Below are 52,697 nucleotides of genomic sequence, written 5' to 3'. Positions count from 1 at the left end.
ACAGCGGGTTAACCGTCTGTCGCGAGGTGGCGTATATTACGCTTTCCTCCTTCAGAGTCAAACACTTTTTTCAGCGTTTTTTCTCCGGCGGGATGAATCACTTCACTCCCTGCTGAGCCGTCTGCGTTGCCGCTTTGCCGTCTCAGTGGTGGCGCATTATAGGGAGTTATTCGGAGCTGACAAGGGTTTATTGCAAAAAAATGATCGTTCGACCTAAATTTAGCCACAACGCTCTATTTCACAACGATTTGCCTGGTAACTGCACAAAATCCTGGGCAAAAACCGCCACTTTATTCCAATCGGTGTATTCCACTTCTTTAGAGGTATCCGTCTCACCGCCCGTCATACGCATAATCAGTTGAATCATGACACGATCAAACCAGCGATAACGGGGGTAGCGCAACGCGCCAGCAAATACTGCACAGCAATCTGGCTGCCAGGGGGATTGTTCGAGAAACTTGTGCGTGTACGCATTAGTCGCTGGCGTGCATTTATCCGCTTTTCGCGCGGTAAGGTTGACGCTGAAAAAGCCACTGACGCGCTGGTGCAGCTCAGCCTTGTGCTGAGTGACAAACTTCATCAATGCCGGATGGAAATGACCGTAACGGATCGATGCACCAATCAGCACGCGATCATACTGCGCCCACTCAACTTTTTGCGCTTCCAGCAAATCAATCACATCGCACAGCTGTTGCGGCGCTAATGTCTGCGCAATACGCGCCGCGATCTCGCGGGTTTGCCCATCGCGGCTGGAATATAGAATTAAAGCTTTCATTAGATAATCCTGTTTCTCTTATTCACGCCAGAAAGTCGGGGTGAACAGGACCAGCAGTGTGAACACCTCAAGACGCCCAAACAACATGGTCAAAATCAAAATCCACTTAGCCACATCATTCATAGAAGTGAAGTTGTCTGCCACAACGCCCAGGCCTGGCCCAAGGTTGTTCAGCGTGGCGGCCACAGCAGCAAAAGCGGAGAAGTCATCGACGCCCGTGGCGATGATGGCCAGCATGCTGAGTAAGAACACCAGTGCATAAGCGGAGAAAAATCCCCACACGGCTTCAAGGATGCGTTCCGGCAGCGCGCGATTACCCAACTTAATGGTATAGACCGCGTTCGGATGCACCAACCGCTTCAACTCACGCGAGCCCTGCTTGAACAGCAGTAAAATACGAATGACCTTTAATCCACCACCCGTCGATCCCGCCATACCGCCGATAAAAGCAGAGCAGAGCAACAGCACCGGTAGGAACAATGGCCAGCGCGCAATGCTATCGGTGGTAAATCCTGCCGTTGTCGCCATCGATACCACCTGGAAGAAGGCTTGGTTCAGTGTTTGCCAACCGCTGGCATAGACGTTGTGGAACCACAGCACTACCGTACAGATCAGCACTAACGTCAGCTGTACGCCAATAAACATGCGGAATTCGGGATCGCGCCAGTAAACTTTGAGGCTACGGCCGCTCAATAAAGAGAAGTGCAGACCATAGTTACAGCCGGAGATCAGCAGGAACACCGCCACAATGGTATTGATAGTAGGACTGTTGAAGTAGCCGATACTCGCATCATGCGTAGAGAAACCACCAATCGCGATGGTGGAGAAGCTGTGGCCTACCGCATCAAACATTGGCATGCCTGCCAGCCACAACGCCACCGCACACGCTACGGTAAGCAATACATAGATGAGCCACAACGTTTTAGCCGTTTCGGCAATACGCGGGCGCATTTTGTTATCTTTCAGCGGCCCCGGCATTTCAGCGCGATACAGCTGCATACCGCCAACGCCCAGAATCGGCAAGATGGCTACGGCCAGTACGATGATCCCCATACCGCCCAGCCACTGCAGCATTTGACGATAAAACAGAATCGCTTTAGGTAAGGTATCGAGGCCGACTAACGTGGTCGCGCCGGTAGTGGTCAGCCCGGAGAAGGATTCAAAGAAAGCATCAGTGACCGAAAGGTGCGGCTGTTCGGCAAAAATGAAGGGCATCGCACCGACACTGCCCAACACGGTCCAAAAAAGCACGACAATCAGAAACCCTTCGCGCGGTTTAAGCTCAGTTTTCTTTTTGCGATTCGGCCACCACAGCAGCGAGCCAATGACGATCGCCATCATAAATGTCTGGCTAAACGCACGTCCGGCGCCATCGCGATAAATCAAGGCCACCAGCCCCGGCAAGATCATAGTTACCGAGAATAAAATCACCAACAGGCCCACGATGCGGGTAATGGCGCGAAAATGCATTCAGCCGTTCCTTTAAACAGATGCTTTTAGTTGTCCAGCGGGATGAGCGTCAGCGCGCCCCGGCTGTAATCAGAAAGGTTTTGCCGAAAGCCATCGATCTGCGGATGCGGCAACGCCAAACGTAGCGCAATACGATCCTGATAATGGCTCTCTTCGATGATGCCGTCAAAACGTTGCAACAGACGCTCAATATCACTTAACTGGGCATAGTCACATTGCAGGGTAAAAGATTGCATCGGCACTTTACGCGCACGCGCCAGGTGCTTCAGCCCCTGCTGCACGCCACCGCCATACGCTTTAACTAATCCACCCGTACCCAACATAATGCCGCCATAATAGCGCACGACCACTGCCGTAATCTCGCCCACGCCGCTCCCCATTAGCTGTGCCAGCATAGGCTTGCCTGCGGTGCCGGAAGGCTCACCGTCATCGGAGAACCCCAACTGCTGCGAATCATCCGGCGCACCCGCAACCCACGCCCAGCAGTGATGACGTGCCGCAGGATGTTCTTGCTTGACCTGCTGAACGAAAGCGCGTGCCGCCTCAACGCCATCGGTATGGGCCAGATAGGTGATAAAACGGCTTTTCTTAATGGTTTCCTCACTGAGACTCACAGCCTCAGCGGGAATATCGTACGCCTCCATCAGGCCAGATGCAGATCGCGCGTCATGTTTTCAACGCGATTAGCGTGGATCACCACATTATCTTCGATACGAATACCACCGTACGGTTTCAATGCGTCGATCGCCTGCCAGTCAAAGTACTGGCTGTACTTACCACCACGGAGTTTCGCCAGCAGTGAGTCGATAATGTAGAAACCGGGCTCGATGGTCAGCACCATGCCCGGTTCCAGCACACGGGTACAGCGCAGATAAGGATATTGCGACGGTGCAGCCATATGCGTGCCGTTGTCATCTTGCATAAAGCCGGCAACGTCGTGCACCTGCAAGCCCAGCGGATGCCCCAAACCGTGTGGCATAAACGGACCGGTCAGGTCTTCCGCCACCAGCACCTCTTCGGTTAAACCTTTCACCAGGTCGAACTTCAGCAATAGACGGGCGATACGCTGATGCATTTGCAGATGATAATCGGTGTATCGCACGCCCGCTTTCAACGTCGCAATCAGCGCCAACTCTTCTTTATTCATCGCCTCCACCATTTCGGCATAGCGCGATTTGCTTTGTGCTGCATAGCTGCGCGTCAGGTCGGCGGCATAACCAAGATATTCGGCACCGGCATCAATCAAGAAGCTATGACGTTTCACCGGTGGCTGATGGTCGAGTTTGGTGTAGTGCAGCACCGCAGCATGTTCGTTGAGCGCGATAATATTGCCGTATGGCACGTCGGTATCACGATGGCCGGTCGCAGTCAGATATGCCTGGTTTATGTCGAACTCGCTCATCCCCGAGAAGAAGGCTTCTTTCGCCGCACGATGCCCCGCCACGGCAAGCTTCTGCGCCTCACGCATACAGGCCAGTTCGTAGTCAGTTTTAATGCTGCGATGATAATGAAGGAAGTCGATCACGCCTTTTGGATTCACGCGATCGCTCTGAATGCCGAGTTGCGTGGCTCGAGATGGCACAGGTCCGATATAAGCCACATTGTCGCGCTGAGCCGGCAGCAGTTGCCCAATCTCATCGGCATCTTTCAGGCCCACCACCTCAACATCCTGAGTCCAGAAGCTGTTGGGCAATGGCTCGACGTTATGCCAGTAATCCACTGGCGAGTAGAACCACAGTTTTGGCTTGTTAACACCATCGATCCATAACCAGCAGTTGGGCACCTGCGTCACCGGCACCCAGGCTTTAAATTGCGGATTCACCTTAAACGGATAGTCGTGATCGTCGAGGAAAACGGTTAACAGCTCGCCAGAGTGAATCAACATCGCATCAAGCTTAAAGCGTGCCAGCACCTGTTGCGCTCGCTGTTGTAGCGTATTGATATGCGCGTGATACAGGGTTTTCAGTGAATCCATGGACTTGTCTCCAATATCGCGAAATTGGCCGCAGTGTAGCACAGCCACGCCAGCGTTGCCGTGCTGCACACGCTGTGATCGGCGTACCAAATAATCAAAGACTCGTTTGCAAAAAATTAACATGCCGCCCACACTCCCATTCATCTGGTATGACCAGATCACCTTTCGCGGTTTCAGGAGACGGACATGCTCTACCAAGGCGATACCCTTTCAGTTCACTGGCTTAATGATGGCATTGCAGAACTGGTTTTTGATGCCCCCGGTTCAGTGAACAAACTCGACACTAAAACCGTCGCTTCATTGGGCGACGCACTCAGCGTGCTGGAACAGCAGCCCGATCTGCGTGGCCTGCTGCTCACATCGGCCAAACCAGCATTCATTGTCGGTGCCGATATCACCGAATTCCTGTCGCTGTTTGATGCGCCTGAAGAGAAGCTGAGCCAATGGCTGGCATTTGCGAACAGCATCTTTAACCGTCTGGAAGATTTGCCGGTGCCGACCGTTGCAGCTATTGACGGCTACGCGCTGGGTGGCGGCTGCGAATGCGTGCTGGCGACCGACTTCCGCGTCGCGACGCCCAGCGCCCGCATCGGTTTGCCGGAAACCAAACTCGGCATCATGCCAGGCTTTGGCGGCAGCGTGCGCTTGCCACGTTTGCTCGGCGCTGATAGCGCACTGGAAATCATTGCCGCAGGAAAAGACGTTGATGGCACCAGCGCCCTGCAACTCGGCCTGGTCGATGCGGTAGTGAACAGCGAAAAACTACGCGCTGCGGCACTCACTATGTTGCAGGATGCGGTTGCGCAAGGCAGCTGGCAGGCGCGTCGGGCACCTAAGCTGGCCCCACTGAAATTAAGCCCGATTGAAGCGGCGATGAGCTTCACCATTGCCAAAAGCATGGTGATGCAAACAGCAGGCAAGCACTATCCCGCGCCTATTACCGCGGTGAAAACCATTGAAGCGGCAGCCGGTTCAAGTCGTGATGATGCATTAAAACTGGAAACCGCTGCATTCGTGCCGCTGGCACAAAGCGATGTGGCGCGCGCGCTGGTCGGTATCTTCCTGAACGATCAATATGTCAAAGGCCTGGCGAAAAAGCACAGCAACGCAGCCGGTGCACCGCAGCAGGCCGCCGTGTTGGGCGCAGGCATTATGGGAGGGGGGATTGCTTATCAGTCGGCATGGAAAGGCGTGCCGGTGAAAATGAAAGATATTAATCCGCAGGCGCTGACGCTGGGGATGACGGAAGCCAGTAACCTTCTTAACAAGCAACTGGAACGCGGCAAGATCAACGGCGCCAAACTGGCGAGCGTCCTCACGACGATTCAGCCCACGCTGGATTACGCCGGTTTCGAACGTGCCGATGTGGTGGTCGAGGCCGTGGTCGAGAATCCGCAAATCAAGGCCAAAGTGTTGGCAGAAACCGAGCAACACCTGCGCGAGGATGCCGTACTCGCCTCCAACACGTCGACCATTCCGATTAGCCTGCTAGCGCAATCGCTGCAGCGTCCAGAAAACTTCTGCGGCATGCACTTCTTTAATCCCGTGCCGCGCATGCCGCTGGTTGAGGTGATTCGTGGCGAGCAGACCTCAGAAGCCACCATCAATAAAGTGGTAGCCTGGGCCAGCAAGATGGGCAAAACACCGATCGTAGTGAATGACTGCCCCGGCTTCTTTGTCAACCGCGTGCTGTTCCCCTATTTCGCTGCTTTCAGTTTGCTGCTGCGTGATGGCGCAGACTTCCGTCAGATTGATAAGGTGATGGAAAAACAGTTCGGCTGGCCAATGGGCCCGGCCTGGTTGCTGGATGTGGTCGGCATTGATACCGCTCATCACGCGCAACAGGTGATGGCACAAGGCTTTCCTTCCCGCATGCAAAAAGATTACCGCGACGCGATTGATGTCCTGTTTGAAGCCAAACGTTACGGTCAGAAAAACGGCCTGGGCTTTTATCAGTGGGAGCAAGATAAAAAAGGCAAAGCACAGAAGAGAGCCGATCCGGCTGTTGATGCACTGCTGGAACCGATTTGCGAGCCGAAACGCGTGTTCAGCGATGAAGACATTGCCAACCGCATGATGTTGCCAATGCTCAACGAAGTGGTGCGTTGCCTGGAAGAGAAAATTATTGCCTCTCCGGCTGAAGCCGATATGGCGCTGGTGTACGGATTAGGTTTCCCTCCATTCCGAGGGGGCGCCTTCCGCTATATGGATACGCTCGGCCTTAGCAATCTGGTTGATCAAGCCAAACGCTACACCCCACTCGGCCCGCTGTATGCGGTACCTGAACTGTTAGTGCACAAAGCGCATCAGCACCAAAGCTGGTATCCCGCAGCCCAACCGATTGACGAAGCAACACTGCAAAGTGCCTGAGGTAAAGAATATGGAAAAGGTAGTCATAGTTGATGCGGTACGTACACCGATGGGCCGTTCAAAAGGCGGCGCGTTTCGTCAGGTACGCGCGGAAGATCTCTCGGCGCATCTGATGCGCGAACTGCTGAGCCGCAACCCCGGCGTTGATCCGGCCTCTCTGGATGACATCATTTGGGGATGCGTGCAGCAGACGCTGGAACAGGGCTTCAACATTGCGCGTAACGCGGCACTGCTGGCAGAAATTCCGCATCGCGTGCCTGCCAGCACGGTGAATCGCTTGTGCGGTTCGTCAATGCAGGCGCTGCACGATGCGGCGCGCGCGATAATGGTGGGCGATGCGCACAGCTGTTTGATTGGCGGCGTTGAACATATGGGGCATGTGCCAATGAGCCACGGCGTTGATTTCCATCCGGGCTTGGGTCGAACGGTAGCGAAAGCCGCTGGCATGATGGGGTTGACCGCAGAAATGCTGGCGCGCATGCATCACATCACCCGTGAGCAACAGGATGCGTTTGCGCTGCGTTCACATCAACGCGCCTGGGCCGCGACCCAGCGAGGCGATTTCAAACGTGAGATCGTGCCGACCTATGGCCACGATGCCGACGGTGTGTTGAAACGCTATGAAACGGATGAAGTCATCCGTGAGGATACCACGCTGGAAGGATTGGCTGCGCTGCGTCCCGCGTTTGACCCGGTTAACGGTACCGTCACCGCAGGCACCTCTTCAGCACTCTCGGATGGCGCCGCCGCCATGTTAATCATGAGTGAAAGCCGCGCCCGCGAACTCGGCCTGACCCCGCGTGCGCGCATCCGCAGCATGGCAGTTGTCGGCTGTGATCCCTCCATCATGGGTTACGGTCCGGTGCCGGCCAGCAAACTGGCACTGAAACGCGCCGGATTGAGCGTGCAGGATATCGATTTGTTCGAGCTTAACGAAGCCTTTGCTGCACAGACACTGCCGTGCATTAAGGATTTAGGATTGCTGGATCAGCTCAATGAGAAAGTGAATTTGAATGGCGGCGCGATTGCGCTGGGGCACCCACTCGGATGCTCGGGGGCGCGTATCAGCACGACGCTGCTCAATCTGATGGAACGTCGTGATGCGCAATTTGGTCTGGCGACCATGTGTATTGGCTTAGGCCAGGGCATCGCAACGGTATTCGAACGCGTTTAATACGTTGATGCACGTGTTCCCGCCCTTTCGGGCGGGCTTTTTTACTCAGATAAAGGCAAACGCATCGCCAAACATCTGCGCTTCAACCGCACCACGTTCCGCGCAGAAACGCTCGCGCGCTATCTTCGCCATCTCGAAACGACCCGCAATATAGATATCGTGCTCGCTGAGCGTCGCGTAATCCTGCATCACCGCTGTGAGTACGGTACCACTGCGCCCTTCCCAACCCTCTGCTGGCTGCTCCACCACCGGAATCACCTTGACATGAGGATGCTTGACCGCCAACGCGTTCAACTCATCCAGATCGTACAAATGCATCAATTCCCGGCCGCCCCAGTAGATGGCGATATCGCGGTCTGGCTGCTGCGCCAGTGCCGTCAGCAGAATCGAACGTGCATAGGAGAAACCGGTGCCGCCCGCGATCAGAATAATGGGGCGATCGCTATCTTCACGCAGCCAGGCATCGCCATGCGGCATATCCACCGTGATTTGACGATCGTTTTTGATGCGATCCATCACCGCCATCGCGTAGAGATTGAGGTCAGATGCGCCAATGTGCAGCTCAATGATGTCTTTTTCCATCGGGGTTGAAGCCAGTGAGAAGGGGCGCTTATCACGCTCATCCATCACTACCATCAGGTATTGCCCCGCACGGAAAGTAAAATCCGCCGCCGGAATTAAACGGACGCGGTAAACGGTATCCGTAATCGCTTCGACCGAAGTCACCTTGCAGTTTAACGTCGTCATACGTGCCCTTTTTTATGGTTTTCTGCCGCCTTTAGCGCTGCGGCGGCTCGGCAAAGATAGCTAACTCATCCCAAATTGCGTCAATACGCGCGGTCACCGCCGGATCTTTTACAATCGGTGTACCCCATTCGCGAGTGGTTTCGCCCGGCCACTTATTGGTGGCATCAAGTCCCATCTTCGAGCCCAGGCCGGAAACCGGAGAGGCGAAGTCGAGATAGTCAATTGGCGTATTCTCCACCATCACGGTATCGCGCGCCGGATCCATACGCGTAGTGATCGCCCAAATCACATCGTTCCAGTCACGTGCGTTGACGTCGTCATCGCATACGATCACAAACTTGGTATACATAAACTGGCGCAGGAAAGACCAGACACCAAACATTACGCGCTTGGCATGCCCGGCATATTGCTTCTTGATCGTCACCACCGCGAGGCGATAAGAACAGCCTTCCGGCGGCAAGTAGAAATCGACAATTTCCGGGAACTGCTTGATCAGAATCGGCACCAGCACTTCATTCAGCGCCACACCCAATACCGCAGGTTCATCCGGCGGACGACCGGTATACGTTGAATGATAAATCGGGTTGCGACGTTGCGTTACGTGCGTCACGGTAAATACCGGGAAGCTGTCTACTTCATTGTAGTAGCCTGTGTGGTCGCCGTAAGGGCCTTCTGGCGCCATGTCACCCGGTTCGATGTAACCTTCTAAAACGATCTCTGCGCTGGCTGGCACTTCAAGATCATTAGACAGGCACTTCACCACCTCGGTTTTATTACCGCGCAACAAACCGGCAAAGGCATACTCCGACAACGTATCGGGCACCGGCGTCACTGCGCCCAGAATCGTGGCGGGATCGGCGCCCAGCGCCACGGACACCGGGAAGCGTTCGCCCGGATGGGCTTTGCACCACTCCTGGAAATCCAGCGCGCCGCCGCGATGCGACAGCCAGCGCATGATCACGCGGTTTTTGCCGATCACCTGCTGGCGATAAATACCCAGATTCTGACGTTCCTTATGCGGACCACGCGTGACGGTTAAGCCCCAGGTAATCAACGGCGCGGCGTCGCCCGGCCAGCACTTCATCACCGGAATGCGCGACAGATCGACATCATCACCACTGAAAACCTCTTCCTGGCACGGTGCATTGCGCAGGCGCTTGGTCGGCATGTTCAGCACTTGTTTGAACTGCGGCATTTTATCGAACAGATCGCGGAAACCTTTTGGCGGCTCAGGTTCTTTCAGAAACGCCAGCAACTTGCCCACTTCACGCAGCGCGCTGACCTCTTCCTGCCCCATGCCCATCGCCACACGCTTAGGTGTGCCAAACAGGTTACACAATACGGGCATGTCGTACCCTTTCGGGTTCTCAAACAGCAGCGCCGGACCGCCAGCACGCAAGGTGCGATCGGCAATTTCAGTCATCTCTAACTCAGGATCGATCTCCTGAGTGATGCGCTTTAACTCGCCGCGCTGCTCCAGCAACGCGAGGAAGTCTCGTAAATCCTGATATTTCATGCGGCGTTAGCTTCCAGCCAGAGTGAATTGGCCATTATAGGTCTGATTCACGCTGGCGTGTTGTGGTTTGTGGTTCAAGCTGGCTGACAGGAGAAAGGCACCAGCGATTGAATGGCCAGCACATCGTGATGTGCGGCGATTGGCTCACCATGACGGAACACTTTAAAGTCTTCGCCGCGCGCGCTGTAGTAACGCAGGCGGTTTTCACTGACGTGCAGGAAACTGGCTTCTCGCAGAGCGATCACCGACTCATGTGGATTGACGGCGCAGAACTCCGCCAGACGCTCATCACGCGTTTCCCCCATATGCCCGCTGACGTGAGCATCCAGGTAATGTGGGTTAATCTGCACCGGGAACAGGCCTAATGCAGGCAGAACCACGCTGCTGCGCACCGGCATGTCGTTAGTGGTACGAATCGATGGCGTGGCCACATTGCAACCGGCGCTCCAGCCGACGTAAGGCACATCTCGCTCACGCACGGCACGTTGAATCGCCACGATCAGCCCGTGCTCGTGCAGCATCTGATTGAGGAACCAGGTGTTGCCCCCGCTCACCAGGATTAACTCCGCCTGGTCAATTGCGGCCACCGGAGAGTCAAACTCGTGTACGGTGCGCACCTGAATACCCAATGAGTCAGACAGGTCTTGCGCACGCTGCGCATGGTCACCGCGAATGATGGCGTAGGGTACCAGTACGGCCGAGGTGATGCCGCGCTGGGCGATCATTGCGTGCAGTTGTGGGTGAGCGTAGCTCAGCAGTGGCGCGTCATCGGCCACTTTGCCATTACTTAATAAGAACAGTTCCATCAGCCAGTCCTTTTTCAAATGAGAGCGAAAGGTGGGGAAGGAGTCTGATACAGATGGTCATCAGCCGTCAATTTTCTTGCAAGAAAGCGTTAATAAGCCGCACCAATCGGAAAATTCGTAGTGATTTTTATTTCACAGCCGCGTTTCCACTGGCCGATGCGCTATAACTCTGACAACAGGTTTGTTATTCTTAGCGTCCAATATTTGGGAGCAGTTATGGAATCCTGGTACTTACTCTATTGCAAACGTGGACAGCTGTTGCGCGCGAAAGAGCATCTTGAGCGGCAGGAGGTGAATTGCCTCAGCCCGATGATCGCTCTGGAAAAGATTGTTCGCGGTAAACGCACCACGGTGAGTGAGCCGCTGTTCCCCAACTATCTGTTTATCGAATTCGATCCGGAAGCGATTCACACCACCACCATTAGCAGCACACGCGGCGTCAGCCACTTTGTGCGCTTTGGCGCGCAACCGGCAACGGTCTCCAGCGAAGTGATTGAAGCGCTGCAAACCGATGTTCCGCAAATTATGCTGGATCCAGAAACGCCACAAAGCGGTGATGAAGTGATCATCACCGAAGGGACTTTTGAGGGGCTGCGCGCTATTTTTGCCGAGCCTGATGGCGAAACCCGCTCGGTGTTACTGCTGAACCTGCTCAACAAACAAGTGATGCGCAGCGTCGACAACAAACAGTTCCGTAAGCTTTAAGCCAGTTTAAACAGCTGACGTGCGTTGTGATTGACCTGCGCACCCAGCGCTTCAGCCTCTTCCCCACGCCAGTTCGCCACCTGCTGCACAATATGCGGCAGGAAACATGGCTCGTTTCGACGCGAAGGCGGCCGTGGATGCATATCACGCGGTAGCAGATAAGGCGCATCGGTTTCCAGCAGCAGACGCTCGGCTGGAATCAGTGGCAGCATCTCACGCAATTCCAGGCCACGACGCTCATCGCACACCCAGCCGGTAATGCCCACCGATAAACCCAAGGCCAGACACGATTCCAGTTCATCACGCGTGCCGGTAAAACAGTGTGCCACCGCGCCCGTCAATTTCGGCAGCCACGGCTCCAGCACCGCAACAAAACGATCGTGCGCTTCGCGGCAGTGGAGAAACACCGGCAGTTGTAACTCCGCTGCCAGCGCCAGCTGTGCATCAAAGGCGTACTCCTGCTGGTCGTGCGCCGAGAGATTGCGGTTAAAATCGAGGCCGCATTCACCGATCGCCACCACTTGTTCACTCTCAGCCAGACGGCGCAACGTGTTCGCCGTCTCTGCCGACCATTCACTGGCGTGATGCGGATGCACGCCGGCTGTAGACCAGCAGTAGCCTGGGTGCTGTGCCGCGAGCTGACGCGCCTGCTGGCTCTCCAGCGCATTAGTGCCGGTAATCAGCAGGCCGGTGACGCCTGCTTCGCGCGCGCGTTTAACCACCTGATCGCGATCTTTTGCGAATTGCGTGCTGGTCAGGTTTACACCGATATCAAACATGTCTTCTCCCAAATAAAAACCGCCCAATGTGTGGGCGGTTTAGATTCTTAACGCTCATCCCGCTCGCTTGCGGGGATGCCTTGTCAGGATTCGGTGTTCTGTTCCTCATCCTCTGAATCTGACGCCTTGCGCCCTTTACCCACATAGTAACGGGAGAAGAATACGCCGACTTCAAACAGGCAGTACATCGGAATAGCGAGCAAAGTTTGCGAGAAAACATCCGGCGGTGTGAGCAACATCCCAACAACGAACGCGCCAACCAGCATGTAAGGACGTTTCTTTTTCAAATCCTCTGGCGACGTAATGCCCGTCCAGCACAGCAAGACAATCGCAATCGGCACTTCAAAGGCCACGCCAAACGCCATGAAGATAGTCATCACGAAGTCGAGGTAATTGGTGATATCGGTGGCGATGGTGACGCCCTGCGGCGCGGTTTTGGCGAAGAAGCCAAACGCCAGCGGGAACACGATGAAGTAAGCGAAAGCCACGCCAACGTAGAACAGCAGCGTACTGGAGAACAGCAGCGGCATCACTAGCTTACGCTCATGGCGATACAGCGCAGGCGCCACAAAAGCCCACACCTGATACAAGATCACCGGCACCGCAAGGAACACCGAAACAATGATGGTGAGCTTAATGGGGGTGAAGAACGGTGAAGCCACGTCGGTGGCGATCATGCTGGCACCGGCCGGCATCTGGCTAATCAGCGGCGAAGCCACTAAGTGATAGATGTCGTTGGCGAAATAAACCAGGCACAAAAAGATAGCAAACACCGCAATAATGCAGTTCAGCAGACGCTTACGCAGCTCAATCAGGTGGCTGATGAGCGGTTGGGTATCTTCAACGGCCATGTTTATCTTTCATCTTTTACGGTGGGAGTGGGCGTCGCATTCTGCGCGGTATTAACAGGTGCCGCAGCCTCTGCTGTTACCGGTTGAGGTTTCTGAGCCGGTGCGCTGGCCGGGTGCTCTGCCGTTACCGTCTGAGGTGCCTGAGCCGGTGCGCTGGCCTGGTGCTCTGCCGTTGCCGTCTGAGGTGCCTGAGCCGGTGCGCTGGCCTGGTGCTCTGCCGTTACCGTCTGAGGTGCCTGAGCCGGTGCGCTGGCCTGGTGCTCTGCGGCCGCTGGGGTAACCGGCGGCTGGCTCGCCGTGACAGATTGTGCGGATACAGAAGACGGCTGATGAATGGTATTCGCTTCATCTTCCGCTTTCTCGATATCGATGCTCTGCTGCACAGAACGCTTCATCGAGGCGGCGGTTTTACGCAGTTCTTCCATCGACTCTTTCAGTTCCGGCGAAAGCGAGCCACGACCCGCCTCTTCGACCTTTTTCAGGCTGTCCTGCAATTCCTGCAGTTTCAGCTCCTGCGCCAGTTCGTTTTGCACGTTAGCAGCCAGGGAGCGAATCGCCCGAATCCAGCCGACGACGGTTTTCACCGCAACCGGTAATCGTTGCGGGCCAAGAACGATCAGCCCGATAACGAACACCAATACCAGTTCACTAAAACCAATATCGAACACAGTTAACCCTTACTTGTCCCGGGCGTCGTCTTTGCTCGCCGAGGTTTGCTGTTTGTCTGCCAGAGTCTTGGCGTTAAAGTCAGCGTCCTGCTCTTTCGGCTGATCCTTTTTATCGTCTTCATCGCCCATGGCTTTTTTGAAACCACGAATGGAAGAACCTAAATCCGAACCCAGGTTACGAAGTTTATTGGTACCGAACAGAAGAACAACAATGACGGCAATGATTAACAATTGCCAAATACTGATACCGCCCATGAGATATGCCTCTAATATTCTGTGAAAAACTTTGAATTGAAACGCACAGAAAGCCCGTATGAATTCGGGCTTTAGCCTGCGACATTACGCGATTTGCACCAGGCAAACAATCAGTTTGTCTTGCGCCAGCCTATCAGCCAGGTGACGATGCCAGCGGCCATTAATAGCGCTGGGAAGAAATCCCAGTCGGGTCGACTTAACAGCACTGCGGTGCCACTTAATAACAGTGTAGCCCCTACGCCAAACAGATAACGTGCCTTGTGATGGCGCGTGCGCTGTGCATTCATATCGCTGACCAGTTTATCGACGCTGTGCTGCAATAATTTATGCTGACGCATGCTGTCGTAGAACAGTTCAGGTAGCTCCGGCAGTTTTTCGGCCCAGAATGGCGCCTTCTCTTTCACCGCACGCAGAATGGCAGGAATGCCGATTTGATCTTTGATCCAATCTTCAAGGAACGGCTTTGCGGTTTTCCACAGGTCGAGCTGAGGATAGAGCTGACGGCCAATGCCTTCAATGTACAGCAGCGTTTTCTGCAACAGCACCAGCTGCGGCTGCACTTCCATATTGAAGCGACGCGCCGTGTTGAACAGGTTCAGCAGCACGTGGCCAAATGAAATCTCAGCCAGCGGCTTCTCGAAAATTGGCTCACACACGGTACGAATGGCGAACTCAAAATCTTCTACATTGGTATCCGGGGGAACCCAGCCTGAATCCACGTGCAGTTCCGCCACTTTGCGGTAGTCACGATTAAAGAAGGCAATGAAGTTTTCCGCCAGATAGCGCTTATCTTCTTTATTCAGCGAACCGACAATACCGCAGTCAATCGCGATGTACTGCGGATCTTCTGGATGGTCGTAGCTGACGAAGATATTGCCGGGATGCATGTCCGCATGGAAGAAGCTATCGCGGAACACCTGGGTGAAGAACACCTGCACGCCGCGTTCTGCCAGCAGCTTCATGTTGACGCCATGCTTCTCCAGCGTCGCCACATCGGAAATCGGAATGCCGTAAATGCGCTCCATCACCATCATCGATTCGCTGCAGTAATCTGAAAACACTTCCGGCACATACAGCATCGGGCTCTGCTCGAAGTTGCGACGCAGCTGAATAGCGTTCGCCGACTCGCGCAGCAGATTGAGTTCATCAATCAGGGTCTTTTCGTAATCGCGCACCACTTCAACCGGGCGCAGACGACGACCATCCGGCAACAGACGAGGAACCCAATGCGCCATACGGTAAATCAGCTTCATATCCGCTTTGATCACCGGCAGGATGTCCGGGCGAATCACTTTGATCACCACGTCACGGCCGTTAGACTTCAGCGTGGCCGTATGCACCTGCGCGATAGACGCAGAAGCCAGCGGCTTAATATCAAAGTCGTCAAACCAGGTGTCGACAGGGCCGCCAATGGATTGTTCAATCTGCTGCTGGGCTTTCAGACCATCAAAAGGCGCCACGCGGTCCTGCAACACCGCCAGTTCATCGGCGATGGCCGGTGGGAAGAGATCGCGGCGCGTTGACAGCATTTGGCCAAATTTAATCCACACCGGGCCAAGCTGCTCCATCGCCAGGCGAATACGCACGCCCGTCGATTCATTTTTGTGCTTGTTAGGGATCCAGAAGATGCAGCGCCGCCAGATGCGGAGCGGCAGTGTGATGCGCATGTGGGGGATCAGTTCATCAAGCCCGTAAGTCAGAAAGATCTTGATGATGAAGTATAAGCGCCGAATTTCTCCCAGCGTCATTTCGCCTCCAGCTGTGCTAAACGCGCTTCAAACGCATTAAGCGAACGTTCCATCGCTTCAACCTCTTCACAGAACCACGCCAGCTCCAGTGCGCCGGGGGCGACACGCCACTCTTCCGTCAGCACCTGACCGAGATAATCCTGCCGACGCGTCACCTGCTGCTGCACAAACTTCAGCGCCTGCTGAGCGGCCTGACTGACACCCTGCGCGGCAATGTCGCCGATCCATGGAGCCAAATACTCGGCCGGATCGAGTTCGGCGAGATCCATCAGTGCGGAGAATTGCTGCACGACCTGTAAATCGCCTTCCACATCCAGCTCGCCGCTGCGGATCAAACTGGTCAGCTGCTGGCGATCGCGCAGTTTTGGCAAAGTGCTGAGGCGTAAGCTGACACTACAATCGCTGCTGTCTTGCCAGTCACTCAACACATCCAGCTGGGATTCGCTAAACACCAGCACCAGCGGGAAATCCAGTTCCTGCAGGCGCAGCATAAGCACTTTACCCACCAGACGCTGACGCGCGGCTTTCAGGCTGCGATCACGATACAGAACACGATTGAGGGCGGTTTCAAGGCCGCCCGTGATAAGCGGGGTAAAAGTCATGATCAATCAGAACTTAAAGCCGCGATGCAACGCCACAATACCGCCGGTCATGTTGAAATAGGTGGTATTTTCAAAACCCACATCGTTCATCATCGCCTTCAGGGTTTCCTGGTCGGGATGCATACGAATCGATTCTGCCAGATAGCGATAGCTTTCGGCATCCTGCGCCACCAGTTGCCCAATACGCGGCAGGATGTGGAAGGAATAGGTATCGTAGGCTTTGCTCAGCGGTTCCAGCAGCGGTTTGGAAAACTCCAGCACCAGCAAGCGTCCACCTGGTTTCAGCACCCGGAACATCGAGGCCAGTGCCTTCTCTTTTTCGGTGACGTTACGCAAACCGAAAGAGATGGTGATGCAATCGAAATAGTTATCCGGGAACGGCAGCGCTTCGGCGTTGGCCTGCACATAGCTAACGTTGCCTGACACGCCCATATTGCGCAGCTTCTCGCGGCCCATCTTCAGCATCGAGCTGTTGATATCAGCCAGAACGACCTGACCCGTCTCACCCACCAGGCGAGAGAATTTTGCTGTCAAATCACCGGTACCGCCGGCCAGATCCAGCACACGCTGACCACGACGCACGCCGCTGCTGTCGATGGTAAAACGCTTCCAGACACGATGGATGCCAAACGACATCAAATCGTTCATCAGGTCATATTTTGCCGCTACGGAATGAAACACGTCCGCGACTTTATCGGCCTTTTCGCTTTTCGCGACGGTCTGAAAGCCAAAATGGGTAGTTTCCTGCTGTGATTCATCTGCCATCGGGTTTACCTGTTCCACAAACAATTCTTGCCGAAGTGTATCAGAGTCGCGCTACGCGAGCACGCGACCACCGTGCTATTCGTTGATGCGGCGCAGAGAAGCGGCGGAAGAATCTGCCACATTTTCATTGGGCTCGGGATCGTCCGCCCAATCTTCGCCCGCCTCTTCCGGTTGCGCTTGCTCCACCAATTGGGGATTGATCGGCCGTTTAATCTCCACACCTAACGCGCGGAAGGATTCGCTTTGCGCAATCAAATTGCCGCGCCCTTCTGACAGTTTTTTCATCGCCTGGTGATAACTCTGCTGCGCTTTATCGAGGCTGTGACCGATACCGCTCATATCATCCACAAACAGTCGCATTTTATCGTACAACCGGGTAGCTCGGTCGGCGATGCGTTGTGCATTGCGACTCTGGTGCTCATAACGCCACAGGTTGTTGATGGTGCGCAGTGCCACCAGTAATGTCGTCGGGCTGACCAGCATGATGTTTTGCTGCAACGCTTCGCTGATCAGCTCTGGCTGCCGATCAATCGCCAACAAGAACGCGGGCTCGACCGGAATAAACATCAACACATAATCCAGAGAGCGTAAACCGGGCAATTGTTGATAATCTTTTCGTCCCAGCAGCCGAATATGGCCGCGCATGGCGTTGACGTGCTCCTGAATCGCCTGCTCTCGCGTGGCTTCATCTTCCGCATTGAAATAGCGTTCGTAAGCCACCAGCGTCATTTTGGCGTCAATCACCACATCCTTGCCCTGCGGCAACCGCACGATCACATCCGGTTGCATCCTGCCCTGCTGTTCCAACTGCACGCTGACCTGCGTCTGGTATTCGTAGCCTTCACGCAGACCGGAGGCTTCCAGCACCCGCGCCAGCACCACTTCGCCCCAGTTGCCCTGGATTTTATTGTCGCCTTTTAGCGCTTTGGTGAGGTTGACCGCTTCCTGCGCCATTTGCGCGTTCAACTGCTGCAGTTGACGAATTTCATGGGCCAGCGTATGGCGTTCGCGTGCTTCCTGGCCAAAGCTATCCGTCACCTGACGACGGAAACCATCCAGCTGTTCACGCAGCGGACCAATCAGCCCGTTGAGGCTCTGCCGGTTTTGCTCATCCACCCGACGTCCGCTGTTTTCAAAGATGCGGTTGGCCAGATTCTCGAACTGTGCGCTGAGACGCTGTTCGCTGTTAGTGAGCAGGCGCTGCTTCTCTTCTGCGCCAAAACGCGTCTCTTCTAAACGGATGGTGACTTCACGCAGTTCAGCTTCCTGCGCACTGTTCACTTCCAGCTGATTACGTAATTCCCGGCTAAGCTGTTCGCTCTCACCACGCCAGTAATCGAGCTGTTGCAGCCGTTCCTGTGCACCGCTAAGCGTGCCATGAAGCTGCCGCAGTTCTTGCTCGCGCTGCTGAATTTGCTGCTGTAACAGTTCGAGTTGCTGCTGCTGGCGCTGTTGCGCCTCTTCCAGCAGGCGGCGTTCGGTAGTGAAGCTGGCGTACTGGTGTCCGGCACGCAACTGGGCCAAAATCCAGCCGAGGCCCAGTCCGGCCAGCGCCAGTGCGCCGCTAATGATAAGTTGCTGATCCATAATCCCCCCGCGGATCGTTTCGCTGAGGGAAAAGGTAAGTCGCTACTGTATGAATGTCCAGACTGTTGTGTAGCTGGCGTAGGATTTACAGCGCTTTCACCGTCAAATCACCCGCTTTCCACGCATCAATCAGGAAAAACGGCATCGGCAACAGCCATTCACTGCCCTTCACTTTGGCGGGATAGCACCAGCTTTGTCCATTGTGAGTGAGTTCAACCTGCTGCCAGCCGTTATCAACATTCTCCACCTTGCCCGCCATGCTGGAATATCCTGCGTTGCTGCCGACGTGAAAACGCTCGGTTTGCCAGCGAATTGGCGGGTGTGCGGGCCACGCCTGGGCATGATGGAATCGGAAGATATCGTCATGATTCAGCAGGCTTTCGCGCACCGTCGGCCACAACGCCACTTTGAGGAAGTACTGATCGGTGAAGCGTTCACTGCCGCTGTACTGGCCGATAAAGTCGCGGATCTGCTGCTCAACGTTATGGAACACGCCATGACAGCCGCCCCACATGCCCGCCAGCAGCAGTTCGGTATGCGTAAAGTAATCACGCATATGATGGAACCAGCATGGCGATTGCAGCCAGGCTTCTACCGCCGCCACTTCACGCTCCGACAGCAGGGAGTCCGCATCTCGCACGATATAGCGTTTTACGCGGGGATCATCCATCACCAGAAAGCGCCACAGCGTCGGGAATATGGTCTTCTCATGTGACATATCCACTAACTGGACATTCGGCTGCTTTAGACGCTGCCAGACATGTTGCGGCACGCTGTCGTCAAGATAGATGCGACACATCCAACCGGGATAGAACTCGCGCGCAACGTCGATATTTTTGATCAGCGTTTCACAGTAGCGCGGTTGGCCGCCATACAGACTGAAAGAGATGATATTTTCAGTTGGATTCGTGGGATTGAAAGACGGCGGCGCTTCTGAGGGATAAGCCACTGTGTGGCCCTGACGAAAGATCGCGTCAGACTTCTCCAGCGACTCGCGGCCGTAACGTGCCACTTCATCGTGCTTTTCCAGCCAGCCACACACTTCGGTTAAGCCATCGAGCCAGGTGTCGGAAGCCTGCGCACGCTGCGCTGCCGATGCCTGATAGATCTTTTGATAAGTTTTGTAGGATTTTTTGTACTCCCCCACGCGCATTAGCGTCAGCGCATAGTCACTCAGTACCTGCATATTTTGCGGCATGACGCGCAAAACTTCTTCACAGCACTGACGTGCCACGGGGAAATCAGAGACCGCCATCGCCTGGCGGAAACGTGCTGCCACGCTCTCAATACGAGACTGCGCAGCAGCGGGAGTAGGATTAAAGGCAGGACGCGGAGCAGAAACCGTTTTGCGCATAGTTGTTTTCTCAGTATCAGCTGAAAAACGTGCGCAATGTGATGGCAGCAGGGAATTCCTTATCCGTAATACCTGCTGCCTTGCGCACTAAATTAAGCGACGCGCGGCTTCTACAACAATTTTCACCGCATCGCTTTCGGTCTGTTTCATGGTCGCGGCATCCGGGATCTCTTTCTGCGTTCGGTTAACGATGACACCCGCCACCATGCCCGCTCGCAGCCCCTGACTGGCGCACATGGTTAACAGTGTAGCGGATTCCATCTCATAGTTAAGAACCCCCATTTGCTGCCACTCTTGCATTGAGCCCTGGAAGCGATTCACCACACGTCCTGAGAACGTGTCGTAACGTTCCTGCCCCGGGTAGAAGGTGTCAGAAGAAGCGGTAATACCGATGTGCGTTTTGGCACCGCAGGCATCTGCTGCGGCCACCAGCGCGGTGGTGCAGGTGAAATCGGCCACTGCCGGGAACTCCATCGGCGCAAAGTGCAGGCTGGCACCGTCAAGACGCACCGAAGCAGTGGTCACCAGCACGTCGCCGACATTGATATTCGGCTGGATCGCCCCGGTCGTGCCCACACGCAGGAAAGTGCGCACGCCGAGCTGCGCCAGTTCTTCCACCGCAATAGAGGTCGATGGACCGCCGATACCGGTAGAACATACCACCACCGGCTTGCCATCCACTTCCGCGAGGTAAGTGGTGAATTCACGGTGCGAAGCCAGATGCTGTGGATTATCCATCAGCGCAGCGATTTTTTTCACACGCTCCGGATCGCCGGGAACGATAGCCAGTGTGGCTCCTTTCAGATCGGCTTTAGTGATACCAAGGTGGAAAACGTCAGACTGGGCCATAACAGACTCCTGATAGATAAGGGATATGCGTGTCACTCTACGTGAGAGCGCCACATAAATATGTGATTTATTTCACCATCGACAATGAAACTTACATTATCAGGAAATTATTATGTGACTCTCATCACACATTGCAGCTCGGCAATTCCGAATTGCTACAAGCGGTACTGCGTAAGTTCGGGTGGCGGTGTTAATAGAGAAGAAGAACATAAGTACACATCCCTCTGAACCCTACGTCAGCCTTGCTCCTAGGCCAGGCTATAGTTACGTGATTGCGCACTTGCTAGCACGGAGAGAACAATGAAAACCGAAGACAATATTGCACAAAAATCAGCAGCCGGCGGCTTTGCCCCAGCCGTTCAGCCCATCGCCAGCAGCACCATTACCACCGTCAGTGACGCTATTCACACCGGTGAAACGTCTGTTCCCAGCCAGGGAGAGAACCTGCCAGCTTATTATGCCCGCCCCAAATCCTATGAAGGCAAGCTGCCGGTGATTCTGGTGGTGCAGGAGATTTTTGGCGTTCACGAGCATATTAAAGATATCTGCCGTCGTCTGGCGCTGGAAGGTTATCTGGCGGTTGCACCTGAGCTCTATTTCCGTGAAGGCGATCCTGGTGACTACAGTGATATCCCGACATTGTTCAAAGAACTGGTCAGCAAGGTGCCCGATTCTCAGGTGCTGTCCGATCTCGATCACGTTGCCAACTGGGCCGCACGACACGATGGCGATATTCGTCGCATGGCAATCACGGGCTTCTGCTGGGGCGGACGCATCAGTTGGCTGTTCGCCGCGCACAATCCGCAGGTGCGGGCGGCGGCGGCCTGGTATGGTCGGTTAGAGGGTGAGAAAACCCTCAAACAACAAAAACATCCTATCGATGTGGCTGTCGATCTTAACGCTCCGGTGCTGGGACTGTACGGCGGTCAGGATGAGAGCATCCCGTTAGAGAGCATTGATAAGATGCGTCAGGCGCTGCATGCCGCCAATGCCAAAGCGGAGATCGTGGTGTATCCGGAAGCGGGACACGCGTTTAATGCCGATTATCGCCCAAGCTACCATGCTGACTCAGCCGCTGATGGCTGGGCACGGATGCTGGCCTGGTTTAAGCAGTATGGCGTTGCACCCAACGCGTAATAACAAGGGGCGCTGCACGGCGCCCCTGTTTATCGCGATTACGCCGATTCTGCGCGCAGCTTTTTCGCGGCGGTCACCATGTTCGCCAGCGCCTGCCGGGTTTCACTCCAGCCACGGGTTTTCAGACCGCAGTCCGGGTTGACCCATAAACGTGCGGGCGGAATGCTTTGCGCCGCTTTGTGCAGCAGATCTTCAATCCATTCTACGCTGGGTACGTTCGGGGAATGAATGTCATACACACCGGGCCCAATTTCGTTCGGGTATTCGAACGCTTTAAACGCATCCAGCAATTCCATATCCGAGCGTGAGGTTTCGATGGTAATCACGTCCGCGTCCAGTGCCGCTATCGAATCCATGATGTCATTGAACTCGCAATAACACATGTGCGTGTGGATCTGCGTTTCATCCTGCGCCACAGCCGCGTTGAGGCGGAAGGCATCAACTGCCCAGGTCAGGTACGCCGCCCAATCCGACTGGTGCAATGGTAAGCCTTCGCGCAGAGCGGGTTCATCAATCTGAATGATCCCGATCCCGGCTTTTTCCAGGTCTTCCACTTCATCACGCAGCGCCAGTGCAATCTGTTTAGCAAGGGTTTCCCGCGTCACGTCTTCACGCGGGAATGACCAGCACAGAATCGTGACCGGGCCGGTGAGCATACCCTTCACTGGCTTTTCAGTCAGCGATTGCGCGTACTTCGCCCACTCAACGGTAATCGGCTGCGGACGACTGACATCACCGATGATCACCGGCGGCTTCACACAGCGAGAGCCATAGCTTTGCACCCAGCCATTTTGCGTAAACACGAAGCCATCGAGGTTTTCGCCGAAGTATTCCACCATGTCATTACGCTCAGCTTCGCCGTGCACCAGCACATCCAGCCCGAGCCGTTCCTGCTCAGCAATCGCCTGCTTGATGTGCTCCGCGATGCCGGTGCGATAGTGGCCTCCATCGATATTGCCTTTTTTGAAGTCGAGTCGCAGGCCGCGAATTTCGGTGGTTTGCGGGAAGGATCCAATCGTGGTGGTCGGCCAGGCAGGCAGATTAAAGCGATGCCGCTGCGCTTTGGCACGTTCGTCATAGTGACTGGCGCGCTCAACGTCTTTGGCCTGAATATTCGCCAGACGTGCACCCACTGCGGCATTGTGCACGCGCGAAGAATGAGAACGAGCACGAATCGGCGCGCTCCACTCCGTCAGCGAGGCCGCATCGTTATTATTGAGCGCCTGGCTCAACAACCTCAGCTCAGCACACTTCTGTAAAGCAAAGGCAAACCAGCTTTTCACTTCCGCATCGAGCCGGGTTTCGACACTGAGATCGATCGGGCTGTGCAGCAGCGAGCAGGAGGAACCCATCCACAGATTTTCACGCTGCCCGACCAGCGGTTTCAGGCGATCGAACCAGCGGCTGAGATCGGCACGCCAGACATTGCGGCCGTTGATCACCCCGACTGAAAGCAGCCAGTCAGCGGGGAGTTGTTGGTGAATATGCTGGATGTCATCTTTGCCATGCACCAGGTCAACGTGCAAACCTTGAACCGGCAGCGTCTTAATCACATCGAGATTTTGACCAATGCTGTCAAAGTAGGTCGTCAGTAGCAGTTTTACATGACCTTGCAGCGCATCGTAGGCAGGCTTGAACGCCTCACGCCATTCCTGTGGAAGCTCCAGCACCAGCGCGGGTTCATCTATCTGCACCCATTCAACACCGCGCTGATGCAGTTCAGCCAGCACTTGCTGATAGACCGGCAGAATCGCTTTCAGCAACGACAGGCGGTCAAACGGCTCACCTTTGACTTTGCCCAACCACAGGTAAGTGACCGGTCCCAGCAGCACCGGTTTGATCGGGTGACCCAGCGCCAATGCTTCGTCCACTTCTTCGAGCAGCTGTGTCCAGCTCAGTGAGAACTGCTGGCCTTGCGTAAATTCCGGCACCATATAGTGATAGTTGGTGTTGAACCATTTGGTCATTTCAGCGGCGGCGGCAGGTTTGCCGCTGGGTGCGCGGCCACGTCCCAGACGGAACAGCGTATCGAGATCGACCGATCCATCCTGGTTCTGATGGCGCGCCGGCACATTGCCCAGCATCAGGCTGGTGGTCAGCACATGATCGTACCAGGCGAAATCGCCCACGGGCAGCAGATCCACCCCCGCGTCTTTCTGCTGTTGCCAGTGACGAGCGCGCAGCTCGCGCCCCACGGCCAGCAGTGCTTCCTGTGAGCTGTTGCCTGCCCAGTAGCTTTCCTGTGCTTTTTTCAGTTCACGACGCAGACCGACACGAGGGAAACCGAGCGTATGGTTCAGAATGGTCATTTAGTGATCTCCAGATATGCTTAACGGGTCGAGCCCGTTTACGTTCATCCAGCGAGTGAAATTGCCGTCCGCTGAACGCCTGAACTGGACGAAAGTCATGTGGCGGTGGCGCTTGCTTGAGATGTTTAGCCGTCCAGATGTTTACACCGCCATAATCTGCGGGTACTGTATGTTCCTCAAGCGCAATTTGTTCAATCTCGATGTGAAGGACTCTCATGATCGAACTCAAACACCTGAGAACGCTGCAGGCGTTGCAGAATACCGGCTCGTTGGCCGCTGCCGCCGCTCAGCTTCATCAGACACAATCGGCGTTATCTCATCAGTTCAGCGATCTGGAACAGCGGCTGGGCTTTCGCCTGTTTGTGCGCAAGAGCCAGCCGTTGCGGTTTACGCCGCAGGGGGAAATCATGCTGCAGTTGGCCGAGCAGATTTTGCCGCAGATTCAGCAGGCGTTGCAGGCATGCCACGAGCCGCATCAGACCACGCTGCGCATTGCCATTGAGTGCCACAGCTGCATTCAGTGGCTGACGCCGGCCCTCAATAATTTCCGCCAGAGCTGGCCGCAAGTGGTGGTCGATTTTAAATCGGGTGTGACTTTTGATCCCCAGCCCGCCTTGCAGCAGGGCGAACTGGATGTGGTGTTGACCTCCGATATCCTGCCGCGCAGCGGTTTGTTCTATACGCCGATGTTTGATTTTGAGGTGCGTCTGGTGCTGGCCCCGGACCATCCGCTGGCGAAGCTGGAACATATCTCACCAGAAGATTTAGCCGATGAGGTGCTGATGATCTATCCGGTGCAGCGTCAGCGTCTCGATATCTGGCGTCATTTCCTGCAGCCTGCAGGTATCAGTCCGGCGTTGAAGAGTGTGGACAATACGTTGTTGCTGATTCAGATGGTGTCAGCACAGATGGGTATTGCGGCCCTTCCGCATTGGGTGGTGGAGAGTTTTGAAAAGCAGGGTCTGGTGGTGACCAAAACATTGGGTGAGGGTTTGTGGAGCCGTTTATATGCCGCCGTGCGCGATGGTGAGCAGCGTCAGCCGGTGTTAGAAGCCTTTGTGCGCTTCGCCCGCCAGCACGCCTGTGACCATCTGCCGTTTGTACGCGATGCCGCTCGCCCGGGTTCATTGCAGTCAATTTCTTGATCATCTCTTGGGCGACCTGTGTCGCCCGTGCTGTTATCCCTGCCCGGCCTGCTCTATAATGCGCCGCCTCAATCCGCGACCAAGAGAGTTTCACCATGACGAGTAACGATGTTCTGCGCAGCGTGCGCTATATGCTTGATTTAAGCGATAGCAAAGTGGTGGAGATTTTTGCCTTAGCGGGCAGTGAAGTGCCGCTGGAGGATGTGCAGGCGTGGATGAAGAAGGATGAGGATGCGGCGTTCCGTAAGTTGCCGGACGTGCTGATGGGCTATTTCCTCAACGGTTTGATTTTCTTCCGTCGCGGTAAGAGTGAAGATGCGCCCGCACCTTCGGTTGAACGCCGTATGAATAACAATATTTTCATTAAGAAGTTGCGTATCGCGTTTGCGCTGAAGACCACGGATATTCCCGTGGTGCTGGAGAAGGCAAACTTTAAGATTTCACAGGCTGAAGTCGGTGCGATTTTCCGCAATCCAGATCATAAGAACTACCGCGAGTGCGGTGACCAGATTCTGCGTAACTTTTTGAAGGGACTGACGATGATGAATCGTCCAGGGCCGGCTAAGAAGGCGTAATCGCTGCTGATTTTGTGCTCTGTCAGGGAAGGGCTGATTGCTATGTGCTAGCGCTCAGTCAGGGATAGCGTGGCAGATCGCAAAGGAATCCCACATCCCTGTGGATCGGCCTCGCCATCCATGGCTCGGACGCTTTGCTCCTCTGCCACGCTATCCCTTCCCTTAAGCTTTGAGCGTCGCTTTGATATCAGGTCAGATGCAGGCCGCTCCGATCACGAAAGAATCTTACTTCCCTGTGGATCGGACGCTTCACTCTTCGTAGCGACCTGTATCTTCCCGCTGGCTTAGGTGCTGCTTATTCGAAGATAGCGCAAAGCAACGAGCTTGTTAGCCATTCAGCTCGGCCATTTAGGCATCGCTTTTAGCGACATGCCCCACTACCCAACGCTTGTGCACGTAAAGTGAAGCGAAAATGACAATCGCCCCGGCAATAAAGCTCGGCCAGTGCGGTTTCTCCTGCCAGATCGCCAGGTTCACCAGTAAGCCCGCCGGCACGTGCATGTTGTTCATGATGCCCAGCGTACCGGCATCGACCTGCGTCGCACCGTAGTTCCACATAAAATAGCCCAGCGCGGAAGCCGCCACGCCCAGCCACACCAGAATGCCCCACTGCAGTGAGGTGGTCGGCAGTTTGTTCGGGTTACCCCACAAGCTCCACGCAATGATGGCGATGATCACCGCGCCAAGATAGAACCACGAGAAGGCCGTGTGTTGCGGCATTGGGCGGGTTTCCTGCAGGCGCTTGTAGCCGACCATACCGATGGCAAAGCAGATGTTTGCCGCCTGCACCAGCAGCAAACCGAACCAGAAATGATCGCTAACTTTGTCATAGCGAATGATGGCCGCACCGGCTACCGCCAGCAGCGCGCTGAAGGCATAGCCGATGCGCAGCCGACGTCTGCTGAGCAAATCGTAAATGAGCGTGACGTAGAGCGGCGTCATCACGGTAAACAACAGGAATTCTGTCACGCTGAGGTAGGTATAAGCCTCAAAACTCAGCAGATACATGACGCCGAGTTGCAGCATTCCCACCAGCATGTACAGCAGGATGGTTGAGGCGCGATAGCCCTTCCAGCGCAGGAAGGGCAAAAAAACGAGCGCAGCCAACCCAAGGCGCATCAACACAGAGAACCAGGAGTCAACCTGGCCCGCAAGGTATTCCCCTATCAAACTAAAGGAAAAAGCCCACAAAATGGTGGTAACGATCAGTAACAGCACGGTATTGATCCCAAAATGAACAGTGGCGCTAGTGTAAACAAACTGTCGTGGACGGGCTGAAATTTCTGGTTGACGAGTGGTCAAATTAAAATCAAATAAATCGCCAGATCCCCGCCACTCATTGAGATGAGGTCCACTGCCGAAATCAGCTCGCGGATTGCGGATGCAGTGAATGTCATTCGACGCAGCAACGGATTTCCCTCCCAACCCCAAAAACCCCGACGCTTCATGCGCGAATACCAACATTTTCTGGTTTATATCGCTCTTTAATGTCATCAAACTGTAACAATTGTGTCACACATCACAGTAACGTAGCGTAACCATCACTATCCTTTGCGCGAAATGGAACTTTGGTTTTGTTGTTACGCCAGAGGGATTTGACCCAACCTGCTGGGAATTTATAAAAATATCGCGCCCTGGAGGGCCACATTCATGTTGAGTATCTTCAAACCGGCACCGCATCAGCCGCAAGTCGCTGACGATCGTGTCGATCCGCTTTATCGTCGGCTACGCTGGCAAATCTTCATCGGCATTTTCTTTGGCTATGCCGCCTATTACCTGGTCCGTAAAAACTTTGCGCTGGCGATGCCCTATTTAGTTGAGCAGGGCTTTTCGCGTGGCGATCTTGGCTTTGCGCTGTCCGGAATCTCCATCGCCTACGGTTTTTCCAAGTTCATCATGGGTTCCGTCTCTGACCGTTCAAATCCGCGCGTCTTTTTACCTGCCGGACTGATTCTGGCGGCTGCGGTGATGCTCTTTATGGGTTTTGTGCCGTGGGCCACCTCCAGCATCATGGTGATGTTTGTGCTGCTGTTCCTGTGCGGTTGGTTTCAGGGTATGGGTTGGCCGCCATGCGGGCGCACCATGGTGCACTGGTGGTCACAGAAGGAGCGCGGCGGGATTGTCTCGGTGTGGAACTGCGCCCATAACGTGGGCGGCGGCATTCCCCCACTGCTGTTCCTGCTGGGTATGGCGTGGTTTAACGACTGGAAAGCCGCACTCTATATGCCGGCGTTTGGTGCCATCCTCATCGCCATTATTGCCTTTGCCCTGATGCGCGATACGCCGCAGTCTTGTGGCCTGCCACCGATTGAAGCTTACAAGAACGACTACCCGCCCGATTACAACGACAACCACGAGCAGGAGTTAACGGCAAAGCAGATTTTCATGCAGTACATCCTGCCCAATAAGCTGCTGTGGTATATCGCGCTGGCTAACGTGTTTGTCTACCTGCTGCGTTACGGCATTCTCGACTGGTCACCCACTTACCTGAAAGAGGTGAAGCACTTCACGCTGGATAAATCTTCGTGGGCTTACTTCTTCTATGAATATGCAGGCATTCCCGGCACCCTGCTGTGCGGCTGGATGTCGGACAAGGTGTTCCGAGGCAATCGTGGCGCGACCGGCGTGTTCTTTATGACGCTGGTGACCATCGCGACGGTGGTGTACTGGCTTAACCCGCCAGGCAATCCAGGTATCGATATGCTGTGCATGATCTTCATTGGTTTCCTGATTTACGGCCCGGTGATGCTGATTGGTCTGCACGCGCTGGAGCTGGCGCCGAAAAAAGCCGCTGGTACTGCCGCGGGCTTTACCGGTTTGTTTGGTTATCTTGGCGGATCGGTGGCAGCCAGTGCGATTGTCGGTTACACCGTGGATTACTTCGGCTGGGATGGTGGCTTCATGGTGATGATTGCCGGATCGGTGTTAGCCGTGATTTTACTGCTGCTCACCATGATCAGCGAACATAAGCACAAGAAGCAGATGGCATAACGAGAATGGGCCGGTGATTCCGGCCCATTTTTTTAAGCAAGGAACAGCTTGCGCAGCGTATGCGGCACCGCATCTTCAGCATTGCTGCCAATCACTTCTAACGTTGGCAGCGTATCTTTCAGGCGCTGGTGCGCATTGCGCATAATGCAGCCTTTACCCGCCATGCTCAGCATTTCCACGTCATTCATGCCATCGCCAAAAGCGATGCACTCTTTCAATGAGTATCCGAGTTGTTTGGCTACGGCTTCCAGTGCATGCCCTTTCGATACACCACCCGCCATCACTTCCAGACAGGTCGGCAGTGAGAAACTGACATTCACGCGATCGCCCCAGCGCGCTTCAATCGCCAGTTCCAGTGGCGCCAGACGCTCAGGATCGTCACAGGTAAAGAACACCTTGCTGATACCGTCGGTTTCCAGCATGCCTGGCTGGTACACCTGATAGTTAAACACCGACTCGCGGAAGTAGTCCTGTTCCTCCGGGCGATGGCGGCTCATATACCACTCATCGTCGCGATACACGTGTGTCAGGATATGCTCATCGTGATACTGCAGACCGTAGAGCTCGCTGGCGATATCGGCATCGAGGTTATGGCTAAACACCAGTTCACCTGCTGCATTGTGCACACGAGCACCGTTAGAGGTGATCATGTACGCCGGAATGCCGAGGTTATCGCGCATCTGGCCCACGTCGATATAGTGACGACCGGTGGCGAAAACGAAGTGAACATCTTGCGCCACCAGTTCCTGCAGCGTGGTGCGAGCAAAAGGTGTCAGGCGGTGTTCCGGTGAGAGCAGCGTGCCATCCAGGTCGGATGCGACGATGTGGTACATGTAAACCTCTGGTATTGATGTCGGAAAATGAGTTAAACGTGGCGCTCGAAAAAATCGACCACCAGGTTAAGCGCTTCAGCGCGCATGGCGTCTGTTTCGAACAAAATCTCGTGACGCGCGCCTTGAATCACATACGGCACGGTTCCTTCGCAGGGATGTCCCGCATCGGCCATCGCCGTACAAAAAATATCTTGTGCGCGGTTATCCACCACATCGTCTTCGCTGGCCTGTAACACCAGCGCCGGTGTGGTAATTTTCGCCGCCTGACTGATGATGCTGCGTCCGGCATAGACGCCTTCACGCACCCAATGATAGGTCGGCCCTCCCACACGCAACCCCGGATCGTCGGCGTAAAAACGCAGGTTGCGCCGATAGCGTTCACGACTGTGCGTCAGGCGATTAATGCCAAACGGGCTGGCCCGCCAGCGGCCGGTGCCGAGCGCATAGCGTTCGCGGATTGCCGGCAGTTTTTCCGCCCAGTCTAAAATCGGGTACGCCATCCAGTCGGGCAACGGCAACACAATGCCAAACATCGGTGCCGAGAATACCGCCGCATGGAATGCCTGCGGCTGGCGCGCTAAAAACAGTGCCAAAATTGCGCCGCCCATCGAATGGGCCAGCACGTAGCGTTGCTGATAATGGTTGCTGACTATCTCTTTCAGATACAGCGTTTCCAGATCGTCAACGTAATGGTTGAATTCCACCACATGCCCGCGATGAGAATCCGCCAGCAAGCGATCGGAACGGCCCTGCCCGCGATGGTCAATTATCACCACGTCATAGCCGCAGTGATACAGATCGTAAGCCAGTTCCGGGTATTTGATATAGCTTTCGATGCGGCCGGGCACAATCAGGATGACACGGCGATGTTGCGGTGAGGTGAAACGAACATAGCGAATCTTCAGGTTACCGACGCCGGTAAATTCACACTCCTCACGACGTCGCCAGAAGTCGAGCAGCGGACCCGTAGCAAAGGCTGAAAAGCCTTTCTCACGCCCGAGCCAACTCTGTTTGTGATGCTGCATCCGTCCCCCTGAAAAAAAGCCTCATCGCGCGCCTGTACGCCATAGCGCACCGCGATATTCTGGCGTATTGTGTCACACTTCGTTCACTTCAGGGAATGTCACACATGACCATTGAATGGTGGTTAACCTACCTGTTGACCACAACTATCCTCAGTCTTTCACCCGGTTCTGGTGCAATCAACACCATGAGCACCGGCATTAGCCATGGCTATCGCGGCGCGGCCGCTTCCATCACTGGCTTACAGCTGGGTCTGGCGATTCACATCGTGCTGGTCGGCGCCGGTTTGGGGGCGCTATTTTCACAATCGATCATGGCCTTTGAAGTACTGAAGTGGGCAGGTGCCGCGTATTTGGTGTGGCTTGGGATTCAGCAATGGCGTTCCGCAGGCGGTATTGATTTGGATGCCGTGGCGAAAGCGATGCCGCGTCGTCGTTTGTTCAAACGCGCTATCCTGGTAAATCTTACCAACCCGAAAAGCATCGTGTTTCTCGCCGCGCTGTTCCCGCAATTCATTCAGCCACACCAGCCGCAGCTCATGCAGTATCTGGTGCTCGGTGTCACCACCATCGTGGTTGATATCATTGTGATGATTGGTTATGCCACGCTGGCAACACGCATTGCGGGCTGGATTAAAGGGCCAAAACAGATGAAGCTGATGAACCGCACCTTTGGTGGCTTGTTTATGGCTGTCGGAGCCTTGCTGGCAAGTGCGCGCAGAATCGCGTAAGAGGTTTTGCAATCAGTCACACCGAGGGTAAATCGTCGGTGGTGCAGCCAGTTCGGCGCCGGCAAGCCGCACAGTCCCCGGAACGTACCCGAGGTACGTGAGGGGCGAGCTCTGCCCGGTGCCGAAATGGCAGGGAAAATAGATTTAACGAGAAATAATCAGGTGAATGCCAAATCCGGCAAATAGCACACCCGCCATGCCATCAACCCACTTCGCCATACGCTGATACTTATCCCGCATCCACGGCAGCGCGAAGATCGCCGCCACCAGCGTAAACCAGGCAAAGGTTTCACCCACGATCAGCATGAACAGGCCCCAGCGCTCCATCGCACCCACATCATTGCCGACAAACAGTGAAAACACACTGCCGAAGTAGATAATCGCTTTCGGGTTCGACAGATTAGTCAGAAAACCTTTCAGGAAACTCATACCTTTCTTTGGCAGTTCCACCACCGGCGCATTAACCTGTGGGGCTTTGTGCTGCTGACGAGCTGAGCGCAGCAACTGCCAGCCCATCCACAGCAAGTACAAACCACCGCCCACCATGATGATTTCATGCAGCCAGGCCATTTTCTGCAGGATCAGATGCAGGCCCATCAGCGCCACGCCCGCCCAGATGACGATCCCCAACGTAATACCCAACACGCCCATCATCGCCTCTTTGCGCGAGCGGCTGGCCGCCGTTTGCGACACAAAGAAGAAGTCCGGGCCTGGGCTCATTAGCGCAACCAGATGCACAAGCGCGACGGTGGCGAATAACATCAACATGGTTTCTTTCCTTTACTCTTCATCGACATGCTCTTTGATCATCACCAGGAACGGTTTACCAAAACGTTCCAGCTTGCGATGACCGACACCGTTCACGCTCAACATTTCTGACGCGGTAATCGGCATTTGCTCCGCCATCTCAATTAATGTGGCATCGTTAAACACCACGTATGGCGGAATGTTAAATTCGTCGGCAATCGCCTTACGCAATTTGCGCAGCTTGCCAAACAAGGTGCGATCGTAATTGCCACTGTGCACTTTTGGCGAGCTGCTGCGGCTCTTCACCGTGACGATGCGCGGTACCGCCAGCATCAATGGCACTTCGGCACGCAATACCGGACGCGCCGCTTCCGTGAGCTGTAAAGCGGAGTGCATGGCAATATTTTGCGTCACCATACCAAGATGGATCAGCTGACGCAGCACGCTGACCCAATGCTCCTGACTCTGCTCACGGCCGATGCCGTACACCGGCAATTTATCGTGCCCGTTATCGCGAATGCGATGGTTGGTGGAACCGCGCAGCACGTCGACAATATAGCCCATACCAAAGCGCTGGCCGGTACGATAAATGCTGGAAAGCGCCTTCTGCGCTTCCACTAAACCATCATATCGACGTGGAGGATCAAGGCAGATATCGCAGTTGCCGCACTGCTGCTGACGCCCTTCACCAAAGTAGTTGAGCAGCACTAAACGACGGCAGGTTTGCGCTTCGGCAAACGCGCCCATCGCATTGAGCTTGTGACGCTCAATATCCTGTAACGGGCCGGGCGCTTTCTCTTCCAGACATTTACGTAACCACGCCATATCCGCTGGATCGTAAAGCATCATCGCTTCGGCGGGCAGGCCATCACGCCCGGCGCGACCGGTTTCCTGATAGTAGGATTCGATATTGCGCGGAATATCAAAGTGCACCACGAAGCGCACATTAGGCTTGTTGATGCCCATACCAAATGCCACGGTGGCAACCACAATTTGCAGGTCATCACGCTGGAAGGCTTCCTGCACGTGCGCGCGCTGGGCGCTGTCGATACCGGCGTGATACGCGCCGACACTCAGCCCACGGCTTTGCAGACGCGCGGCAGTGTCTTCCACTTTGGCACGGCTGTTACAGTAAATAATGCCACTTTTACCCCGCTGCTCCTGTACATAGCGCAACAGCTGGTCGGTCGGTTTAAATTTTTCCACCAGCGTGTAGCGAATATTCGGGCGGTCAAAGCTGCTGATTTGAATCAGCGGATCGTCCATCTGCAACAGATGAGCGATGTCATTACGCGTGGTTTCGTCAGCGGTTGCCGTCAGCGCCATCACCGGCAGATCCGGGAAACGCTGACGCAGTTGACCAATCGAGCCATACTCCGGGCGGAAATCATGGCCCCATTGCGAGATACAGTGCGCCTCATCCACCGCCAGCATCACCGGATTCCACTGGTGCAGGCTGTCGAGGAAGTTATCCATCATCAGACGTTCAGGCGCAATATACAGCAGCTTCAGCTTACCGGTGCGACAATCCGCAAAGACCTGTTGCTGCTGCTCACGCGTCTGCGTCGAGTTGAGGCACGCCGCTGCCACGCCGTTGGCCAGCAATTGATCGACCTGATCCTTCATCAGTGATATCAGCGGTGAAACCACCAGCGTCAGCCCCTCGCGCACCAGCGCCGGGATTTGATAGCACAGCGATTTGCCGCCACCGGTCGGCATCACCACCAGACAATCACGCCCTGCGAGCGCGGTTTCGATGATGGTTTGCTGACCGGGGCGAAATTGCTGGTAGCCGAAGGTATCTTGTAATACCTGCTGCGCCAGCATTTCCTGATTAAGCACTGCCGATGTTGCCACGGTAATCCTGTTTTTCTGACTGGTTAGAACAGATCGTTAAGTGTTACACCCACGCCAAAACGGGTTTGACGATGGTTATAGTCGATAAGCGATTCACCATACCCGCTGAACAGCTGGGTGTAAAAGCGCACATGCTCAGAGATAGGATAGCTCCAGGCGAAAGTCGCGCCGCCATAGCCGCTGTTCCAGTTGTAGTTGCCTTCCACGCTAAAGATACTTTCACCCATTTCATAACCGAGCTTGGCGCGATAGTAGCCCATGTACTTGGTAATGTCGGGGTTATCATCGTTATTTTCATTTTCTGGAATGCGATACCACGGTTTGATTTCCGCAAGGAAGTTACCGTTCTGCGCCATCAGGCGCGCATAGACGCGGTTCCAGCTGCGTGATGTCGGATCGCTACGTCCGTTAGACTCGTGGTTAAGGCCGGTTTCGATGTCGCGCAGAGTCCAGCCGGCAAAAGTGTAATCCGTTGCCCAGCCGAGGAAAATCTGCGGCTCATAGTTGGTTTCACGGAACGGCGATGACGCACCACGGTTGGAGAGCTGCCACCACGAGCGCTGCGTATAAGACGCGGCCAACACCGAGTTATCACCCAGAATGCCACGCCACAGTGGGAACGCCAGGCTGAGCTGGAATTTTACTTCATCGTTTTTTGCTTTGTCAGCCCAGTTGTACGAAGAGATCGCCTCTTTGTTCATGTCACTGGTGTAGGTGTAGAGCAAATAGTTGTTTTCGTAAGGATAAAGCACGAACGGGTTATCGTGTTTTTCCAACAGGTTCGCAATAATACTGCCCTTCACTGCCGGGGCGTCATGCACCTCTTTTATGGTGGCTTCATCAGCCTGTGCCAGCGCAGGTATCATCAAAGCTGCGGCCAGCAACGCGTATAGCTTACGCATAACATTCTCCAGGAACTGCGTGTTGTCATTATTAGGGCAATGTTCAAAAAGCACGCCATTCTACACGCAAAGACACAGGTTGATCAGTGCCGATTTCTGAAACTGGAAAGCCGCGCGAACGCGGCATAATATACACAACTCTTTAACATCTTAAGGCAGAAAACATGTCATCCCCGTTGCTGTCACAGCAGGAAGCTCGCCGCCTGATTGGCGAAATCTTTGTTTATCATATGCCCTTCAATCAGGCGCTGGGTTTAGAGCTGGATCGACTCGAAGCGGATTACGCCGAGTTGGGCTTTGCCAACAAAACCATGCTGGTCGGTAATGCGGCGCAGCAGATTTTGCACGGCGGCGTGATTGCCTCAGTGCTGGATGTCGCCGCCGGTCTGGTGTGCGTCAGTCATGCGCTGTCGCGTCAGGAGAGCATCAGCGAAGAGGATCTGCGTCAGCGTCTGTCGCGCATGGGCACTATCGATATACGCGTTGACTATTTACGCCCTGGACGCGGCGATCGCTTTGTCGCCACCAGCAGCCTGCTGCGCGCCGGTAATAAAGTGGCGGTGGCGCGAGTGGAACTGCACAACCAGCAGGGCGATTATATCGCCACAGCAACCGCAACCTATTTGATTGGCTAATGACCTTTTTTGGAAAGCATGATGGATACGCAACAAACGCGTCAGGGCATAGGTTATGCGCTCGGCGCTTACTTTATCTGGGGCATTGCGCCAGCCTACTTCAAGCTGGTGAAGGAAGTTCCACCGACAGAAATCATGATGCATCGCGTGATTTGGTCGGCACTGTTTATGCTGGTACTGATTACCCTGAGCCGTAGCTGGCAGCAGGTGCGCCCGGTGCTCGCTCAGCCAAAGAAAGTGCTGTTGCTGGCCGTCACTGCCGTCACCATTGGCGGCAACTGGCTGCTGTTTATCTGGGCAGTGAATAATCAGCATATGCTGGAAGCCAGCCTCGGCTACTTTATCAACCCGCTGATCAACGTGGTGTTTGGCATGCTGTTCCTGCGCGAGCGCTTCCGCCGCCTGCAGTGGCTGGCGGTTTTACTGGCAACACTCGGCGTGCTGGTGCAGCTATGGCAATTTGGCTCGCTGCCGATTATTGGCCTTGGCCTGGCGCTGAGTTTTGCCGTCTATGGTTTGTTGAGAAAGAAAATTCAGGTGGATGCGCAGAGCGGCATGCTGATCGAGACCGCGTGGCTGTTTCCGCTGGCGGCCATCTACTTGTTTGGCTTTGCTGACAGCGCCACCAGCCACCTCAGCGCCAATCCACTTAGCCTCAACCTGAAGTTGATTGCCGCAGGCATCATCACCACGATTCCACTGATGCTGTTTGCCGCCGCCTGTGCACGCCTGCGTTTGTCGACCGTGGGCTTCTTCCAGTATCTCGGCCCCACGCTGATGTTCCTGCTCGCGGTGGTGTTCTACGGCGAAAGTCTGACGCCAGACAAGATGGTCACCTTCGGCTTCATCTGGCTGGCGCTCGCCGTGTTTATCGTTGATGCAGTCGCGTTTTCAGCTCGCACCCGCGTGCGCGTAACGTGAGATAAAGCGTGCGATAGCCGGGCCGGTCAGCAAGATGGTGAACAGGCGTAATGTCTGCAATGCCATCACAAATGCGATATCGACCCGGCTGCCCGCCGCAATAATCGCCACGGTATCCAGCCCGCCCGGGCTGGTTGCCAGATACGCCGTCATCAGATCGACGTGCAACACCTGCGTCAGCATCCACGCCAATCCACCACACAGCAACATCAAGCCGAAAATCGACACCAGCATTTGCGGCAGGGTGCGCAGCGCCAGCAGGAAGATCGGGCGCGTAAAGCGCAAGCCCACGCTCCAGCCAATCAACGCATAGGCCAGCGCCAGCAACCACTCCGGCACCTGCAAAGTGGCGACATCGGTGCCGTGCAGCGTCGCACCAATCAGCGCGGGCAGCAGCAGCGCACCTGAAGGGATACGCAGTTTTTGTCCCAGCCAGGCGCCCGCGAGCATCACCACCAATGTCAGGATGAAGCTGCTTTGTAAGGCAGGGAACCATACCAGCTCCACGGCACCACCGTTGGTGCCCAGCCCAATGCGCGCCACCACCGCGGCTGCAGTCGCCACAAACAGCACGCGCAGATACTGCATAAACGCCACTAAGCGCACGTCCGCACCGAAATCACCGGCCATCGCCACCATCGCAGAAGCGCCGCCAGGCGACGATCCCCAAGCACCGGTTGGCCCTGGAAGGTTGCTAAAGCGCACCAGTAGAAAACCCGACAAACCGCTGGCCGCCAGCGTAAGCACCAATACCGCCAGCACCACCGGCCAATCCGCTAACAGCGGTGAGAGAATAGCCGGTGACAGCGTTTGCCCGATCATGCACCCCAACACCGCTTGTGCGAGCACAAACAAACGTTTGTCGATGCGGAGGGTCGCGCCAGAAAGGCCCATGACGGTTCCGACGATCATCGGACCTAAAAGCAGTGCAGCAGGAAGGTGAAACAGCTGGAGAATGATCCCCAGTACTAACGAAGCAATCAGCAGAATGGTCCACTGCTGTCGCAAAGAAAGACGCGCCATAGGGTGGAAATCAGAAAGTGAGAAGTGACAACAGCCTACGCAGAAAAGTTAAACCATGCCAGTTTTGTCGCGGCGCAATTTGTTACGCATCTGTTAGCAGCATTGTCGCTTCAGATAAACGCGATAAATCGCGCCGCTACGAAATCGGTAAAACCTGTCTGGCCGTGTTATTACAACCAGTTTTTCCGTTTGAAATAGAGGTACGGCGCCAGACCGGCGAGGATCATCAGGGTAATCGCGCCAGGATAACCAAAACTCCACTTCAGCTCAGGCATAAACTCGAAGTTCATCCCGTAGCTGGATGCCACCAGCGTGGGTGGCAGGAACACCACCGACACCACCGAGAAGATCTTGATGATGCGGTTCTGCTCGATGTTGATAAAGCCCATTGCTGCCTGCATCAGGAAGTTCACCTTCTGGAACAGCGATTCGTTATGCGGCAGTAGGGATTCGATATCGCGCAGGATTTCACGCGCCTGCTCCAGCTGATTGCCTGGCAGACGGGCTTTACGCACCAGGAAGTTCAGCGCGCGTTGGGTATCCATCAGACACAAACGCACTTTCCAGCCGATATCTTCCAGCTCCGCCAGACGCGACAGCGCCTGATCGTACTCTTCGCCCTGTTGCCCTTCCATGATCACGCGGCTGAGTTTTTCCAGCGCGCTGTAGATGTTCTCGATCTCATCCGCCAGCTGTTCGATTTTCGTCTCAAACAGATCCAGCAACAGCTCGTAGGCGTTGCCATCGGTCAGCGTCTGGTTGCGGGCACGCATACGATAGAGACGGAAAGCCGGCAGCTCGCGCTCGCGTAATGTATAGAGGCGATCTTCACGGATGGTGAATGCCACGGTGGAGTTGCCAGCATGGTCTTCCGCATCTTCAAAGAAGAAGAAGGAGTGAATGTGCAGGCCATCTTCATCTTCGAAGAAACGTGCGGAGGCCTCGATGTCTTCCAGCTCTGGACGTGTCGCCAGGCTTTGACCCAGCTCGGATTGCACACGATCACGTTCAGTGTCGTCGGGCTCGATTAAATCGACCCACACCGAGGTGTTGAGTGTGTCGTTGTTGTCTTCCAGTTCGATGCGCGTCAGGCGATCGCGTTCGAGTTTAAAAGCGCTCAGCATAGCAATACTCCCCATTGCAGACTTAATGGGACAAGGCGGCACACCGTCAAGCCAAAGGCAAAACGGGCACGGCAAAGCCTGAACGCGGAAACTTTCGCTTCAAGGGTAAATCAGTGCTGACTCGTGCGACGAGAGTGTAAAGGGAGGTCGCTGATAACCGCTAAGGCTACCCGCGTATTGAGGTAGCCTTAGATGTTATTCCTGCTAAACAGGCGGTTGAGCCAGCATCGACTGGGCGCGTCCAAGGCATTGTCCTCTCATGATAATAGTGCGCGCATGTTACGCTGAGACGAAAAAGTCGTCAAGGTAACGCAACGGCGCTACACCGTTTCCAGACGCGCGTAAGCCGCCACCAGCCACTTGATACCCTGGCCCTGAAACGCCACCTGCAAGCGGCTGTGTTCGCCGCTGCCTTCCAGGTTAATGATGGTGCCTTCGCCGAATTTGGCATGGCGCACACGCTGACCGAGCGCGAAACCACTGTCGTTTTCCGCGATCGGGGTACCCATGCGCTGATGGCTCACCGGACGGCTCACGCTGGCGCGCAGACGGACTTCCTCGACGCACTCCTCCGGCAATTCGCCGATAAAGCGCGATGGACGGTGATACACTTCTTTACCATAAAGGCGACGAGTTTCGGCGTAGGTCAGCGTGAGTTTTTCCATCGCGCGCGTGACGCCAACGTAGGCAAGACGACGCTCCTCCTCCAGACGCCCGCCTTCATCCAGCGACATCTGGCTCGGGAACATCCCCTCCTCCATACCCACGATAAACACCTGGGTGAACTCAAGACCTTTCGCCGAGTGCATGGTCATCAGTTGTACTGCGTCTTGCCATTTATCGGCCTGACCTTCACCGGCTTCCAGCGCAGCATGCGACAGAAACGCCTGCAGCGGCATCAAATCTTCGTCTTCGTCCTGATAACTGAACTGGCGCGTGGCGGTCACCAGTTCCTCTAAGTTTTCGATACGCGCCTGGCCTTTCTCGCCCTTTTCCTGCTCGTACATGATCCACAGGCCGGAATCCTTGATCACGCGATCGGTCTGCACGTGCAGCGGCATATCGGCGGTTTCCGTGGCCAGGGAATCCACCAGCTCGCAGAAGCGCTGCAGCGCCGAGGCTGCACGTCCCGCCAGGGCTTTGTTTTGCAGCAATTCACGCGTCGCTTGCCACAGCGTTAATTGCTGTTCGCGCGCGGTCTGGCGCACCACATCCAATGTGCGATCGCCCACGCCGCGCACCGGCGTGTTCACCACGCGCTCGAACGCGGCATCGTCATTGCGGTTCGCCATCAGGCGCAGATACGCCAGCGCATCCTTAATCTCCTGGCGTTCGAAGAAGCGCATGCCGCCGTAAATACGGTACGGCATGCTGCCTTGCAACAGCGCCTCCTCCAGCACGCGCGACTGGGCGTTGCTGCGATAGAGAATGGCGCAATCCTGCAGCGCGTTGCCGTTCTCATGCCAGGTTTTGATGCGGTTTACCACGAAGCGAGCTTCGTCTAATTCGTTAAACGCGCAGTAGAGGGAAATCTTTTCGCCGTCACTGCCATCGGTCCACAGCTCTTTACCGAGACGGCCATTGTTATTGGCGATCAGCGTGTTAGCCGCTTTCAGGATGTTATTGGTCGAGCGGTAGTTTTGCTCCAGGCGAATGGTTTCCGCACCAGGGAAATCCTGCAGGAAGCGCTGGATGTTCTCGACCTGCGCGCCACGCCAGCCGTAAATCGACTGGTCGTCATCACCGACGATAATCACACGACCGGTATCACCGGCCAGCATACGGATCCACGCGTACTGGATGTTGTTCGTATCCTGGAATTCGTCCACCAACACGTTGCTGAAACGCTCGCGGTAGTGATTCAGGATATGCGGCTTATTCAGCCACAGCTCATGCGCACGCAGCAGCAGTTCAGCAAAATCCACTAAGCCCGCGCGATCGCAAGCCTCCTGATAGGCCTGATAAATGCGCAGCCAGGTTTGCTCCACCGGGTTGCCGTAGCTTTCGATGTGCTTAGGACGCAGCCCTTCATCCTTTTTGCCGTTGATGTACCACATGCCCTGGCGTGCAGGCCACTGCTTCTCATCGAGGTTCATGGCTTTGATCAGACGCTTGAGCAAGCGAAGCTGATCGTCGCTATCGAGAATCTGGAAATCCTGCGGCAAATTGGCATCAAGATGATGCGCACGCAGCAAACGGTGCGCCAGTCCGTGGAACGTACCAATCCACATGCCACCCTGACTGGTGCCGATCAGCTGATCGATACGATGGCGCATTTCTGCTGCCGCTTTGTTGGTAAAGGTCACCGCCATGATTGAGTAAGGCGAGCAATTCTCTACCGACAGCAGCCAGGCAATACGGTGCACCAGTACCCTGGTTTTGCCACTGCCTGCACCGGCCAGCACCAGCAAATTGCTGCGCGGCGCGGCGACCGCCTCGCGCTGTTTGTCATTTAAGCCGTTAAGCAGATCAGAAACGTCCATAAGCACCGTTTTGCCAAAGTATTAAAAGGAGTATTGAGAAATGCCGTTTCTCAGCATTCAAGCAACGCACCCTGTATAGCGGTGCTATTCATCGCAGGATGAAGGGTGCCGCTACGATTTGTGCGTCAGACAATGCCCGTATCATCCAGCCATTAGCTGGATGAACATACAGCATTATAGCAGCGAGGTCAGCGATGCCAACTGATGAATTTCGACGTGCGGCAGCAAACGCGCATCGTCAATTTTCATCAGGTTGCCATCACGCAGATTGATCCAGCAGGCTTGCATGCCCGCATTTAATGAGCCGACCACATCGGTGGTAAGATCGTCGCCCACGTGCAGAATATGCTCAGGTGCGATGTTCAAACGCTCGGCCGCCAGCTGGTACATATCCTGCCACGGCTTAGCGCGACCGTGCGGGCCAGCGCGCAGGGCGAACTGGAAGTAGTGATTAATCCCCAGCTTTTCCGGACAGGCGTTGCCGTTGGTGATCGCCACCAGCGGCACGCGCTCGCCCAACCACTTCAGCGTTTGATGCGTCTCATCTGGCATCTCGACTTCGCTGCGCCACTGGTGGAACACACCCATCACTTCACTGGCACCGGCGCGGGCTTCAGCAGCGGATAAGCCGATATTGATCATTGCCAACTCGACCGAGCGGCGACGCCACTCAGACACGTCGTGATAAATTTCCGGCTCACGCACCAGCAATTCGTCGCGCAGCGCCTGATAATCAGCGGGGGTGAATTCACGCAATGCCGGATGAAAGGCCTGCAATGCAGCGTGGGATTCGGCGGTGGTTTTAAGGATCACGGGATGGTTGTCATACAGCGTATCGTCGAGATCGAAAGTGATCGCTTTGATCGGGCCCAGCGGGCGGTAGAACTTCATTCAGACTTTCCTCGTTTAGCACGTGGATGTGCCGCGTCATACACGGTCGCCAGATGCTGGAAATCGAGATGGGTATAGATTTGCGTGGTCGACAGATTGGCGTGGCCGAGCAGTTCCTGCACCGCGCGCAGATCGCCACTCGATTCAAGCAAATGGGTAGCAAAAGAGTGACGCAGTTTATGCGGATGAATATGGTTGGCCACGCCCTGCTTAATGCCCCACTCGGCAAAACGCTTTTGCACGTTACGCGCCGATATGCGCGTGCCGCGACTGGAGACAAACACGGCGTCATCCTGCGGCGCGAAGCTATCACGCAGTGGCAACCAATGTTTCAGCCAGGTCACCGCCGTGCCACCAATCGGCACACGTCGTTCTTTGCTGCCTTTCCCCAGCACCCACACTTCACCGGCGTCGAGATCGACATGACGACAATCCATGCCCACCAGCTCCGACAAGCGTAAACCGCCGCCGTACATGGTTTCCAGCATCGCTCGGTCGCGCACCGCCAGCGGATCGTTCAGGTCGATTTCCAGCAGCTGGTTAACCTCGTCAACATCCATATTTTTTGGCAGATGGCGGGCATTGCGCGGCGTAGAGATGCCTTTGGCCGGATTGGCGCTTAACATCCCCTGGCTGACCTGCCAGTCGAGAAAACTGCGTAGCGCCGACATGCGCAGTGCCAGGCTGCTGGGCCCTAATCCGGCACGACGGCTGCGCGCCGCCAGTTGGCGAACCTGTGCGGGCTCCAGTTGTGCCCATGAGACGATCTTCATCTCATCGGCCATCGCGGTCATCGTCTGCAACTGGCGGGTGTAATTCTTTTGCGTCAACGGGCTGAGCTGGCGTTCGACTTTCAGATAACGCAGAAAGCCCTCAACGGCAGGCTGCAACGGGCTGACGTCACTCATGCGCGTTCAATCCAGCGAGACAGCAGATCCGGCAGCATTTGCGCCAGATGCTGCAACAGTAAGGTGCCCATGCCCGCTTGATAGTGCTGGTTATCGCGGCTGCTGAAAATCAGCACACCAAGTTCACCCCGTTCGCCCATCAGCGACATCGCCACCGACCCGATGGCTTTCGCCTGTGGCAACAACAGCAGTAACTCCGGGCCATTCAGGCTGCCAAGGTAATGATGTTCAGCACCAAAACGTTGAATCCGCAGCGGCTCAAAAGCCTGACGAGAAAGACCCAACTGGGTGAAATCAGAAGGTGCGCCGATGTGCCAGTGGTCGTTGAACACCCGCACATGGGCTCCGGCCAGACCCAACTCACGCGCCCAACGGTGCAGACGCGTTAACATTTCCTGCAAGCTGTCCGCCGCGGCAAGATGGCCTTGCAACCCCAGCAGGCGATCAAACAGTTGATGGTTGGCCGTGGCCTGCTCCATCAACAGCGTGATTTCCTCTTCCAGTTGCTGGATGTGGTTGCGCTGACGCGCCATGTGCCACTCCACCAGCGACACACTGCCGCGCACCGGGTGCGGCACCATCATCTGTTCGACCTGGCGCGCATTGCGAATAAAGAAATCGGGGTTCTGGCGCAGGAAGGCGCTAACCGACTGATCGTCCAGCAAAACCGCGCTGTCGGTTTGCTCTTCGACATTTTTCATAGATGAATAAACCCATCGTAGACGTGTGTGGCTGGGCCGGTCATAAACAGCGGCTGACCCGCCCCTTTCCAGGCGATATGCAGCGTTCCGCCAGGCAAATCAACGCGAACTTTTTCCGCCAGAATGCCTTGCTGAATGCCGCAGGCAACGGCCGCACAGGCACCGCTGCCACAGGCCTGGGTTTCACCTGCGCCGCGTTCATACACGCGCAGACGAATGTGTTCAGGATTAACCACTTCCATAAAGCCCACGTTGACGCGTTCCGGGAAGCGTTCATGGCTTTCCAGCACCGGACCCAGTGTTTCCACGGCTGCCGTTTTGACACTCTCAACCTGAATCACACAGTGCGGGTTACCCATGGATACCGCACCAAACATCACGGTCTGCTCGGCAACACGTTGCAGATACAGACTTTCCGCTTTATTGGCGCGCAGCGGCACTTGCTGGGGATCGAAGTTGGGTTCACCCATGTTAACGCGTACCAGCTCATCGCTGGTCACGCTCAGCACCATGCGCCCGGTTTGCGTACTTACGCGGATGTCGCTTTTATTGGTCAGCCCTTTCAGGCGCACGAAGCGGGCGAAACAGCGCGCGCCGTTGCCGCATTGGGCCACTTCACTGCCATCCGCGTTGAAAATTCGATAATGAAAATCAAGATCCGGATCGTAAGGCGGTTCGACGATCAGCAGCTGATCGAAACCGATCCCCAGATGCCGATCCGCCAGGCGGCGAATCAGTTCCGGCGAAAAAAAGACGTTTTGCGTCACGGCATCCACAACCATGAAATCGTTGCCGAGACCGTGCATTTTCGAGAACTGCATTTTCTGCTCCGCCGGATTACTCATAGAGATTAGTTCGCCTGTGAACCCGATTTACTGGTGACCAAACCGTTAACGTCAGCATCCTGCGCCGCTTTTTGCTGCTGCTCGGTGACCTGCTGATTTTGTTTCGTCGGCTGATCTTTGGGCGGGAAATACAGCGGTCCTTTCAGGCCACAACCTGCGAGGCTGACCAGTGCCAGCGCCATACCCAGCTGACTTATCATGTGTCTCATTCTGTCTGCTCTTCCTGTCCTTAAGCCTTGGCTGCTTATCATCGCAGTTGACGTTGTAAAAGCAACAGGAAATACCCGCAAATCCGGGCGCATGTCAGAGGAAAAGCCAATCCCACCGCGCGAACGCAGGCGGGATCAGTGCATTTGGTAGCGCGGCTGGAAATCGCCGTTGTCGTTATCGGGCTGCGTCGCACAGAGCTGCGTCAGCGTCTGGCTGCGGAACGGAATCACCTGGAAGCGATCGCCCGCGTGCACAATCTGATAGAACTGTGGCAGGTTGAAGTTGATAAAGCTGGAGCCATAGGTGAAGCGGTCATGCGACGAGGAGTAAAAACGGCTCACGTCACGCACCAGCTCTTCTTTACTGCCTTCGCAATGGTGATAAACCTCAACGCGATTGGTTTCGTCGAGGATATAGATGTTGAAGCCGCGATCGTCATTGGTGTCTTCAAAGAAGAACTGAATGATGCCTTCGCTGGCATAGCCATTCACCACCGGCGGCAATGGCGTCTGATTCGACTCCACTTTGATCGACAAACCGTGCAACTTGTTGTTGGAAATCGCGCCGTAGAACTCCACCGCATTTTCCAGCTTCTGCACCGATACGCTCATGCGCTCGAAGAACAAGCCCCACGTTTGACCCGCCATGCGCAGCGCTTTGAAGCGGCCTGGCTCCTGACGGGTGCTGGAGAGTCGCAACTCAATACACTCAGACACCAGCTGCTGCACGCGGGTACGAATTAAACCGCGCAGATGCTGGCTATAGCAGAACACTTCCACCGTATCCGGCGGCGCAGCATCCTGATGCATTTTGCCGAGAATGGTTTTCAGCGCTTCGATCATCGCCTGCTCACCGCTGAAGTGCAGCGTACGCACTTCATTCCACGAGTTGCGGTACAGCAAATCAATGCTACCAATCAGGCACTGCTGCTGCTGGCCGAAGCTGAATACATCCAGCTTACGGAAATCGAAATGCACCACCTGATTGCGGAAGGCTGAGGTCGGATCGTGTTCGAGATTGACAATAATCGCCAGATGACGAATTTCGCACGGGCTGTACAACGCTTTTGGCGTCGGTGCCGCTACGCGCAGCGGGAAGTGACTCGAGACATCGTTGACCAGCTCCTGCAAGCGCGGCAGATCGCAGAATTCGTTGCCCTTCATATGCAAACGCGTTTTGCTGGTCAGCAAACCGTTGAACCACGCCCACGCCACTAACTTGTTCAGGTAGCGGTTATATTCCAGCGGCTGATGGCTGATGATCGAACTCATGTCCGGCGACTGGTTGTAAAGATACCAACCGGCGCGATTGGCGCGGCCTTCCGGCACATGAATAAAGGTCAGATTATCTTCCGACAGGTCAGGCGAAATCTGTGGGTTCACCAGCGTCACTTTGCCCGGCAGCGCTTCAAACGCGGCATACAGTTTACGCGTCAGCACGCCGATATCCTGCGGGCTGGCACTGACGCTTAAATTGTTACGACGGGCAAAACGGATCAGGTTGCGATAGCTCTGCATCATCGCATCCAGCAGCTCGTTGTGCGCTTCACGCACACGCTCAATTTTCCACTGGGCGCGGTTATCCAGTACCGCAATTCTCTCTTCATCCCAACCCCACTCTTTCACCAGCTGCGAAAGAATCTCGCGGCGCCAGCCTGAGCGGTGATGGTGGTGATCGTCACTCGAGAGCTTCTCACACACTTTTAAATAGAAACATCGACGCACCAAATCAAGGCGCGCCATGTCATCAACGCTGGTCAGATAGCGCGTCACGCGCTCCAGCATCATGCAGTAGGGATCGAGGCCAAAGCAGACAATTTCGCCATCGTGCAGACGCTGTTTGATATCCATCGCCAGCAATTGCGTGTTCGGATATTCCCAGCTGTACGCTTCTAACAGCAGGGTTTTCAGCACCGCTTTGTACGGTGAATCGATGCTTTTGTACAGCTGCCACAAGCTGGCCCCGAAGTACTCTTCGGCTGACAGCGTGCCGAGACCGCCGAGATCCAGCCACTCATTCGGCGTCAACACGCCTTGTGAATAGAGTGACATAACGTAATCGTCGTAATGATGCTCTTCTTCGCCGGGCACCATGTTCCACAGGATGCGTTTGCCCGCCATACGCACAGCGGTACGGTAGAACTCATCCAGCAGCAAAATATGTTGGGTTGAACCGCAGTCTTCACCACCGAGGCTGCCGCTCTCATTGTGGCGGAAACGGTTCTCGTCGATCAGGAAGAAACTGACTTCCACACCCATTGACACACACCATTTCTGCAACAGCGTACACTTGCGCTGCAGATTGAGGCGCTCTTCATTATCCAGCCAGGATTGGTGGCACACCCAGATGTCGAGATCGGACACGCTGTTCTGACCGACAGACGAGGTACTGCCCATCGAATAGATGCCGGTAATCGGACGTTCACCTTTGACGGCAGTACTAAGATCCAGAGACTGATCGCCTGCCAACTGTTGCAACAGATGCTGTTGGTTTTCATCAGGCATGAAGAAGCTGACGCCGTGGGGAACGCTACCTTCAAGGTAGCCGGGCATCAACGGGTGATGATAGTGCAGTAATGTTGGCAACAGACTGTAGACTTGCTGGAAGGCAGGTCCCATAGCAGCCAGTGCGCGATCAACGCGCAGCTGGTTAATTGCATCCAGTCTCTGTTTCAGTGTCTCAATGTAGAGGTACAAGACGTTTCGCCTGATTGTCCCAGTGTTAAGCACCCTGTTTCCAAAACCTGCCGCTTAATAATAAAGATGTTGGGCAAATTATTGCTGGAAACGTGATCAATCTAACACCTGGAGGATTGACCGTAAAGAAAGTTGCGCTACATGACAGTTTAGCACGTTCCCCATGTAGCCCTGCTTTTTCGGACTTAGACGTCAGATAATGACGCAACAATGCGTAACAACTGACATCGAGGCCTTTTCAATCCGTTGAAACTGACAGCATTCCCCTATCAATGATAGGATAATCGATGAACGATCAAAATGGTTAACAGCATGTTAAACAAAATTTTCAGAATTGCTACCAGACAAAGTCCCCTTGCTTTATGGCAGGCACAATATGTCCAACAGCGCCTGATAGCAGCACATCCGGGCGTGCAGGTTGAGTTGGTGCCAATGGTCACCAAAGGCGACATCATCCTCGATACACCGCTGGCTAAAGTCGGTGGAAAAGGCCTGTTTGTCAAAGAACTTGAACTGGCAATGCTGGAAAACCGTGCCGATCTTGCCGTGCACTCCATGAAAGATGTGCCGGTGGAATTCCCGGAAGGTTTGGGTCTGGTCACCATCTGCGAGCGTGAAGACCCGCGTGATGCCTTCGTCTCCAACCTTTATAACAGCATCGATGAACTGCCACAGGGCGCGATTGTGGGGACGTCCAGTCTGCGTCGTCAGTGTCAGCTCAGTGCGCGTCGCCCTGATCTGATCATCCGCTCTTTGCGTGGTAATGTGGGCACCCGCCTTGGCAAGCTGGATGCCGGGGAATATGACGCCATTATCCTTGCCGCGGCAGGCCTGAAGCGCTTAAACCTCGACGACCGTATTCGTCAGGCGATGCCCGCTGAAATCTCGCTGCCCGCTGTGGGCCAGGGTGCCGTCGGCATTGAATGCCGTCTTGATGATCACGAACTGATCACCTTGTTGCAGGCGCTGAATCACGCCGATACCGATGTTTGCGTGCGCGCTGAACGCGCGATGAACACACGCCTTGAAGGCGGTTGTCAGGTTCCCATCGGCAGCTTTGCCGTATTGGAAGACAATCAGTTATGGCTGCGTGGCTTAGTCGGCTCACCGGATGGCCACCAAATGGTGGTAGGTGAACGCCGTGGTCCGCGCGAAAACGCCGTGCAAATGGGGATCTCCCTGGCAGAAGAGCTGCTGGATGGCGGCGCCCGCGACATTCTGCGCGACGTTTATCAGGGGCAAACGCCTGCATGACCATTCTCGTGACCCGCCCGGAGCCCGCTGCCAGTGAATTGGTTTCGCGTCTGCGAACCCAGGGAAAACTGGCGTGGACTCTACCGCTGATTGAATTTACGCCGGGTCGCGATTTGCAACAATTGCCACAAAAGCTGGCGACTTTACGGCCGGGCGATCTGGTGTTTCTGCTGTCACAGCAGGTGGTGCTATTCGCCCACCCGGCGCTTCAGCAAAGTGCCCTCAGCTGGCCCGAAACACTCGACTACTATGCTATAGGGCGCAGCACCGCGCTGGCACTGCATACCGTCAGTCATCTGAAAGTAGACTATCCTCATGCGCGGGAGACCAGCGAAGAGTTAGTGCGGCTCAACCGCCTGCAGCAGGTTAATGGCAAGCGTGCGCTGATTTTGCGCGGCAGCCCAGGCCGTGAATTACTGGCAGAAACCCTGCTGGAACGCGGTGCCGAGGTGGAATACTGCGAGTGCTACCAACGTTGTGAAAAGCATTATGAGGGCGCGATTGAAGGCCGTCGCTGGCGCGATCGCGGGATTACCACGCTGGTGGTCACCAGCGGTGAGATGTTACAACAACTCTTTGCACTGTTTCCGCCAATTGATCGTCGGGAATGGTTATTGCACTGTCGACTGGTGGTCGTCAGTGAACGTTTGGCTACTCAGGCCGCCGAATTAGGCTGGCAGGATATTGAGGTAGCCGATGGTGCTGATAACGATGCGCTGCTGCGTGCGTTACGCTGAACTTAACAATGGGATGAGCCATAATGACGGAACAAAAAGCCTCCTCCGCCATGGTTGAAGAAACCACCCCTGCGGACACTTCCCCCACGCCAGACGGTAAAAAGCCTCGCGATAAAAAAAGCGATGGCAAAGTACTGAGCGCGGTGGCGATCGTGATTGCGCTGGCGATTGGCGCGGGACTTTACCTCAATGGGAAACATCAGGCCGATTTACAGGCTCAGACAAACCAGAACCTGAGTGAACAGTTGAGCGCCCTGCAGCAGCAACTGGGCAGCGACAAACAGCAGCTGACGCAACAACTGGATACCGCGAATACGGCGTTGCAGGAAGCGCGAACGCAGCAGGATAACAGCGCCAAAGAGCTGGAGACCCTGCGCGATAAAGTCGCGACGATTTCTGGCAACGACACCCGCACCTGGCTACTGGCGCAAGCGGACTACCTCGTGAAACTGGCGGGTCGCAAGCTGTGGAGCGATCAGGATGTCACCACAGCAGCCGCGCTGTTGAAAAGCGCTGATACCAGCCTGGCCGATATGAATGACCCGAGCGTGATGAATGTGCGCCGTGCTTTAACGCAGGACATCAGTTCTCTCTCAACGGTGAGCCAGGTCGATTACGATGGCATCATCCTCAAACTCAATCAGTTGTCGAACGGCGTCGATAATCTGCGTCTGGCTGACAATGACAGTGATGATTCACCGATGGATGCCGATGGCGGAGAGCTTTCCAGCTCGCTGCACGAATGGCGTCAAAATCTGGTGAAGAGCTGGCATAACTTTATGGATGATTTCATCACCATCCGCCGCCGTGATAATACCGCACAGCCGCTGCTGGCACCGAATCAGGACGTTTACCTGCGTGAAAACATTCGTTCACGCCTGCTGATTGCCGCCCAGGCCGTGCCACGTCATCAGGATGAAATCTACAAACAGTCGATTGATGCGGTCTCAACCTGGGTGCGCGCCTGGTATGACACCAACGACGCTGCCACCAAAGCTTTCCTCGCACAACTGGATGAGCTGAGTCAGCAAAACATCTCAATGGATGTGCCGGATACGCTGGAAAGTCAGGCGCTGCTAGAAAAATTGATGCAGACGCGCGTGCGCAACCTGCTGGCGCAGCCATCGGTTCCGGCTGATCAACAGGGAGGCTAAGCATGCTGAAAGTATTGGTGCTTTTCCTGCTGCTGATCGCAGGCGTGGTATTGGGGCCGATGATTGCCGGCCATCAGGGCTACGTGCTGATTCAGACCGATAACTGGAACGTGGAAACCAGCGTCACCGGCTTGGTGATCATCCTGATCCTTAGTTTGCTGGTGATTCTGTTCATTGAATGGATTTTACGCCGCGTGTTCCGCACCGGCGTACGTACGCGCGGTTGGTTCACGGGACGTAAACGCCGCAGCGCGCAGCGTCACACGCAAAGCGCGCTGATGAAACTGGCGGAAGGTGATTACAAGCAGGTTGAAAAACTGCTATCGAAGAATGCCGATCACGCCGATCAGCCCGTTGCTAACTACCTGCTGGCTGCCGAAGCGGCACAGCAACGTGGTGACGAAGTCCGTGCTAACCAACATCTGGAGCGCGCCTCTGAGCTGTCTGAAAATGACACCATTCCGGTTGAGATCACCCGCGTACGCCTGCAACTGGCACGTAATGAAGATCACGCCGCCCGCCATGGCATTGACCGTTTACTGGAAGTCGCTCCGCGTCATCCTGAAGTGCTGCGTCTGGCTGAACAGGCTTATATCCGTACCGGCGCATGGGGCGCGTTGCTGGATATTCTGCCCTCCATGCAAAAATCTCAGGTCAATGACGAAGCCCATCGTGAGGCGCTGCAACAGCAAGCCTGGCTAGGCATGATGAATCAGGCAATGGCCGATCAGGGTAGCGAAGGTCTGAAGAAGTGGTGGCAAAACCAGAGCCGTAAAACGCGTCAGGAAACGGCGCTGCAGGTAGCGATGGCTGAACATCTGATTGAGTGTGATGACCCTGATACCGCGCAAAGCATCGTGCTGGAAGGATTGAAGCGTCAGTATGACGATCGCCTGGTGCTGTTAATGCCACGTATTAAAAGTGGCGATCCGCAATCACTGGAGAAAGCGCTGCGCCAGCAAATCAAACAACATGGCGCAACGCCGCTGCTGCACAGCACCTTAGGCCAGATGCTGATGCGCCACGGTGAGTGGCAACAGGCCGCAGAAGCTTTCCAGCAGGCACTGGCACAACGCCCTGATGCTTTTGATTATGCCTGGTTGGCCGATGTCTATGATCGCCTGCATCGCCCCGAGGACGCTGCTCAAATGCGCCGTGAAGGTCTGCTTCTGACCCTGAAGACTAATCCAAACGCTTGATTTAACGATTGTTACTTTTGTGCACGCCGGGCTTGTCCCGGCTTTTTTTTGCCTGAAGAGTCGCGGAATGGGGGAAAGTACAGATAAAAAAAACACCTGCCATAAGCAGGTGTAAGATCAGGTCGTTCAGACAACTGATGGTATCCGACTCAACGTAATGTCCTTCTTACTGCAGTAAAGCGTGCGCAATAACTGCCAGGCTGGACAACGGATACCGTAAGGGGCTCTGCATCATTCCCAGGTTTATGTAGCATCAGCAAACATAAGAGGTGGAATGAGCATCTACAGGTTAATTATTGCATAAGCCGTGCCAGAATTGGAGGTGTAGAAATAAGTTATTTTAAATCAGTCAGATAAAGGTAAAACCCTCTCTCAGACTGAACAGTGCGTCGTGATTTCGCTACACTCCCCTTAATAACTGTCTCCTATCAACGACAAGCAATGCAAGGAACTGTCAGCCAATTTAAAATCAATGGGTTACGAGTCTCATTATGACGACAACGGCAGTGAGCGTGATTTATAAGGCTGAGAAGCTGAGAAGCTGAGAAGCTGAGAAGCTGAGAAGCTGAGAAGCTGAGAAGCTGAGAAGGATAAAATCAATCAAGGGAAAGATAAAACGAAAAAAGCCTGCTTTTTCAAGCAGGCTTTTCGAATATGGTCGGCGAGAGAGG

At 55.1% G+C, this 52,697-nt stretch carries 48 protein-coding genes; 15 read left to right on the top strand and 33 right to left on the bottom strand.

Annotation, left to right across the window (positions count from 1 at the left end):
- Window positions 1–217 (top strand): hypothetical protein (locus VH86_RS26155; RefSeq protein WP_231647282.1); only part of this gene is annotated, 217 nt, incomplete at its 5' end.
- A 21-nt stretch (window positions 218–238) separates the two neighbouring features.
- On the opposite strand, the gene hemG is transcribed toward VH86_RS26155, so the two are convergent.
- The 4 genes from hemG to pepQ are packed head-to-tail and all read right to left on the bottom strand — an operon-like array spanning window position 239 to window position 4,220.
- Window positions 239–775, bottom strand: a complete 537-nt coding sequence (hemG, locus tag VH86_RS17905; protein WP_038643763.1) for a menaquinone-dependent protoporphyrinogen IX dehydrogenase — start codon at window positions 773–775, stop codon at window positions 239–241.
- A gap of 18 nt (window positions 776–793) precedes the next feature.
- On the bottom strand, window positions 794–2,245 hold the full coding sequence (gene trkH, locus VH86_RS17900; protein WP_045833690.1) for a Trk system potassium transporter TrkH: 1,452 nt from the start codon (window positions 2,243–2,245) through the stop codon (window positions 794–796).
- A gap of 26 nt (window positions 2,246–2,271) precedes the next feature.
- A complete protein-coding gene (locus VH86_RS17895) occupies window positions 2,272–2,889 on the bottom strand; it encodes an IMPACT family protein (RefSeq protein ID WP_045833689.1) in 618 nt (205 codons plus the stop codon).
- Window positions 2,889–4,220: a Xaa-Pro dipeptidase gene (pepQ, locus tag VH86_RS17890; RefSeq protein ID WP_038649731.1), complete on the bottom strand. Its 1,332-nt coding sequence runs from the start codon at window positions 4,218–4,220 to the stop codon at window positions 2,889–2,891. Before pepQ ends, VH86_RS17895 begins: the two co-directional genes overlap by 1 nt.
- A 186-nt stretch (window positions 4,221–4,406) precedes the next feature.
- On the opposite strand from pepQ, the gene fadB reads away from it, so the two are divergent.
- Both fadB and fadA read left to right on the top strand, forming a co-directional pair.
- Window positions 4,407–6,590, top strand: a complete 2,184-nt coding sequence (gene fadB / locus VH86_RS17885) for a fatty acid oxidation complex subunit alpha FadB (RefSeq protein WP_045833688.1) — start codon at window positions 4,407–4,409, stop codon at window positions 6,588–6,590.
- A gap of 10 nt (window positions 6,591–6,600) precedes the next feature.
- Window positions 6,601–7,764 (top strand): acetyl-CoA C-acyltransferase FadA, encoded by a 1,164-nt coding sequence (fadA, locus tag VH86_RS17880; protein WP_038643767.1) that lies wholly within the window; start codon window positions 6,601–6,603, stop codon window positions 7,762–7,764.
- A gap of 45 nt (window positions 7,765–7,809) precedes the next feature.
- Here fadA and fre read toward each other — a convergent pair whose 3' ends face one another.
- From fre to pepE, 3 genes are all read right to left on the bottom strand, one after another.
- Window positions 7,810–8,511: an NAD(P)H-flavin reductase gene (gene fre, locus VH86_RS17875; protein WP_045833687.1), complete on the bottom strand. Its 702-nt coding sequence runs from the start codon at window positions 8,509–8,511 to the stop codon at window positions 7,810–7,812.
- A 31-nt stretch (window positions 8,512–8,542) separates the two neighbouring features.
- Window positions 8,543–10,027 (bottom strand): 4-hydroxy-3-polyprenylbenzoate decarboxylase, encoded by a 1,485-nt coding sequence (gene ubiD / locus VH86_RS17870; protein WP_039329276.1) that lies wholly within the window; start codon window positions 10,025–10,027, stop codon window positions 8,543–8,545.
- Window positions 10,028–10,101: 74 nt separating this feature from the next.
- Complete coding sequence (gene pepE / locus VH86_RS17865; protein WP_038643770.1) at window positions 10,102–10,833, bottom strand: dipeptidase PepE; 732 nt, start codon at window positions 10,831–10,833, stop codon at window positions 10,102–10,104.
- Window positions 10,834–11,049: 216 nt separating this feature from the next.
- Between pepE and rfaH the strand changes: the two genes are divergently transcribed.
- The gene (gene rfaH, locus VH86_RS17860; protein ID WP_038643771.1) at window positions 11,050–11,538 is read left to right on the top strand and encodes a transcription/translation regulatory transformer protein RfaH; all 489 of its coding nucleotides are present in this window, start codon (window positions 11,050–11,052) and stop codon (window positions 11,536–11,538) included.
- Here rfaH and tatD read toward each other — a convergent pair.
- From tatD to udp, 10 genes are all read right to left on the bottom strand, one after another.
- A complete protein-coding gene (gene tatD, locus VH86_RS17855; RefSeq protein WP_045833686.1) occupies window positions 11,535–12,317 on the bottom strand; it encodes a 3'-5' ssDNA/RNA exonuclease TatD in 783 nt (260 codons plus the stop codon). The genes rfaH and tatD overlap by 4 nt on opposite strands.
- Window positions 12,318–12,400: 83 nt before the next feature.
- The gene (gene tatC, locus VH86_RS17850; protein ID WP_038643773.1) at window positions 12,401–13,168 is read right to left on the bottom strand and encodes a Sec-independent protein translocase subunit TatC; all 768 of its coding nucleotides are present in this window, start codon (window positions 13,166–13,168) and stop codon (window positions 12,401–12,403) included.
- Between the two features lie 2 nt (window positions 13,169–13,170).
- Window positions 13,171–13,836, bottom strand: a complete 666-nt coding sequence (tatB, locus tag VH86_RS17845) for a Sec-independent protein translocase protein TatB (protein ID WP_045833685.1) — start codon at window positions 13,834–13,836, stop codon at window positions 13,171–13,173.
- 9 nt (window positions 13,837–13,845) lie between these two features.
- Window positions 13,846–14,091 (bottom strand): Sec-independent protein translocase subunit TatA, encoded by a 246-nt coding sequence (gene tatA, locus VH86_RS17840; RefSeq protein ID WP_038643775.1) that lies wholly within the window; start codon window positions 14,089–14,091, stop codon window positions 13,846–13,848.
- A 110-nt stretch (window positions 14,092–14,201) separates the two neighbouring features.
- A complete protein-coding gene (gene ubiB / locus VH86_RS17835) occupies window positions 14,202–15,839 on the bottom strand; it encodes a ubiquinone biosynthesis regulatory protein kinase UbiB (RefSeq protein WP_038643776.1) in 1,638 nt (545 codons plus the stop codon).
- On the bottom strand, window positions 15,836–16,441 hold the full coding sequence (locus VH86_RS17830) for an SCP2 domain-containing protein (RefSeq protein WP_038643777.1): 606 nt from the start codon (window positions 16,439–16,441) through the stop codon (window positions 15,836–15,838). The genes ubiB and VH86_RS17830 overlap by 4 nt, the downstream gene beginning before the upstream one ends.
- 6 nt (window positions 16,442–16,447) lie before the next feature.
- Entirely contained in the window at window positions 16,448–17,206 is a 759-nt protein-coding gene (gene ubiE, locus VH86_RS17825; protein ID WP_038643778.1) for a bifunctional demethylmenaquinone methyltransferase/2-methoxy-6-polyprenyl-1,4-benzoquinol methylase UbiE, read from the bottom strand.
- A 75-nt stretch (window positions 17,207–17,281) separates the two neighbouring features.
- Entirely contained in the window at window positions 17,282–18,793 is a 1,512-nt protein-coding gene (gene rmuC, locus VH86_RS17820) for a DNA recombination protein RmuC (protein ID WP_045815815.1), read from the bottom strand.
- A gap of 85 nt (window positions 18,794–18,878) precedes the next feature.
- Window positions 18,879–20,147, bottom strand: coding sequence for a tetratricopeptide repeat protein (locus VH86_RS17815; RefSeq protein ID WP_045833684.1), 1,269 nt, complete (start codon window positions 20,145–20,147; stop codon window positions 18,879–18,881).
- An 87-nt stretch (window positions 20,148–20,234) separates the two neighbouring features.
- A complete protein-coding gene (udp, locus tag VH86_RS17810) occupies window positions 20,235–20,996 on the bottom strand; it encodes a uridine phosphorylase (protein ID WP_045833683.1) in 762 nt (253 codons plus the stop codon).
- 300 nt (window positions 20,997–21,296) lie between these two features.
- On the opposite strand from udp, the gene VH86_RS17805 reads away from it, so the two are divergent.
- Window positions 21,297–22,133, top strand: coding sequence for a dienelactone hydrolase family protein (locus VH86_RS17805; RefSeq protein WP_045833682.1), 837 nt, complete (start codon window positions 21,297–21,299; stop codon window positions 22,131–22,133).
- A 38-nt stretch (window positions 22,134–22,171) separates the two neighbouring features.
- Here VH86_RS17805 and metE read toward each other — a convergent pair whose 3' ends face one another.
- The gene (gene metE / locus VH86_RS17800; RefSeq protein WP_045833681.1) at window positions 22,172–24,442 is read right to left on the bottom strand and encodes a 5-methyltetrahydropteroyltriglutamate--homocysteine S-methyltransferase; all 2,271 of its coding nucleotides are present in this window, start codon (window positions 24,440–24,442) and stop codon (window positions 22,172–22,174) included.
- 215 nt (window positions 24,443–24,657) lie between these two features.
- Between metE and metR the strand changes: the two genes are divergently transcribed.
- Both metR and VH86_RS17790 read left to right on the top strand, forming a co-directional pair.
- Window positions 24,658–25,587: an HTH-type transcriptional regulator MetR gene (gene metR, locus VH86_RS17795; protein ID WP_034827906.1), complete on the top strand. Its 930-nt coding sequence runs from the start codon at window positions 24,658–24,660 to the stop codon at window positions 25,585–25,587.
- Window positions 25,588–25,682: 95 nt separating this feature from the next.
- Window positions 25,683–26,162 (top strand): DUF1456 family protein, encoded by a 480-nt coding sequence (locus tag VH86_RS17790; RefSeq protein ID WP_045815819.1) that lies wholly within the window; start codon window positions 25,683–25,685, stop codon window positions 26,160–26,162.
- 348 nt (window positions 26,163–26,510) lie between these two features.
- On the opposite strand, the gene VH86_RS17785 is transcribed toward VH86_RS17790, so the two are convergent.
- A complete protein-coding gene (locus VH86_RS17785) occupies window positions 26,511–27,380 on the bottom strand; it encodes a carboxylate/amino acid/amine transporter (RefSeq protein ID WP_045833692.1) in 870 nt (289 codons plus the stop codon).
- 432 nt (window positions 27,381–27,812) lie between these two features.
- Here VH86_RS17785 and glpT point away from each other — a divergent pair, with 432 nt between their 5' ends.
- The gene (gene glpT / locus VH86_RS17780) at window positions 27,813–29,153 is read left to right on the top strand and encodes a glycerol-3-phosphate transporter (RefSeq protein WP_045833680.1); all 1,341 of its coding nucleotides are present in this window, start codon (window positions 27,813–27,815) and stop codon (window positions 29,151–29,153) included.
- A gap of 32 nt (window positions 29,154–29,185) precedes the next feature.
- Here the strand turns inward: glpT and yigL are convergent, their stop codons facing one another.
- Together yigL and pldB are read right to left on the bottom strand one after the other, a co-directional pair.
- Window positions 29,186–29,986, bottom strand: a complete 801-nt coding sequence (gene yigL, locus VH86_RS17775) for a sugar/pyridoxal phosphate phosphatase YigL (RefSeq protein WP_038643786.1) — start codon at window positions 29,984–29,986, stop codon at window positions 29,186–29,188.
- A 32-nt stretch (window positions 29,987–30,018) separates the two neighbouring features.
- Window positions 30,019–31,011 (bottom strand): lysophospholipase L2, encoded by a 993-nt coding sequence (gene pldB, locus VH86_RS17770; protein WP_045833679.1) that lies wholly within the window; start codon window positions 31,009–31,011, stop codon window positions 30,019–30,021.
- Between the two features lie 104 nt (window positions 31,012–31,115).
- Between pldB and rhtB the strand changes: the two genes are divergently transcribed.
- Window positions 31,116–31,739: a homoserine/homoserine lactone efflux protein gene (rhtB, locus tag VH86_RS17765; RefSeq protein ID WP_034827889.1), complete on the top strand. Its 624-nt coding sequence runs from the start codon at window positions 31,116–31,118 to the stop codon at window positions 31,737–31,739.
- Between the two features lie 144 nt (window positions 31,740–31,883).
- Here rhtB and rhtC read toward each other — a convergent pair whose 3' ends face one another.
- From rhtC to pldA, 3 genes are read right to left on the bottom strand one after another with little or no spacing between them, the layout of a single operon-like run.
- Window positions 31,884–32,507 (bottom strand): threonine export protein RhtC, encoded by a 624-nt coding sequence (gene rhtC, locus VH86_RS17760; RefSeq protein WP_038643788.1) that lies wholly within the window; start codon window positions 32,505–32,507, stop codon window positions 31,884–31,886.
- 12 nt (window positions 32,508–32,519) lie between these two features.
- On the bottom strand, window positions 32,520–34,343 hold the full coding sequence (gene recQ, locus VH86_RS17755; protein ID WP_045833678.1) for an ATP-dependent DNA helicase RecQ: 1,824 nt from the start codon (window positions 34,341–34,343) through the stop codon (window positions 32,520–32,522).
- Between the two features lie 23 nt (window positions 34,344–34,366).
- Entirely contained in the window at window positions 34,367–35,245 is an 879-nt protein-coding gene (pldA, locus tag VH86_RS17750; protein ID WP_038643790.1) for a phospholipase A, read from the bottom strand.
- A 164-nt stretch (window positions 35,246–35,409) separates the two neighbouring features.
- On the opposite strand from pldA, the gene VH86_RS17745 reads away from it, so the two are divergent.
- Window positions 35,410–35,880: a thioesterase family protein gene (locus VH86_RS17745; protein WP_045833677.1), complete on the top strand. Its 471-nt coding sequence runs from the start codon at window positions 35,410–35,412 to the stop codon at window positions 35,878–35,880.
- A gap of 21 nt (window positions 35,881–35,901) precedes the next feature.
- Window positions 35,902–36,801: an EamA family transporter RarD gene (rarD, locus tag VH86_RS17740; protein WP_045833676.1), complete on the top strand. Its 900-nt coding sequence runs from the start codon at window positions 35,902–35,904 to the stop codon at window positions 36,799–36,801.
- Here rarD and VH86_RS17735 read toward each other — a convergent pair.
- The 9 genes from VH86_RS17735 to VH86_RS17695 form a co-directional block, all read right to left on the bottom strand.
- The gene (locus VH86_RS17735; protein ID WP_045833675.1) at window positions 36,772–37,824 is read right to left on the bottom strand and encodes an AbrB family transcriptional regulator; all 1,053 of its coding nucleotides are present in this window, start codon (window positions 37,822–37,824) and stop codon (window positions 36,772–36,774) included. The two genes, rarD and VH86_RS17735, sit on opposite strands and share 30 nt — an antisense overlap.
- A gap of 170 nt (window positions 37,825–37,994) precedes the next feature.
- Window positions 37,995–38,948, bottom strand: a complete 954-nt coding sequence (gene corA, locus VH86_RS17730) for a magnesium/cobalt transporter CorA (RefSeq protein ID WP_034827871.1) — start codon at window positions 38,946–38,948, stop codon at window positions 37,995–37,997.
- 320 nt (window positions 38,949–39,268) lie between these two features.
- The gene (uvrD, locus tag VH86_RS17725; protein WP_038643795.1) at window positions 39,269–41,431 is read right to left on the bottom strand and encodes a DNA helicase II; all 2,163 of its coding nucleotides are present in this window, start codon (window positions 41,429–41,431) and stop codon (window positions 39,269–39,271) included.
- Window positions 41,432–41,605: 174 nt separating this feature from the next.
- A complete protein-coding gene (yigB, locus tag VH86_RS17720; RefSeq protein WP_045833674.1) occupies window positions 41,606–42,322 on the bottom strand; it encodes a 5-amino-6-(5-phospho-D-ribitylamino)uracil phosphatase YigB in 717 nt (238 codons plus the stop codon).
- A complete protein-coding gene (gene xerC / locus VH86_RS17715; RefSeq protein WP_038643797.1) occupies window positions 42,319–43,230 on the bottom strand; it encodes a tyrosine recombinase XerC in 912 nt (303 codons plus the stop codon). The genes yigB and xerC overlap by 4 nt, the downstream gene beginning before the upstream one ends.
- The gene (locus VH86_RS17710; RefSeq protein ID WP_038643798.1) at window positions 43,227–43,931 is read right to left on the bottom strand and encodes a DUF484 domain-containing protein; all 705 of its coding nucleotides are present in this window, start codon (window positions 43,929–43,931) and stop codon (window positions 43,227–43,229) included. Before VH86_RS17710 ends, xerC begins: the two co-directional genes overlap by 4 nt.
- Entirely contained in the window at window positions 43,928–44,752 is an 825-nt protein-coding gene (dapF, locus tag VH86_RS17705; RefSeq protein ID WP_038649736.1) for a diaminopimelate epimerase, read from the bottom strand. The genes VH86_RS17710 and dapF overlap by 4 nt, the downstream gene beginning before the upstream one ends.
- 29 nt (window positions 44,753–44,781) lie before the next feature.
- Complete coding sequence (locus VH86_RS17700; RefSeq protein ID WP_038643799.1) at window positions 44,782–44,985, bottom strand: lipoprotein; 204 nt, start codon at window positions 44,983–44,985, stop codon at window positions 44,782–44,784.
- Between the two features lie 135 nt (window positions 44,986–45,120).
- Window positions 45,121–47,682, bottom strand: a complete 2,562-nt coding sequence (locus VH86_RS17695) for a class I adenylate cyclase (protein ID WP_045833673.1) — start codon at window positions 47,680–47,682, stop codon at window positions 45,121–45,123.
- A gap of 312 nt (window positions 47,683–47,994) precedes the next feature.
- Between VH86_RS17695 and hemC the strand changes: the two genes are divergently transcribed.
- The 4 genes from hemC to hemY are packed head-to-tail and all read left to right on the top strand — an operon-like array spanning window position 47,995 to window position 52,026.
- Complete coding sequence (gene hemC / locus VH86_RS17690; RefSeq protein ID WP_045833691.1) at window positions 47,995–48,936, top strand: hydroxymethylbilane synthase; 942 nt, start codon at window positions 47,995–47,997, stop codon at window positions 48,934–48,936.
- The gene (gene hemD / locus VH86_RS17685; protein WP_045833672.1) at window positions 48,933–49,673 is read left to right on the top strand and encodes a uroporphyrinogen-III synthase; all 741 of its coding nucleotides are present in this window, start codon (window positions 48,933–48,935) and stop codon (window positions 49,671–49,673) included. The genes hemC and hemD overlap by 4 nt, the downstream gene beginning before the upstream one ends.
- 23 nt (window positions 49,674–49,696) lie before the next feature.
- Window positions 49,697–50,827 (top strand): uroporphyrinogen-III C-methyltransferase, encoded by a 1,131-nt coding sequence (hemX, locus tag VH86_RS17680; RefSeq protein WP_034827857.1) that lies wholly within the window; start codon window positions 49,697–49,699, stop codon window positions 50,825–50,827.
- A 2-nt stretch (window positions 50,828–50,829) separates the two neighbouring features.
- Window positions 50,830–52,026: a protoheme IX biogenesis protein HemY gene (hemY, locus tag VH86_RS17675; protein ID WP_045833671.1), complete on the top strand. Its 1,197-nt coding sequence runs from the start codon at window positions 50,830–50,832 to the stop codon at window positions 52,024–52,026.
- Window positions 52,027–52,697: the final 671 nt, after the last annotated feature.

Source organism: Pantoea sp. BL1, from assembly GCF_000963985.1.
Classification (GTDB): domain Bacteria; phylum Pseudomonadota; class Gammaproteobacteria; order Enterobacterales; family Enterobacteriaceae; genus Pantoea; species Pantoea rwandensis_B.
Note: the sequence above shows the minus strand (reverse complement) of the source record. Positions and strands in the feature narration are given on the sequence as shown.

Bases quoted from the DNA above. Each gene is read 5' to 3' on its own strand.
- hemG (WP_038643763.1), bottom strand. From the start codon at position 775: ATGAAAGCTTTAATTCTATATTCCAGCCGCGATGGGCAAACCCGCGAG.
- trkH (WP_045833690.1), bottom strand. From the start codon at position 2,245: ATGCATTTTCGCGCCATTACCCGCATCGTGGGCCTGTTGGTGATTTTA.
- VH86_RS17895 (WP_045833689.1), bottom strand. From the start codon at position 2,889: ATGGAGGCGTACGATATTCCCGCTGAGGCTGTGAGTCTCAGTGAGGAA.
- pepQ (WP_038649731.1), bottom strand. From the start codon at position 4,220: ATGGATTCACTGAAAACCCTGTATCACGCGCATATCAATACGCTACAA.
- fadB (WP_045833688.1), top strand. From the start codon at position 4,407: ATGCTCTACCAAGGCGATACCCTTTCAGTTCACTGGCTTAATGATGGC.
- fadA (WP_038643767.1), top strand. From the start codon at position 6,601: ATGGAAAAGGTAGTCATAGTTGATGCGGTACGTACACCGATGGGCCGT.
- fre (WP_045833687.1), bottom strand. From the start codon at position 8,511: ATGACGACGTTAAACTGCAAGGTGACTTCGGTCGAAGCGATTACGGAT.
- ubiD (WP_039329276.1), bottom strand. From the start codon at position 10,027: ATGAAATATCAGGATTTACGAGACTTCCTCGCGTTGCTGGAGCAGCGC.
- pepE (WP_038643770.1), bottom strand. From the start codon at position 10,833: ATGGAACTGTTCTTATTAAGTAATGGCAAAGTGGCCGATGACGCGCCA.
- rfaH (WP_038643771.1), top strand. From the start codon at position 11,050: ATGGAATCCTGGTACTTACTCTATTGCAAACGTGGACAGCTGTTGCGC.
- tatD (WP_045833686.1), bottom strand. From the start codon at position 12,317: ATGTTTGATATCGGTGTAAACCTGACCAGCACGCAATTCGCAAAAGAT.
- tatC (WP_038643773.1), bottom strand. From the start codon at position 13,168: ATGGCCGTTGAAGATACCCAACCGCTCATCAGCCACCTGATTGAGCTG.
- tatA (WP_038643775.1), bottom strand. From the start codon at position 14,091: ATGGGCGGTATCAGTATTTGGCAATTGTTAATCATTGCCGTCATTGTT.
- ubiB (WP_038643776.1), bottom strand. From the start codon at position 15,839: ATGACGCTGGGAGAAATTCGGCGCTTATACTTCATCATCAAGATCTTT.
- VH86_RS17830 (WP_038643777.1), bottom strand. From the start codon at position 16,441: ATGACTTTTACCCCGCTTATCACGGGCGGCCTTGAAACCGCCCTCAAT.
- ubiE (WP_038643778.1), bottom strand. From the start codon at position 17,206: ATGGCAGATGAATCACAGCAGGAAACTACCCATTTTGGCTTTCAGACC.
- rmuC (WP_045815815.1), bottom strand. From the start codon at position 18,793: ATGGATCAGCAACTTATCATTAGCGGCGCACTGGCGCTGGCCGGACTG.
- VH86_RS17815 (WP_045833684.1), bottom strand. From the start codon at position 20,147: ATGCGCAAAACGGTTTCTGCTCCGCGTCCTGCCTTTAATCCTACTCCC.
- udp (WP_045833683.1), bottom strand. From the start codon at position 20,996: ATGGCCCAGTCTGACGTTTTCCACCTTGGTATCACTAAAGCCGATCTG.
- VH86_RS17805 (WP_045833682.1), top strand. From the start codon at position 21,297: ATGAAAACCGAAGACAATATTGCACAAAAATCAGCAGCCGGCGGCTTT.
- metE (WP_045833681.1), bottom strand. From the start codon at position 24,442: ATGACCATTCTGAACCATACGCTCGGTTTCCCTCGTGTCGGTCTGCGT.
- metR (WP_034827906.1), top strand. From the start codon at position 24,658: ATGATCGAACTCAAACACCTGAGAACGCTGCAGGCGTTGCAGAATACC.
- VH86_RS17790 (WP_045815819.1), top strand. From the start codon at position 25,683: ATGACGAGTAACGATGTTCTGCGCAGCGTGCGCTATATGCTTGATTTA.
- glpT (WP_045833680.1), top strand. From the start codon at position 27,813: ATGTTGAGTATCTTCAAACCGGCACCGCATCAGCCGCAAGTCGCTGAC.
- yigL (WP_038643786.1), bottom strand. From the start codon at position 29,986: ATGTACCACATCGTCGCATCCGACCTGGATGGCACGCTGCTCTCACCG.
- pldB (WP_045833679.1), bottom strand. From the start codon at position 31,011: ATGCAGCATCACAAACAGAGTTGGCTCGGGCGTGAGAAAGGCTTTTCA.
- rhtB (WP_034827889.1), top strand. From the start codon at position 31,116: ATGACCATTGAATGGTGGTTAACCTACCTGTTGACCACAACTATCCTC.
- rhtC (WP_038643788.1), bottom strand. From the start codon at position 32,507: ATGTTGATGTTATTCGCCACCGTCGCGCTTGTGCATCTGGTTGCGCTA.
- pldA (WP_038643790.1), bottom strand. From the start codon at position 35,245: ATGCGTAAGCTATACGCGTTGCTGGCCGCAGCTTTGATGATACCTGCG.
- VH86_RS17745 (WP_045833677.1), top strand. From the start codon at position 35,410: ATGTCATCCCCGTTGCTGTCACAGCAGGAAGCTCGCCGCCTGATTGGC.
- rarD (WP_045833676.1), top strand. From the start codon at position 35,902: ATGGATACGCAACAAACGCGTCAGGGCATAGGTTATGCGCTCGGCGCT.
- VH86_RS17735 (WP_045833675.1), bottom strand. From the start codon at position 37,824: ATGGCGCGTCTTTCTTTGCGACAGCAGTGGACCATTCTGCTGATTGCT.
- corA (WP_034827871.1), bottom strand. From the start codon at position 38,948: ATGCTGAGCGCTTTTAAACTCGAACGCGATCGCCTGACGCGCATCGAA.
- uvrD (WP_038643795.1), bottom strand. From the start codon at position 41,431: ATGGACGTTTCTGATCTGCTTAACGGCTTAAATGACAAACAGCGCGAG.
- yigB (WP_045833674.1), bottom strand. From the start codon at position 42,322: ATGAAGTTCTACCGCCCGCTGGGCCCGATCAAAGCGATCACTTTCGAT.
- xerC (WP_038643797.1), bottom strand. From the start codon at position 43,230: ATGAGTGACGTCAGCCCGTTGCAGCCTGCCGTTGAGGGCTTTCTGCGT.
- VH86_RS17710 (WP_038643798.1), bottom strand. From the start codon at position 43,931: ATGAAAAATGTCGAAGAGCAAACCGACAGCGCGGTTTTGCTGGACGAT.
- dapF (WP_038649736.1), bottom strand. From the start codon at position 44,752: ATGCAGTTCTCGAAAATGCACGGTCTCGGCAACGATTTCATGGTTGTG.
- VH86_RS17700 (WP_038643799.1), bottom strand. From the start codon at position 44,985: ATGAGACACATGATAAGTCAGCTGGGTATGGCGCTGGCACTGGTCAGC.
- hemC (WP_045833691.1), top strand. From the start codon at position 47,995: ATGTTAAACAAAATTTTCAGAATTGCTACCAGACAAAGTCCCCTTGCT.
- hemD (WP_045833672.1), top strand. From the start codon at position 48,933: ATGACCATTCTCGTGACCCGCCCGGAGCCCGCTGCCAGTGAATTGGTT.
- hemX (WP_034827857.1), top strand. From the start codon at position 49,697: ATGACGGAACAAAAAGCCTCCTCCGCCATGGTTGAAGAAACCACCCCT.
- hemY (WP_045833671.1), top strand. From the start codon at position 50,830: ATGCTGAAAGTATTGGTGCTTTTCCTGCTGCTGATCGCAGGCGTGGTA.